The organism is Pseudomonas sp. GW821-FHT01E10, assembly GCF_059422365.1.
In genome coordinates, this window is record NZ_JBWKWT010000029.1 from 1 (window position 1) to 56,411 (window position 56,411).

Below are 56,411 nucleotides of genomic sequence, written 5' to 3' on the forward strand. Positions count from 1 at the left end.
ACCGGGGTATAGCGCAGTCCGGTAGCGCGCCTGCTTTGGGAGCAGGATGTCAGGAGTTCGAATCCCCTTACCCCGACCATATTAAAAATCCTCGTATCGAAAGATACGGGGATTTTTTTTGTCTGCGAAAAAGCAGATCGCTTCAAGTCATCGTACAACTTGCCGATAACGAGCTAACGGGGCACGGACAGGGCCTCGACTCCAGCCAATAAAAACAAAGGCGCTCGTTATGTTTCTTCGTCAGCTGAATATTGCCCCTCGCGCCGCGCTGGGTTTTGCCTTGATCGCGGTACTGGTGGCATTGCTCGGGGTATTTGCACTGGGGCAGATGTCGAGCATTCGCGACAGCGAGGTGGCGGTGGAGGCCCAATGGTTGCCGAGCATTCGCGGCGGTGACGAGATCCGCGAGCTCATGTTGCGCATCCGTACCATTTCCCTGCGCATGGCCTTGGATCAAGATCCGAAGAACATCGCCACTTACCGCAGCCAAATGGACACGCGCGACAAGGAATTGAGCGAGAAAATTGCCGCTTATGACAAATTGGTCACCACCCCTGAGGGCCAGGAGTTGTATGACCAGTTCAAAAAAACCTTCGCCGCCTACGGCAGCGGCATCGCCCAATCCTTCACCCTCGCTGAGCAAGGGAGGCGTGACGAGCTGACCAAACTACTTCTGGTCGACATGAAGACTGTTGTCGACGGTTCGGGCAAACAGCTCAACGATCTGGCGGAACTGTTCACCCGGCTAGTGGCCGCCGAGAGCCGGAAATCCCAAGAGCACTATGCCACCTCCCGGATGATCGTCAGCCTGTTTATTGCCCTCGCGGCGCTGGCCACGGTCGGCCTTGCGATGCTGTTGACCCGTAGCATCGTCAAACCCTTGGCAGAGGCGTTGAACGCTGCGGAAAACGTGGCACGAGGCGATCTGACCCGCCCCATCGAGACCCATGGCAACGACGAAGTGAGCCGCTTGCTCAAGGCGCTGGCGACCATGCAACACAACCTGCGTGACACCTTGCAGGGCATCAGCGGTTCGGCGGCGCAATTGGCGACGGCAGCCGATGAATTGAACGCGGTCACCCTCGACAGCACCCAGAATCTGCAACAGCAGAACAACGAGATTGAACAAGCGGCGACAGCCGTCACCGAAATGACCGCCGCGGTGGAGGAGGTCGCACGCAACGCGGTTTCTACCTCTGACGCCACGCGCCAATCCAGTGAGTCGGCACACGTTGGCCATCAGCGAGTGAGCGAAACCGTGAGTGCCATCAGCGCCCTTGCCAGCGACGTGCAGACGACGGGCGGCTTGGTGCAGTCGCTGGCCAACCAGTCTCAGGACATCGGCAAGGTGCTGGATGTGATTCGTGCCATTGCCGAACAGACCAATTTGCTCGCCCTCAACGCGGCCATCGAAGCGGCGCGTGCGGGCGAAAGTGGTCGAGGTTTCGCGGTGGTTGCCGACGAAGTGCGTGCCCTGGCGTACCGCACGCAACAGTCGACTCAGGAAATCGAACAAATGGTTCAGGGCATGCGTACTGGCTCAACCCAGGCGCTGGACTCCATGCAAGCCAGCTCCTCGCGGGCCGCCAGCACCCTGGCGTTGGCGGAGCATGCGGGCGAAGCGCTGCAGACCATCACCGCTTCGGTTCACCAGATCCACGAACGCAACCTGGTGATCGCCAGCGCCGCCGAGGAGCAGGCGCAAGTGGCGCGTGAAGTTGATCGCAACCTGGTGAACATTCGCGATTTGTCGGTACGCTCCGCTGCTGGCGCCGATCAGACTAGCGCCTCCAGCCATGAGCTGTCGCAGTTGGCCAATTCGTTACGGACCATGGTGCAGCGGTTTCAGTTGTAAATCCGCCGGACGAAAAAAAGCCCCGCTCCTCGATGGAGAAGCAGGGCCTGGTCTTCATTGGCTTAGCTGTTGTCTTTCAGGTGCTCGAACAAGCCTTTTGGCATTTTTTTGCCATTGGCTTCGTAGCTGGCTTTCACATTGTCGAAAGCCTCTTGTTCCGAGATTTGACCATCGTGGTTAGTGTCGATCTTGTCGAAGTCGCCCTTGGGCGCCACTTTCAGGAACTCCGCACGGGACACCTGACCATCGCCATCGGTGTCGGTCTTGGCCATCGAGGCATCGCCGCACTTGCCTTCGCCACATTTGCCTTCTGGGGTTTTTACCGAAGTTTCGGCGGAGGCGACCATGTAGCCCTGGGTCAGTGGCTGCGCGGCGAATACGGAACCGGACAACATCAGGCCACCGGCCAGGACGGCACCGAGCAGGCCAACGGTGTTTTTGCTGAGAGTAGTGGTACGGGACATTACAAATCTCCTGGGTTGCACGACACAACCGTTCGATAAAGGACGCCACGCAAGTGCGGCGATGACCGAAGCAGGCGGTGCCTTGCTCGGGTGTGGCCATTTAGCGGGCGCGGTGTATCGCTACTGTGTCGTGCAAGGAGGGAGTTTGTAAGCGAAGGGGTGAAATCGTGGGGGAGATACAGTGAGACACAGAAGTGTTCACGGGGTAGACCGAGGCGCCTGCATCGCGGGCAAGCCACGCTCCCACAGTTAATCTTTGTTGGCCGCATATTTGCGTACGACGCAGATCCTGTGGGAGCGTGGCTTGCCCGCGATGAGGCCCTGACAGACGCCGAAAATTTAGTGCAACTTGAGCCGCGGCTCGGTCCCACGCCCAATCTTGCTACCCAGCATCAACATCGCCGTACGGAACGCGCCATACAGCGCCATCTGGTGCATGCGGTACAGCGACACGTAAAACATCCGTGCCAGCCAGCCCTCGAGCATCACGCTGCCGGTCAGGTTGCCCATCAAGTTACCCACAGCCGAAAAACGCGACAGCGAAATCAGCGAGCCGTAGTCGGTGTATTTGTATTCCGGCAGGGCCTTGCCTTCGATCCGCAGTTTCAGCGATTTGGCCAGCAACGAAGCCTGTTGGTGGGCCGCCTGGGCGCGCGGCGGCACATTGCGGTCGCTGCCCGGTTGCGGGCAGGCCGCGCAGTCACCGAAGGCGAAGATGTTCTCGTCGCGGCTGGTTTGCAGGGTCGGCAGCACTTGCAGCTGGTTGATGCGGTTGGTTTCCAGGCCATCGATGTCCTTGAGGAAACCCGGCGCACGAATCCCGGCGGCCCAGACTTTGAGGCTGGCGTTGATTACCTGGCCGTCGGCGGTAATCAGGCTGTCGGCGGTCACTTCGCTGACCGCGGCATTGGTCATGACGTTGACCCCGAGTTTCTCCAGGGTTTTATGCACAGGTCCGCCGATCCGCTCCGGCAGCGCCGGGAGAACCCGTGGCCCGGCTTCGATCAGGGTGATGTGCATGTTTTCCGGCTTGATCCGGTCCAGGCCATAAGCCGCCAGTTCATGGGCGGCGTTGTGCAGTTCCGCTGCCAGTTCGACCCCGGTGGCACCGGCGCCGACGATGGCCACGCTGATCTGTTGCACGGTGTCGGTCTGTCCGGCGTGCGCGCGCAGGTAGTGATTGAGCAGTTGCTGATGGAAGCGCTCGGCCTGTTTGCGGGTGTCGAGGAACAGGCAGTGTTGCGCCGCGCCTTGAGTGCCGAAGTCGTTGGTGGTACTGCCGACCGCGATCACCAGCGAGTCGTAAGGCACTTCGCGCGCGGGTACCAGTTCAAGGCCAGCGTCGTCGTAGGTGGCGGCCAGCTGGATTTTCTTCTGTGTGCGATCGAGCCCGCTCATGCGCCCCAGCTGGAACTCGAAATGGTTCCATTTTGCCTGGGCAACATAGTTGAGTTCGTCTTCGGAAGAGTTGAGCGATCCAGCGGCCACTTCGTGCAACAGCGGTTTCCAGATGTGGGTCAGGTTCGCGTCGACCAGCATCACACTGGCCGTGCCGCGCTTGCCCAGAGTCTTACCCAGACGGGTAGCCAACTCCAGACCGCCGGCGCCGCCGCCAACGATGACAATACGATGAGTCATGGGGATATCTCGCAAGGCTAAAAGAAATCGGTGCAATTACCCGAGCGAGCGCCAGGCAGCTCATAGCGTCAGGTAACTGATCAAGCGGCTCAACAGGCCCAGGCCAATGGTCACTGCCAACACCACCACCAGGAGCATCCACGGCCGGAAAGGCCGGCGCTCGACTTGGTGCTGGGACAGGTGCAGGTACTCTTCGACATGCTTCTGGTCGTCGGGGTTCAGGCGGCTGGTCATAAAGGCCTCGTCGGGTAGACGTTGCTGAATGTGCAGACGTTACAGCAGATTGTCTGCAAGCGTTGAACGGTGCATGTGGTTCGGGTGAACGATTGCGCTTTGTAACATTCGGCCAGTGATTGCGCCATCCTGTGCAGGGTTGCCGCTATATGTGGCGGGACTCACAAGCTGATCCCGACATCGAAGACGATGCTGCGCCCCAGGTTGCTGCGCAGGAAATCCGGGGCATCCGGGTGGGCGAAGAGTACGCGGGCGAAGGTCGGGCCGACCAGCGACAACGAGCGCCAGCCCTGGCGCAGGTATTCGGTGGGCGGCGGGAAGTGGCTGTTGAGGTCCAGCACTTCGCGCTTGAGGCTGGCGAAGGCGATGATGTCCAGATCCCCCAGGTCCATGCCGCGCTCTTTGTAGTTGTGGGCTTTTTTGCGCAAGGTTGGCGCCAGTCTCAGCAGAAATTCATTAGCCGGGATGCGCCGGGGCTTGGCCTCGCGGCGCACCAGTTGGCTCAGGGAGAACGCGCTGCGCCGACGTTGCAGCTCATCACGCCATTCATCATTGAGGCGCCGGCCCTCGTCGAGCACGAAGAACACCTCGAAATTCGCGTCGCGAAACAGCACGTCCGGCGGCTCTCCGGCGGGGGCAAACTCGTCGGCGCGATAGGGAATGTTCAGACCTTGCAGCAGGCGCTGGCAAACCCAACGCTCACGCTCCCATTTGCGGGCATTGGAAAGGAACGTGTTGGCTTGCTCGGCCGCAATGGTCAGCAGGCGTAAATAATCTGAGTCATCCATAGGCCCAAGCTTAGCGTTCAAATGTGATCTGAATAATAAAGTCTGTCGCAAAAGAAAAAAGGCTGTCGCGATTTCTTCAGATAGAACCTTACCTGCTTTTTCTGACGTACCTATAGGTGTTCGCGCTGTTGTAGCCTTTCCATGCTGTGTTTGATGACATCCATCACCGCAGCGGTCATGACTGAGGTAGAGACACCAAACATCAGGATGCCGTTGGCTGCTTCCAGTGGGCCAAGCAGACGCCAGCGTGGGGACATGATGATATCGCCATAGCCCAGCGTGGCGAAGTTGACTGCCGAGTGATAGAGCGCAGTGGCGAATTCGTCGAATTCGTCGAGCAACATGAACAGGGTGGCCCAGATGGCGATCTGCACGAAATTGCCGAGCAACATCAGCACCATGACCATCGACAGCAACAGGATATTCAGCCATTGCGATTCACGATTTGGATGGGTATGCCTGAAATGCACGTAATGGCGCAAACAGATAGTTATGAAAACGGCTTGCATCAGCAGGCAGAACAGCATCACAGGGAGACCGGCGAGTAGATTCAACAGCATGGCGATATCCTCGGCAGACGTGTCAGGTCGGTCCCTGGCGGTCTGTCCCGGGTTCTTGCGCTTGATCGTCTACCCATTGCCAGAACAGCCGATAACCGACCGCCAATATCACAGGGCCGATAAACAGGCCGAGGATACCGCTCGTGACCATGCCGCCCAAGGCACCGATCAGCACCACCGGCATTGGCACATCGACGCCTCGACCTAGCAGCAACGGCTTGAGGACGTTATCGACCAGGCCCGCAACGAAGACATAGATGGCAAACACAATGGTCGCCGTGCTGGCACCTTCGTTCGCGAAGACGTAGACGATGACCGGAAGGGTAATCAGGGTGGCCGGTAATTGCATGATGCCAATAAGCAGCACCGCCAAGGCGAGAAGACCTGCGCCGGGGATGCCCATGGACACAAAGCCGATGCCGATCAACAGCATCTGGATGAAGGCGATGCCGACCACGCCCAACGCCACTGCCCGGATGGTCGCGGTGCACAGCTCGGTGATTTTCGGTCCCTTGACCGGGCCGCAGAAGCGCGAAGCGATTTGCACTGCGCTGCGGTGGCCACTTTCACCATAGGCTAAAAAAATACCGGCAATAATCAGGGCAAAGATAAATAAAAGGAGCCCCATGCCGGCCCCCGCCAGCTTGCTCAGCAGGGAGAGGCTGACACCTTTGATTTGCGGTATGAACTTCTGTAGCAGGTCGGGCAGGTTGGTGACAGCTTGTGTCCATAAGCCATGAAGGGGTTTGCCCACAAGTGGCCAGCCGGCCACCGCGTCGGACGGAGGGGGGATATGGAAACTGTCACTTTTGACCATGCTTATCGCCCGTTCCACGGAGTCTGCAATCGAGGTTCCCAACAAATAGGCAGGCACCATAAGGATGCAGATGGCGATCAGCACAATCAGCGTCGCGCTGAGCCCATCCTTGTTTCCCAGCGCGCCTTTGAACCTGACTTGTGACGGGTAGAGGGTGATTGCCAGGATTATCGACCACAGCATCAGATCGAGGAATGGACTGAATATCTGGAAGCAGAAAACCACCAGAACGGCGATCAACCCGGCACGAATCAGTACATCGAGCAGACCTCGGGAAAAAGCCTTTTCGGAAATGGGCGTGGGAACCATCGATTTTTCCTCCTATAGGAGCAAAGGCATGAGCCGGGTAAATCCAGCATAGACGTGCTCCTCGCCACAGGTTTCTCTGATTCAAGACCCTCTTTCCCCGCCCAACGCCCGGTTCCGGGCGGTGCACAAAACGGATAGCGATCTGCGCAAAGCGGATATTGCCCCGTGCCTGGCGACTTTACCCTCGGCTGTACGGACGTTAGCCGCGTTACCGACTCTTAAAAAAACAACAACAAGAGATAGATGCCATGCGCAAGATTGACGTACATGAGGTTATCGACAAGGCACGATTCAACCGCTTTCACTGGATGGTGCTGTTCTGGTGCGCCCTGATCATCATTTTCGACGGTTACGATTTGGTGATCTACGGCGTGGTGTTGCCGATGCTGATGAAAGAGTGGGGGCTCAGTCCTCTGCAAGCCGGCGCACTGGGAAGTTATGCACTGTTTGGAATGATGTTCGGCGCGCTGTTTTTCGGCCCGCTGTCAGACAAGATCGGTCGTAAAAAAGCCATCACCCTGTGCGTGATGCTGTTCAGCGGTTTTACCGTGCTCAACGGTTTTGCCAGTAACCCCACCGAGTTTGGCCTCTGTCGGTTCATTGCCGGGCTGGGCATTGGCGGGGTGATGCCCAACGTCGTGGCGCTGATGAACGAATACGCGCCGAAGAAAATCCGCAGCACGCTGGTGGCGATCATGTTCAGCGGCTACTCGGTGGGCGGCATGCTCTCGGCGGGGCTCGGCATCGTGCTGATCCCAAGTTTCGGCTGGCAGTCGGTGTTTTACGTGGCGGTGCTGCCGTTGCTGCTGTTGCCGTTGATCATGTACTTCCTGCCTGAATCGGTGGGCTTCATGCTGCGTCAGGGGCGCAATGAAGAGGCGCGCAACATTCTCCAGCGAGTCGATCCGGCGTACATCGCGCAAACCGGCGATCAGCTGCACATAAGCGAAGTGAAGGGCAGCGGCACCCCGGTGTTGCAGTTGTTTCGTGAGGGGCGGGCGCTGCGCACGCTGATGCTGTGGCTGGCGTTTTTCTGCTGCTTGTTGATGGTCTACGCCTTGAGTTCCTGGCTGCCGAAACTGATGGCAAGCGCCGGTTACAGCCTGGGCTCGAGCCTGTCGTTCCTGCTGGTACTCAACTTCGGCGCCATTTTTGGCGCGGTCGGCGGCGGTGTGCTGGGTGACAAACTCAACCTGCCACGCGTGTTGGCGGTGTTCTTCGCCGGTGCAGCCGTATCGATCACCTTGCTTGGCTTCAACAGCCCGATGCCGGTGTTGTACCTGCTGATCGCCATCGCTGGCGCCACCACCATCGGCTCGCAGATACTGCTGTACGCCTGCGCCGCGCAGTTCTACTCCATGGCCATTCGCTCCACCGGTTTGGGCTGGGCGTCGGGCATCGGCCGCAACGGCGCCATCGTCGGCCCGCTGCTGGGCGGTGCCTTGCTGGGGATCAGCCTGCCGCTGCAACTGAACTTCATGGCGTTTGCCTTGCCCGGTGCGGTGGCCGCCATTGCCATGACCGTGTTCGCGATCAGCAGTCAGCGCAGTGTCAAACAAGCGCTGTCGGGCCTGCGCCATGGTTCGCGTGACGGGTCTGTCGGCGACGTTTCATGAAAGCGTTATTCCGGGATTTTTCCTTGTCGGCTGCCGTCGCCGGATTTATCGCGACGGTGATCTCCTACGCGGGCCCCTTGGTGATCATCTTTCAAGCCGCCGAAACCGCGCACCTCTCGCGAGAAGTGCTGTCGTCGTGGGTCTGGGCGATTTCCATCGGCAGCGCCGTGCTCGGTATCGGTTTGAGCTTGCGTTACCGGGTGCCGGTGATCATTGCGTGGTCGGCGCCGGGCTCGGCGTTGCTGGTGGCGCTGTTGCCGGGAATCTCCATGCCCGAAGCGGTGGGCGCGTACCTGGTCAGCAGCCTGATTATCTTTCTGGTCGGGGTGTCGGGGGCATTTGACCGGATCATCGGCAAACTGCCCGCGGCGATTGCGGCGGCGATGCTGGCGGGGATTCTGTTCAGTTTCGGCACCGGGTTGTTCGTCTCGTTGCAAGGCAAGCCGCAGCTGGTGCTGGCGATGTTTGCCACGTACCTGATTTGCAAACGGGTGATGCCGCGTTATGCGGTGTTGATGGTGCTGCTGGTGGGCTGTTCCATCGCGTTTCTCGCCGGTGATTTGCACCGCGAAGCGCTGGTGATCGGTTTGGCCACGCCAGTGTGGATCACGCCTGCGTTCAGTTTGAGCGCGACGCTGAATATCGCCTTGCCGCTGGTGATGGTGGCGCTGACCGGCCAGTTTGTCCCCGGCATGGCGGTGCTGCGCGCCAGCGGCTACGCAACGCCCGCCGGCCCGATCATCGCCAGCAGTGCGTTGGGCACTGCGCTGTTGGCGCCGTTCGGTTGTCACGGGCTGAATCTGGCGGCGATTACCGCCGCCATCTGTACCGGTCGCGAGGCCCATGAAAACCCGGGCAAACGCTATGTGGCCGGGGTGGTGGGCGGTCTCTGTTATTTGGTGCTGGGGATCTTCGGCGCCACGCTGGTTTCGTTGTTTTCGGCGTTTCCCAAGGAGTTGATCGCGGCCCTGGCCGGGCTGGCGCTGTTCTCCGCGATCGCCGGGGCACTGGCTGGCGCAATGGCGGTGCCGAGTGATCGTGAAGCCGCGCTGGTGACCTTTCTCACCACCGCCTCGGGCATGTCGCTGTTTGGGTTGTCTGCCGCTTTCTGGGGACTGATTTTCGGCATGGTCACCCACTGGTTGTTAAACGCCCGGCGTCCCATCGCTCGCAGCGCAAATGCTGCGACTGAAGCACTTCAACCTGTCGATCAATAAAAATAAGAGAAAAAACGATGAAACAGATTTTTCCAACAACCGGGTCAGTGTTGTCCATCGCTGTCGTCTCGAGTTTCTCCACCGGTGCGGTGGCCGCCGAGGGCGGCTTCATCGAAGACAGCACCGCCACCTTGCAAGCGCGCAATTACTACTTCAGCCGGGACTTCTCCGACATCGTCGGGGCCAATACACAGTCGAAGGCCGAAGAGTGGGCACAGGGCTTCATTCTCAACGTCAAATCCGGTTATACCCAGGGGCCTGTCGGTTTTGGTGTGGATGTCATTGGCCTGCTCGGCCTCAAACTCGACAGCAGCCCGGACCGGGTCAATACCGGTTTGCTGCCGGTGCGCAATGATGGACACGCGGCTACTGAATACAGTCGTCTGGGGGGCGCGCTGAAGGTGCGTTACTCCAAGACCGAATTGAAGGTGGGGGAGCTGCAACCCAACCTGCCGGTACTGGCCTTCAGCGATATCCGTCTGCTGCCGCCCAGTTATCAGGGCGCAAGCATCAGCTCCAATGAGATCGATGGCCTGACCTTACAGGGCGGTCATTTGAGTTCGACCAGCCTGCGCAACGAGGCTGGCGATGAAAAGATGCAAGCCATGCTCGGTCATGTACCCCAGCGTCAGGTCAGCAGCGATGGTTTCAACTTTGCCGGCGCCGACTACGCGTTCAATGATAAACGCAGCTCGGTCAGCGCCTGGTTCGGGCAATTGGAGGATATCTACAACCAGCGCTTTCTCGGCTTCAAGCACAGCGAGCCGTTGGGGGACTGGACCCTGGGCGCCAACCTTGGCTATTACGATTCGCGCGAGGACGGCAAAAAATTACTGGGCAACATCGACAACCAGGCGTTCTTCTCTTTGCTGTCGGCCAAGCGCGGCGGTCACACGTTTTATGTCGGCTATCAGGGTATGTTCGGCGACAGCGCCTTCCCGCGAGTGTTTGCCAACATCACTCCGTTGGGCAACGAGGTGCCGACCTACGAGTTTGCCTACGCCGACGAGCGTTCCTGGCAGGCGCGTTACGACTACGACTTCGCCGCCCTCGGCGTGCCGGGGCTGACCAGCACCGTGCGTTACATCACCGGCAATAACGTCGACACCGGCAAGGGGTTTGAAGGCAAGGACCGCGAGCGCGATCTGGACATCGGCTATGTGTTGCAAAGCGGCAGCCTCAAAGGCCTCGGGATCCGCGTGCGCAACGCCATGGCGCGCTCCAACTACCGCAGTGATATCGACGAGAACCGCCTGATTCTCAGCTACACATGGAAGTTGTTATGACCGGAGCGATCACAGATCGGTGGTGCAGTTGCCCATGACTTCGTACGTCACGCGATGGGTCTGGCCCTGATGGTCGACATATTCCATGGTCGCTGGCACGACTCCGCAGGCGGTTGCGGTGTCTGTCACTGAAACGACCTTGGCGATGTCCAGTGGTTGTGCCGGGTTGTACGGGGTGGCAGCGGCTGGCTCGTTGGCGGCCAGGGCCGAGGTGGCGGCGAGGGTCAGGAGCAGGCTGGTCAGGGTTTTCATTTTTCTGTGCTCTGTGTGGGTTCCAGTGTCTGAATTTTAGTCTTTGCCTGTGGGGGATAAAGGGGGCTGGGTCTGATTCAGTCTTGCGGGAAATGTAACAATCGCTGTTGATTGTGTGCATATCCGTTTCTGCGGTAGTGCCGGCTGGCGGTTTCGCTCTTACAGCGAGTCACTTTGAAAAGCCCAAAGTAACCAAAGGCTCTTGCCCCTTTCGTTCGGCCCTTCGCCTAGGCTCAGGGTGCCCTCGCTCCGGTCCTGCTCCGTGGGCCCGCCGCCATCGGCCATCCATGGCCGGGGGCGGCTAACCCGGCATCCATGCCGGGTTGCCCACTGCGCAGAACCTCCACTCGGCCTCTCGAGGGGGCGTGCACCGCCAAAGCAATAGCGAGGCGGCCTACCGGCCGGCCTGACTTCAAGTGAACGCATTCCCCTGTAGGAGCTGCCGAAGGCTGCGATCTTTTGATCTTGCCGTTGCTTTGGTTTTTGATCTTGATCTATCCGCCCCTTTCCCAGAGGCCGAACGCAGGTATTGCGCAGGGGGCACCGCGGCAGGGATGCCGCGGTAGCCGCCCCCGGCCATGGATGGCCGATGGCGGCGGGCCCCCGGAGCAATGCCGGAGTGAGGGCATGCCGAGCCTAGGCGAGGCACCGAATGGAGGGGCAAAAGCGCTTTGGTTACTTTCGCGCTTTTCGAAAGTGACCCGCCGTAAGGGCGGAACCATAAGTGGCCGTTACAAAAAAATGGATATGTACGCCACCAAAGAGCCGCCATTACCGCAGCAACGAACATGCCCCCCAATCGTAAAACGCCCCTCCAGAGCAAAATCAAAGGCCGGTGTAGACTGATGACCTGTTCTCTTCTGGTAAGACAAAGGAGTGTGCCCAGCCATGATCGGTGCCGAGTTACTGTCATCCGAAACCCTGACGGTGGGTTGGCTGATCTATATACCGGCGCTGATCTGGGCAATTGCGCGAGCGCCATGGGTCGAACTGTTCAGCGACAGCCGCCGCCAGCATCTGTTGTTCGGTACGGTGTTTGCGCTGTTCATGCTGTGGCTGGTGCGACGGGACTTCGATACCGGTGTGTCCTATCACTTCATCGGCATGACCGCCGTGACCTTACTACTGGATTGGCCGTTGGCGATTGTCGGCGGGTTGGTCGCGCAGGTGGGCTTGGTGTTGCTCGGGCGTCAGGACCTGGCCGCTGTCGGGGTCAATGGCGCTCTGCTGATCCTGCTGCCGGTGCTGGTCACCGAGTGCTGCGCCATCCTGGTGGAGCGCGCGCAGCCACGTAATCCCTTCGTGTACATCTTCTGTTCCGGTTTTTTTGCCGCTGCGCTGTCGGCCTTGTTGTGCCTGATCCTGACGCTCACGCTGCTGTGGTACGACGAGCGATTCGTCATGCCGTACTGGCTGGAAGACTTTGTCGGTTACCTGTGGTTGCTGATTTTTCCGGAAGCGTTCATCAACGGCATGGTGGTCAGCGCGTTGGTGGTGTTTTGCCCAGAATGGCTGGAGACGTTCAATCGCACGCGCTATCTATCGGCGCCCTGGAAAGATGACGATCCCAAATCTTGATCCACATCAAATCCAAAAAACGTTGACGAATCCATGCTTCGGAAAACCTTCAGGAGCATCGAAATGAGTGTCTACGAGTGGGCCAGGCAGGAGTTGCGTCAGAGTCTGGATGTGGCGCAAGAGGTGGGCTTTGATCCGGGGTTGAGCCTGCGCGCCTTGCTCAGTGCGGTGGTGCAGCAGAGCAAGGCAGTGCGCAATATCGAAGACCTGGCCGATGAGTTGCGGTTTCTCGCCGAGAACCTCGACGTGGGCCAGGACTATGGCTTTATGCGGCCCTGATGGCCGGGATCAGTGACGCGGGTCGAAGTCGCCGCTGAACATCTCGTCCTCGGCATCAGGGGGCACCGGGATCTTGTGTTCTTCCGACGCCCAGGCGCCCAAGTCGATCAGTTTGCAACGGTCCGAACAGAACGGCCGGAACTTGCTCTCGGGGCTCCATTCGACAGGGGCGCCACAGGTTGGGCATTCGACGGTCGGGGTTTGGCTCATGACTGGCCTCCACGCAAAGTAAGGTAAAAGTGATGCAGGCGTTCGACCTCGCTGTGCAGCCAGGCGAGGTCGCGGTCGTTGACCACCACATCGTCGGCATGGCTCAAGCGGTCCTGTCGGCTGGACTGAGCCTTGAGGATCGCCTGGACTTGCTGCTCGCTGGTCTGGTCACGCTGCAGGGTGCGTTCGATCTGTAACTGTTCCGGGGCATCGATCACCAGGACCCGTTGGGTCATGGCGTACTGCCCGGACTCGATCAGCAGCGGCGAAACCAGAATCGCGTAAGGCGATTGTGCCTTGGCCAGATGATGGGCGATTTCCTCGGCGATCAACGGATGCAGTAGCGCTTCGAGCCAGCGGCGTTCTTCCGGCACCTCGAAGATCAGCTTGCGCAGGGCCGCACGATCCAGCTGGCCATCGGCTTGCAACACGCCGGGGCCAAAGTGCTCGGCGATTTTTGCCAGTGCCGGGCGACCGGGTTCGACCACCCAGCGAGCCGCATGATCGGCGTCCACCACGTGCACGCCGAGGTCGATGAAGTGCTGCGCAGCCGCGCTTTTGCCGCTGCCGATGCCGCCGGTCAGGCCGAGAATCCAGGGTTTTTCCACAGGGGTATTCATTTCAAACCGACAAACTGCCAATAGAAGCCGGTTATTTGACCACCCCAGAGCAAGGCAATCCAGCCGGCAATGGCCAGATAGGGTCCAAAGGGTAGCGGCGTCGAGGTTTTCGCATCCCGCAGGCGCAGCAAAATCACCCCGAGAATGGCCCCTACCAGCGATGACAGCAGAATGGTCATGGGCAGGATCTGCCAGCCGCCCCAGGCGCCGAGCATCGCCAGGAGCTTGAAGTCACCGTAACCGATGCCGTCCTTGCCGGTGACCAGCTTGAACAGCCAGAACACCGTCCACAGCGCCATGTAGCCGGCCACCGCGCCCCAGAACGCGTCATGCAGTGATACGAAGAGCCCGAAGCTGTTGAGGACCAGTCCCAACCACATCAATGGCATCACCAGTACGTCCGGCAACAGTTGATGTTCGGCATCGATCAGGCTCATCGCCAGCAGGCCCCAACTCAGGACCAGCACCATGCAGGCCTGCCAGCCGAAACCGAAATGCCAGGCGACGAACGCCGACAGCAGGCCGCAGGCCAGTTCGGTCAGCGGGTAACGTTTACTGATCGGCGCTGCGCAGCTCGAGCATCGCCCACGTAAAAACAGATAACTGAGTATTGGAATGTTCTCCCACACTCGAATCCGATGGCCGCAGTGAGGACACTCGGAGTGGGGCAATATCAGGTTGTAGGTCGGACCGGGGGCTTCGACTGGCAAGTCCAGTACGTCATGGGCCTGCAGGCGCCATTCACGCTCAAGCATTTTCGGCAGGCGCCAGACCACCACGTTGAGAAAACTGCCGATCAGCAGGCCGATCAGCCCTGCGGTCATCACGAAGGCCAGCGGGTTGAGGCTCAGAAATTCGTTCAAGGACATATCAGACCGCTGAGCCGAGTTGGAAGATGGGCAGGTACATTGCAACCACCAGCCCGCCGACGATAACACCCAGCACCACCATGATGAACGGCTCCATCAGGCTGGTCAGGTTATCGACCATGTTGTCCACCTCGGCCTCATAGAAACCCGCGACCTTGTCGAGCATGTCGTCCAGCGCGCCGGACTCTTCGCCAATGGCCGTCATCTGGATCGCCATGGTCGGAAAGATGCCGGAGGTACGCATGGAAAAATTCAGCTGCATGCCGGTCGAAACGTCCTGCTTGATGCGCAACACCGCTCGCTTGAACACGATGTTGCCGGTCGCGCCCGCCACTGACTCCAGGGCTTCGACCAGTGGCACGCCGGCGGCAAACGTCGTCGACAGGGTGCGGGCGTAACGGGCCACGGCGGACTTGTACATGAGCGCGCCAACCAACGGCAGTTTCAGCAGCCAGGTGTCCGTCCGGTCGCGAAAGCCCGGGGAATTCTTGAAGGCATGGCGCAGGCCGAAGATCCCCCCAGCCAACACGCCGAGTATCATCCACCACCAGTCCTGCATGAACTCCGACAAGCCGATGACCATCACGGTGAACGCCGGCAGTTCGGCGCCGAACCCCGAGAATACCGACTGGAATTGCGGCACAACCTTGACCAGCAGAATGCCGGTCACAATGATTGCGACGAACACCACGGCCAGCGGGTAGGTCATGGCTTTCTTGATCTTGGCCTTGAGGCTTTCGCTCTTTTCCTTGTAGGTCGCCACCCGTTCCAGCAGGGTATCCAGGGCACCGGCCTGCTCGCCGGCGTCCACCAGGTTGCAGTACAGCTCGTCGAAATACTGGGGCTTTTTGCGCAGGGCCGCGGCGAAGCTGTTACCGGCCGCGACTTCCTGTTTCACCTCGTCCACCAGCTTGCGCATGTTCGGGTTATCGAAGCCCTCGCCGATGATCTCGAACGATTGCAGGAGCGGTACGCCGGCTTTCATCATGGTCGCCATCTGCCGGGTAAACAGGGCGATGTCCAAGGGTTTGATGCGCTTGCCGGCACTGAAAATGGACGCGTACTTTTTCCGCACCTTGCCCGGATTGATGCCCTGCTTGCGCAACTGGGCCTTGATCAGCGCTGGATTTTGTCCGGTCAACTCGCCGGTCATTTTCGCACCTTTGCGATCCGTGCCTTCCCAGGCATACACGCTGATTTTCGCTGCTTTGACCGCCATATTCAGTCCTTCGTGACCCGGTTGATTTCTTCAAGGCTGGTGATGCCTTGCATGGCCTTGAGCAAGCCCGACGTGCGCAGGTCGTTGAAGCCGTCCTTGCGCATCTGGAGGTCGATCTCCAGTGAATTGCCTTCGGCCATGATCAGCCGTTGCAGGTCAGGAGTGTTCTTCACCACTTCATAAATCCCCACTCGCCCTTTGTAGCCAGCATTGCATTGATTGCAACCGACCGGTTCATAGATCGTGAATGAGCCGATGCGTTCCTCGGGGAAGCCTTCCTTGAGCAGCGTCTCGCGGGGAATCTCGATGGGTTTCTTGCAATGGCTGCACAACTTGCGCGCCAGGCGCTGGGCAATGATCAGGCTGACCGAGGTCGCAATGTTGAAGCCCTGAATCCCCATGTTGTGCAGGCGGGTCAGGGTTTGCGCAGCGCTGTTGGTGTGCAGGGTGGAAAGCACCATGTGCCCGGTCTGGGCGGCCTTGATGGCAATTTCGGCAGTTTCGAGGTCGCGGATTTCGCCGACCATGATCACGTCCGGGTCCTGGCGCAGAAACGAGCGCAACGCCTGGGCGAAATCCATTCCCTGCCTGGGATTGACGTTGACCTGGTTGACGCCCTCCATGTTGATTTCCACCGGGTCTTCGGCAGTGGAGATGTTGATGTTGACGGTGTTGAGGATGTTCAGCCCGGTATAGAGCGACACGGTCTTGCCTGAACCGGTGGGCCCGGTCACCAGGATCATCCCCTGTGGTTGCTTGAGGGCGGCCATGTACAGGTCTTTCTGCTCCGGCTCATAGCCGAGGGCATCGATGCCCATTTGCGCGCTGGACGGATCGAGGATCCGGATCACCACTTTTTCGCCCCACAGGGTCGGCAGGGTGTTGACCCGGAAGTCGATGGACTTGCTCTTGGACAGGCGCATCTTGATTCGCCCGTCCTGGGGTTTGCGCCGCTCGGAGATGTCGAGACTGGCCATGACTTTGAGCCGGGAAGCAATGCGGTTGGCCAGTTGCGTTGGTGGCTTGGCAACTTCATGCAGGATGCCATCGGTGCGCATCCGCACGCGGTAGGTTTTTTCGTAGGGTTCGAAATGCAGGTCGGAAGACCCGCTCTTGATCGCATCGAGCAACATCTTGTGGACGAAGCGCACCACGGGCGCGTCATCGGTGTCCTGTCCGCCGATGGCGTCCTGTTTCTGGTCGTCGACCGACTCGATGTCCAGACCGTCGAGGTCGACATCGGCCATCTCTTGCAGGTCGGTGGCGTGGCTGTCGAAGAATCTTTCGATGGCGTCGCTAAGCTTGTCCTCTTCGACCAGGATGGCTTCGGTGTTCAGCCCGGTACTGAACTGGATGTCGTTGATGACCTGTTGATTACTCGGATCGGAAACCCCCACGAACAGTTTGTTGCCGCGTCGCCAGAGGGGTAGGGCGTGGTGCTGGCGGATCAGTTTTTCGCTGACCAGCCCCTTGGGTTGGGTGTCTTTTTCCAGGCAGTTGAGGTCCAGCAGGGCCATGCCGAAATGCTCCGAAGCCACCTCGGCGACCTGCCAGCTTTTCAGCAGTTTGTTTTGCACCAGATAACTGACCAGTGAGACTCGATCGCGTTGGGCTTGCTGATACGCCTGTTGCGCACTTTGATCAGTGATCAGCTCGGCCAGCACCAATTGCTTGGCCAGACCGCTAAGGGCAATGTCATTCATTGGGATTCCGGACGCAGGCGGTTAATGACTTATAGCCTAGTCAAACAGTGGAACCAAACCAGCCGAGGTGAGGTGACAAAAAATGTCAGAAAGTGCGGATCCTGGGGGTACGAAAGGTCTTTGTCGTGATCCCGAGCCCAGTCTGCAGGGGCGCATACGACTTGGCATGACCTGTGCTGCACCCTCTACAGATCATGAGATTTCGACTCATGCATGGAGCCTGTCTATGAAAAATCAAAATGGTTTTACCCTGATCGAACTGCTGATCGTGGTGGCGATCATCGGGATTCTGGCGACGTTTGCGTTGCCGCAGTATTCGAAGTACCAATCACGGGCGAAAGTTACCGCTGCGCTTGCAGAAATCTCGGCACTGAAGGTGCCTTTTGAAGACATTATGAATCAGGGTACAGATCCTACCCTCGCTTTGATCGGCGGTACGGCGACTACAGGTAACTGCACGATTACGGCATCGGGTACCACCGCTACCGGTGTGGGCACTATTGCCTGCACGATCCTCAATGCTCCAGGGCCTGTGCTCAGCAAGACCATTACGCTTTCGCGTACCCTCGCCGGTGGCTGGACATGCGCCACCACGGCTCTACAAGAGTACGCACCTAAAGGCTGCACCGGTACCTGATCCATATCACCCGGCATAAACAATGCCCCGCTTCTCACGACGCGGGGCATTTTTGTTGGTCATTTGGGCGGGGGGCGATTCGGATGATCACGAAAACCCCCGACAATTCATGCCCTTAGGCCTGCGTTAAAACCCGCAACTTGCATGTAGATAATGTCGCACTCATGCATTTTGCATGATTTCGAAAGTTGTCATTTTTATTAAGTTGTTGATTTATAGGTATTTATTTTTTGGTTGCTAGTTGGCACAGCGTTCGCACTCTCTCTGGTAACCCTGCTGACAAGACGACACGCAGCAGACTTTCCAGAAGAACAGGAGTTACTCGTATGAAAAAGTTCGCTATCGCTGCCGCTACTGCTACCGCGCTGACCCTGACGATGGCCAACGCTGCATTCGCCCAGACCAGCCATACCACCCAGGCTCCCATGACGCTGGCCGCCGGTGAAGTGACCAAAGCCAAGGAAGCTACTTCCGATACCTGGATCACGACCAAAGTCAAAGCAGACCTGGTGACTGAAAAAGGCATCCCTGGCACCGACATCAAAGTCGAAACCAACAAAGGCGTCGTGTCGCTGTCGTCCACTGTTGCGGTGACTGAAGCTCAGAAAGCCACCGCCGTGGCCATTGCCAAGAAAATCAAAGGCGTCAAAGCGGTGTCCGCTGACGGCCTGAAAGCCGAGTAAGGCAAGGCTTCTCGCCTGGACCGGGAGAAGATGCGGCAGGCGGGCCAGGTCATACGTCTGTCGCTTTTTGAGAGTTCATGCGAAAGGCCATATGGACGTGGCCGTTACAGGCCCCGACATTCGTGTCGGGGCCTGTTCTATTGGGAGCAACGCAAAAAACTGTGGGGGCGAGTTCAGTTACCGCGCTTGCTGGTGATTTGAACCAACCGGTTTCCTTCAAAGCGCAGGTACTGGTACATCCCGCCGTTGGGCCCGTAGGTCCATTCCTCGACCTGAAACTCTTCCCGTCGATTGGCGCTGCGCTTGTAGCCAAGCAGGTCGCGGGCGACGGGCTCTCCGCATTTTTGCAGCACTTCGCTGGACCTGTCCCCGACGCTGATCAATTGACTGCCGCAGCGCAGGGTATCGGCCGCCGCAGCTTGACCGGCAGCCAATACCAGGGCCAGGCTCATAAGCCATTGCGCGCCCATCATTCGGCATCCAGATGCAAGGCCGTCACCACGCGGCCATCGCTTTCGGCCTCACCGAGGTTGGCGTCGATGAAGTACACGCGGTCATCGGCCAACTGCCCTTTGTCCACCAGGTAGTCCTTGATGCTGCTGGCCCGTTCCTGGCCCAGCTGACGCAACAGAACCTCGCTGGAGCTCCAGAAGCCGATCACGCTTTCGCGCATTTTTTTGCTGCGTTCTTCCTTGCCCAGATCCTTCCATTCCGCGGGCGGCTGGATCTTGAGACGTGTGCGGTAGATTCCTTCGAGCAGCGGGCCTTTCTCGCTGTCCGGCACTTCCAGCATGGAGGCCTGGGCCGGCACTTTGTCACCGCGGCGCTGGAGCATTTTGTAGTAGTTGTACTGGTATTCCCGTTCCAGGCGTTGCTCGGCGAGCAGTGGGCCGTCGCTGCTCTTGGCGGCAGTGCCTTCGATTTCCAGGCGCAGGGCCGGACGCTCCTTGAGCGCCTGGGACAGTTTGATCAGTGTCGCTTCGGCTTCCTTGCTCAAGTCGCTCGAACCTGGTGCAAACGCCACGGTGCCCAGCTCCTCTGAACCGCCGCCGCTGACCAGCCCGCCAATCATTTTGAACGGCGCCGCGGCCGCCTTCACGATCAGATTGCGCAGGGTCTGCCAGATGATCGGCATGATGCTGAACTGCGGGTTGTTCAGGTCGCCGCTCACCGGCAGTTCGATGGAAATCTTGCCGTCGACATCCTTGAGCAAGGCAATCGCCAGTTTCAGCGGCAGGCTCACTGCATCCGGACTGTCGACCTTTTCACCCAGTTGCAGCTGCTCGACCACCACTTTGTTTTCGGCCAGGAGCTGACCGTTGGTGATCTTGTAATGCAGATCCAGATTGAGCCGGCCCTTGCGGATGCGGTAACCGGCGAACTTGCCGGAATAAGGCGTCAGGGTCGTCAGTTCCACCCGTCTGAAACTGGTAGCGATGTCCAGACTGGCCATTGGGTCGAACGGGTTGACCGAGCCCTTGATGGTCACCGGTGCATAGCGGTCGACCTTGCCTTTGACGTCGACGTTGGCCGGTTTTACGTGGCGGCTGTCGATGGTGCCGATCTGCCCGTTCAGTTGTTGGACGGCCGTGGCGAAGTTCGGTGTCAGGCTGAAGTCGGCGAAGTTTGCCGAACCGTCATTGATGGCGATGCTGCCAATGTGGATGCCCAGTGGTTTTTCGTTTCCGGCTGCCGGTTTGGCTGCGGCAGTTGTGGTCGTTGTGGTCGTTGTGGCGCCGGAGTCGGCCGGTTGCGGGATCAGCAGGTCATCGATGTTGGTGGTGCGGTCATCGTTGATCATGAAGCGGGCATAGGGCTGGAACAGATTGACCTTGTCGATCGACAGGCTGTCGCCGTGCTGATAGTTCAGGCCTTCGAGCGCCAACTGTTGCCACTTGAGGAAGTCACGGGTTTTCAGAGTGTCGAGGGTATGCAACTGATCGATCTGGGCTTTACCTGTAACACTGAACGCCAGCGGCTCGGTGCTTTTCAAGTCGACCGCCAGATCACTGCCCAGCATGCCGCTACGCAGTTCGAGGCGAATGAACGGATTGATGTAGGACTGGGCGACGCGCAGGTCGATATCCCTGGTCTGCACGTTCAGTTTGGCGCTGATCGGGGCCAGATTGACCGTGCCGTCCGCCATGATCTTGCCTTGCTTGCCCACGCCCGTGTCGAGCTTGAGGTTGAAAGGGGAGCCGTTGAGGCTGTCGAAATTCTGCAGGTCCAGGTTCAGCGGGCCGAGCTCCAGCGCTACGGCGGGTTGTGCCTTGCGGTCGGCCAGGTGCACCTGATAATTACGCAGTTGCACGTCTTTGAGCAGCACCTGCCAGGGTTTGCTCGGCGCGGTCGGTTCGGGCTTCGGTGAATCGGCTGCCGCGGGTGTGCTGGTGGGTTCGGCGTTGGCTTTGGCCGCCTGTTTGGACGGCTGGCTGGCGAACAGTTTTTGCCAATCGAGTTGCCCATCGGCTTCGAGGGCTGCCCAGGTTTCCAGTTTCTGGCTGCGGATCTTGCCGACCACCACTTGCTGCTTGGCCAGATCCACGGTGGTGTCGCTGATGTCCAGTCGTTCGAGCTTCACCAGAGGTCGGCCGTCCGGCGCCTTGATGGCGAAAGGCGCGACGCTGACGACGACGTTGTCCAGCAGCAGTTCGGTGCCTTTGTTCAGATTGAGTTTGTAGTCGGTGCTCAGGTTCAGGACGCCGTTTTCCAGGACCAGTGGCACAGCATCGCGCACATAGGGCCAGAAGGACTTCATCTTGCCATCGGTGATTTTCAGCTTACCTTCAGAGGCGATCGGGCTCAGGCTGAAATTGCCGGTCCAGTCGATCTGCCCGCCGGCGGGGCCGACCGCGACCAGGGTCATGTCGGCGTTGTCGTCGGGCAGGGTACTGAGGTTCTTCAGCTCGAAATCGAGTTTGTCGTAGAGGAATTCGATGGGCTCGCTGGGCCGGGCATCTTCGAAATGCACGTAGCCGCCGGCCAGTTTGATCCGCTCCACGCGCAGCGGGAAGGGTTTGGCGTTCGGGTCGACCGGGGTCGGTTCGCTGGCGGGGATTTTGAACAGCCCGAGAAGATTGAGCTGGCCGTCCTTGCCGAAGCGTATTTCGGTCTTGGGTTTGTCCAGTTCGATATCGGACAGGTGCAGCGCCTTGGTCCACAGGCTGTCGATCTGCAAGTTGGCGTACAGGCGTTCGAAGCCCACTTGTTCCTTGCCCGGCTCGCCGATGATCAGGCCCCAAAGGGTTACTTCAAGGCTGAACGGGTTGAGTTCGATCCGCGAAATTGTCGCGGGCGTCATGGCGTAGTTGGCCAATTGCTGGTTGGCAACCCGCAACGCGATGCCCGGCAAAATCAGAAACCCCAGCAGGCTGTAAAGGGCCAGGGCTGTTAACAAGGCGCCGATAGCGCGGATCAATCCTTTGGGCATGTGTGGCTTCATCTGTCGGAATCGGAGTGCCTTGGAGTATGGCATGCGTTTGCGGTTCCGAAGCAATCACGCTTTATAGGCGTTGTCTGATAATGGGTGTGGATTTTCAGAGCTGCAGGATCAGCGTTTTCAGCGGCGGTTGTTGGTCCGTCGACGGAAAGTCGCTGCCCGGTGTCAGCGCTGTCCACTCACGCACCGGGCGTCCGGCCTTCTCTGCGCAGCGCAGCACCTGTTCGCGCCAATCGTCCATGCTGACCTTCGCCAGGTTGTTGCAGCAGATCAACACGCCATTGTCGGCAGTGGTCAGCAGCGCCGGTTTGAGCAGGCTCTGGTAATCGCGCAACAGATCGACCGTGCCGAAAGCACTCTTGGCCCAGGCCGGTGGATCGAGCAGTACCAGATCATATTGACGCGGCTCCAGGCGCTGATAGCTCGGCAGTTTTTGCCCGCGACGCTGGCTGATCGGCAGGCCGGCCAATTGACGAATCGCCGGGAAGTAATCGGACTGGATGAACTCCATGGTCGGCAATTGCGGGTTGAGCAGACCGTTTTCGCGGCCGACCGCCAGGTTGCCTTCGGCAAAGTCCAGGTTGCACACCTCGCTGGCACCACCGGCCGCAGCGCAGAGACCGACGCCACAGGTGTAGGCAAACAGGTTCAGCACACTTTTGTTTTTGCTGTGCGCCTTGACCCAGCCGCGGGCGTTGCGCAGGTCGAGAAACAGCAACGGATCCTGGCCGGCATGGCGCCCGCGAACCCGGTAGTTCAGCCCCCATTCGTGGCCGATCAAGTCTTGCAGGGCGGCCTCGTCGGCGCGGTAGACGGTGTCTTCGCGGTCGATGCGCGAGTTGCCGCGGGAGCGGTCGTTGTAGACCAGCAGGCTATCGAGGCCCAGCTGTTGATTGACGATTTCGTGCAATTGCAGCAGGGCGTCACGCTCCAGTGACTGATGAAAGCTTTGCACCAGCAGTTGCGGGCCATAGCGGTCGATGGTCAAGCCGCCGGCACCTTCCTGGCTGCCGTGGAACAGGCGATAGCAATCGGTGCCTTGCTGATGCAGCTCGGCGAGCAGGTCCTGGCGACGATCAAGGGCGGCGCACAGCGCCTGATTCAAGGAAGACATGCTGGGCGCCTTGCTGGAGGGAATTGAGGGCGCGGGAGTTTAACACTGTGGCGAGGGGGCTTGCCCCCGTTCCAGTGCGCAGCACTGGCAAAAATTCGAGGGAGCGCCAAGCTTTTTGGGCCGCTTCGCTGCCCAACGGGGGCAAGCCCCCTCGCCACAATAAGCCTCACAGCGCGGCCGGTGGCCGCGCGCAACATTATTGGTTCAGGCGTTGATCAATCAGCCCTTGCACCACGCTTGGGTCGGCGAGGGTCGAGGTGTCGCCGAGGCTGTCCAGTTCGTTGCAGGCGATCTTGCGCAGGATCCGTCGCATGATCTTGCCCGAACGGGTTTTCGGCAGGGCCGGGGCCCACTGGATCAAGTCCGGTTTGGCGAAGCTGCCGATTTCCTGGCTGACATGGGCCAGCAGTTCTTTCTTCAGATCGTCGTTGGGGTCGACGCCGTTCATGGGTGTGACGAAGGCGTAGATGCCCTGGCCTTTGATGTCATGGGGGTAACCGACCACGGCGGCCTCGGCAATGCTGTCGTGCAGCACCAGCGCGCTCTCCACTTCGGCGGTGCCGATGCGGTGCCCGGAGACGTTAATCACGTCGTCGATGCGCCCGGTGATCCAGTAATCGCCGTCCTCGTCGCGGCGTGCGCCATCGCCGGTGAAGTAGTAGCCGGGGTAGGGCTTGAAGTAGGTTTCGACCATCCGTTTCGGATCGCCGTAGACGCTGCGGATCTGCGCCGGCCAGCTGGACTTGATGGCCAGCACGCCGCTGCCGGCGCCTTTGATTTCTTTGCCGTGCTCATCGAGCAACACCGGTTGCACACCGAACATCGGTTGGGTGGCGCAACCGGGTTTGACCCGTTGGGTGCTGACCAGCGGGCTGAGCATGATGCCGCCGGTTTCGGTCTGCCACCAGGTATCGACAATCGGGCAGCGTTGCTCGCCGACTGTATTGAAGTACCACTCCCAGGCTTCCGGGTTAATCGGCTCACCGACAGTACCGAGTAAGCGCAGGCTCTCGCGGGATGTTTCCTTCAACGGCCCGGGACCTTCACGCATCAACGCGCGCAGGGCGGTCGGGGCGGTGTAGAAGATGTTGACGTGGTGCTTGTCGATCACCTGCCAGAAGCGCGAGGTGCTGGGGTAGCTCGGTACGCCTTCGAAGATCAGCGTGGTCGCGCCGTTGGCCAACGGCCCGTAGACAATGTAGCTGTGGCCGGTGACCCAGCCGACATCGGCGGTGCACCAGAAGACTTCACCGTCGCGATAGTCGAGCACGTATTTGAAGGTCATCGCCGCTTGCAGCAGGTAGCCGCCGGTGGTGTGCAGCACGCCTTTGGGTTTGCCGGTGCTGCCGGAGGTGTAGAGGATAAACAGCGGGTCTTCGGCGTCCATCGGCTCTGGCGGGCAATCGTCACCGACATCGCGCAGGGCCTGGTGATACCAGAGGTCGCGGTCTTCAACCCAATTCACCTGGTTTTGGGTGTGCTCGACCACGATCACACTGCTGACGTGCGGGCAACTTTGCAGGGCCTTGTCGACGTTCTGTTTGAGCGGTACGAATTTACCGCCGCGCACGCCTTCATCGGCGGTGATTACGGTGCGGCAGTCGGCGTCGAGGATCCGGTCACGCAGTGAGTCCGGGGAGAATCCGCCGAACACCACCGAATGAATCGCGCCGATCCGCGCACAGGCGAGCATGGCGTAGGCGGCTTCGGGGATCATCGGCATGTAGATGCACACGCGGTCGCCTTTCTTTACGCCACGGCTTTTGAGCACGTTGGCCAGTCGACAGACGTTGTGATGGAGTTTTTTGTAGGTGATTTGGGTGGATTCGGCGGGGTCATCGCCTTCCCAGATGATTGCAATCTGATCGCCACGCTGTTCCAGATGACGGTCGATGCAGTTGTAACTGACGTTTAACTTTCCGCCGGCGAACCAGCTCGCTTCACCGGTTTTCAGGTCGTACCGCTGAACGGTCTGCCACCGCGTGCTCCAGTCGAGGAACCGTGTGGCCTGTTCGGCCCAGAAGGTGCTGGGGTGTTCAATGGATTCACGGTACAGGCGCTTGTAGTCGTCCTGACTCAACTGTGCAGCCCGGCGGACGGCATCGGCTTTGGGGAACGTGCTGATATCGAACATGACGGTTCCTTATTCTTGTTTTGCGACAAGAGGGGAGCTGCGCGACCCTCGTAGGAGCTGCCGAAGGCTGCGATCTTTTGATCTTGTCTTTTACAACCAGGATCAAAAGATCGCAGCCTTCGGCCGCTCCTACAGTGATAGCGCACGCCACCGATTTTGCAGTAAACCCGGTGCCGTGGAACTGTCGGTGCTGCAAGTTGAAGGGGCGGGTAAACCGCCCCTTCAGCCTATCACCCGCGGTGACGACCGCGGAAGTAGTTGATCAGGCCTTGGGTGGAAGCATCGTCGGCCGGGGTTTCTTCGCTGCCGACCAGGCGGTTGTAGACGCCTTTGCCCAGTTCTTTACCCAACTCCACGCCCCACTGGTCGAAGGCATTGATGCCCCAGACCACGCTTTGCACGAAGACTTTGTGTTCGTACAGCGCTACCAGTGCGCCTAGACGACGCGGGCTGATGCGTTCGAGCACCAGGGTGTTGCTCGGACGGTTGCCCGGGATCACCTTGTGTGCGGCCAGTTTTTGCACTTCATCCTCGGCCATACCCTTGTCACGCAGCTCGGCTTCAGCCTCGGTGCGGGTCTTGCCGAGCATCAATGCCTGGCTTTGCGACAGGCAGTTGGCGTACAGCCACTGGTGGTGGTCGGACACCGGGTTGAAACTGACGATCGGCACGATGAAGTCGGCCGGGATCAGTTGGGTGCCCTGGTGCAGCAACTGGTGGTAAGCATGCTGACCGTTGCAGCCAACGCCGCCCCAGATTACCGGGCCGGTATCGGTGGACACTGGCGTGCCGTCCTGGCGCACGCTCTTGCCGTTGGATTCCATGTCCAGCTGTTGCAAGTGCTTGGTGATGTTGCGCAGGTAGTGGTCGTACGGCAGGATCGCGTGGCTCTGCGCCCCCCAGAAGTTGCCATACCAGATGCCGAGCAATGCCAGCAGTACCGGCATGTTCTGTTCGAATGGCGCGCTCTGGAAATGCTGGTCCATGGTGTATGCACCGGACAGCAGTTCCTTGAAGTTCGACATGCCGATGGCCAGGGCAATTGGCAAACCGATGGCCGACCACAGCGAGTAACGGCCGCCGACCCAGTCCCACATCGGGAAGATGTTCTCTTCACGAATACCGAATGCCACGGCCGCCGCGTTGTTGCTGGAGACGGCGATGAAGTGACGGTACAGCTCGGCTTCCGAACCGCCCTGAGCCAGGTACCAGGCGCGGGCGGCCTGGGCGTTTTTCAGGGTTTCGAGGGTGTTGAAGGATTTCGACGAGACGATGAACAGCGTGGTCTCGGCGCGCAGCTTCATGGTCAGTTCGTGGAATTCACTGCCGTCGATGTTCGCCAGGTAATGGCAACGCACGCCTTTCTGGGCGTAGGACAGCAGCGCTTCGGACACCAGCTCGGGGCCGAGGAACGAGCCACCGATGCCAATGTTCACAACGTCGGTGATCGGCTTCTCGGTGTAACCGCGCCACAGACCGTCGTGGATACGGCCCACGAGATCGGTGATCTGGTTCAGCACTTTGTGCACGTCGGGCATCACGTTGACGCCGTTGACCGACAGCTTGTCGCCCACCGGACGGCGCAGTGCGGTGTGCAGGGCCGGGCGTCCTTCGGAGGCGTTGACGATTTCGCCCGAGAACAGCGCTTTGATCGCGCCCTTGAGGTCGACTTCGTTGGCCAGGCCCACCAGCAGATTGCGGGTCTCGGCGTTGATCAGGTTCTTCGAGTAGTCGAGAAACAGGCCGCAGCTGCTGAGGGTGAATTGATTAAAACGCTGCGGATCGGCATTAAAGGCTTCGCGCATGCTGAAATCCTGCATGGCTTGGCGGTGGTCATTCAGCGCTTGCCAAGCGGGCAGAGCGGTAACGTCGTGAGGAGTGCGGTAATACGCCATCGCTGCGGTTTTCCTTTTACTTGAACGGCCTTTTGAACACTAAAAATCCCGGAGCGCTGTGGGTGGGCGTCCGGTCAACTGCGTCGACACGATTTCTGGCGCAGGGCGAATACAGTAAACCTCGCGCTGCAATCTGTCTTGACTTTGTCTGACCTGCTCCCGGTACTTTTTTAACATTTAACCAGGAGCGGTCCGACAAACGGAAAGCTGGCAGGGGGGCGGTCCGGTCAGGCGACCTGAACCGGAATGGCATTGCTGGTGTGGCTCAGTTCGTTGCCCGGCGCCATGTAGAGCATGCGCGGCTTGAAGTTGAGCAGTTCGGCTTCGCTGTAGTGGGCGTAAGCGCAGATGATCACGCGGTCGCCGACCTTGGCCTTGTGGGCCGCGGCACCGTTGACCGAGATCATGCGCGAACCTTCTTCGCCACGAATCGCGTAGGTGGTGAAGCGTTCGCCGTTGTCGATGTTGTAGATCTGGATCTGTTCGTACTCACGGATGCCGGACAGGTCCAGCCATTCGCCGTCGATGGCGCAAGAGCCTTCGTAATCGAGTACAGCATGGGTGACTTCGGCGCGATGCAGCTTGGCCTTGAGCATGATGGCGTGCATGAGTGTTTCCCCGGGTCGGAATCGAACGGGGGGCAGTTTGCCCGAAGGCTTTGTGGGCGGCAATACAACGCAAAAGATCGTCCGAACACGGCCCGAGCCTGCGGCGTCTCCTAAAGGTCTCCGCGAGACCGTGTAGGGGCTGCCGCAGGCTGCGATCTTTTGATTTTGCCGTTAAGACGTAGCGTCGAGGTTCAGATGCAGGTTGTCGATCAACCGCGTCGTGCCGAGGAACGCCGCCACCAGAATCACCAGATCCCGATCTTGCGCTGTCGCCGGACGCAAGGTCAGCGCATGGCGAATTTCCAGGTAATCCGGACGCAGGCCAGCGGCTTCCAGTTGCTTGATCTGCTCGTTGATCAGCGTCGGGTAATCGCGCTCGCCCTGTTTGATCGCGTCGCTGATCCGGGTCAGGGTGCGATAGACCTCTGGTGCGATGGCCCGCTGTTCTTCGCTGAGGAAACCATTGCGTGACGACAACGCCAGACCGTCGGCGGCCCGTACGGTCGGTTCGCCGATGATCTGGATCGGCATGTTCAGGTCGTGCACCAGGGCGCGAATCACCGCCAGTTGCTGGAAGTCTTTCTGGCCAAAGATCGCCAGGTCCGGCTGGACCATGTTGAACAGTTTGCTGACTACCGTCGCCACCCCTTCGAAATGCCCCGGACGGCTGGCGCCGCACAGGCCTTCAGACAGTTGTGGAACGCTGACGCGGGTCTGGCCGGCCATGCCGTCGGGGTACATTTCTTCGACGGTTGGGGCAAACAGCAGATGGCAACCGGCCTGGAGCAGTTTCTCCTGATCGGCGGCCAAGGTCCGCGGGTATTTGTCGAGGTCTTCGCCGGCGCCGAATTGCAGCGGGTTGACGAAAATGCTCGCGACCACGAAATCCACCCGTTGGGTGGCTTTGGTAATCAGCGCGATATGCCCGCTGTGCAGGTTGCCCATGGTCGGCACAAAGCCGATGCGCTTGCCTTCGCTACGGGCGCGGGCCACCGCGGCCCGCAGTTCGCGTACGGTTTTTACGGTGTTCATGCAGAGAATCCGTGTTCGATGCCAGGGAAAGTCGCCGCTTTGACTTCAGTGACGTAAGCGCTCAAGGCTGCTTGAATGCTGGTTTGGTCGGTCATGAAGTTCTTCACGAACTTTGGCACGCGGCCGGTCATGGACAAGCCCAGCATGTCGTGCAGAACCAGTACCTGACCGTCGGTGCCACTGCCGGCGCCGATGCCAATCACCGGGATCTTCACCGCCTGGCTGATTTCTTCGGCCAATTCGCTCGGCACGCATTCGAGCAGCAGCATGGCCGCGCCGGCCTGTTCCAGGGAAATTGCGTCGGCACGCATCTGCCGCGCCTGGTTCTCGTTGCGGCCCTGGACTTTATAGCCGCCGAGGATGTTGACCGATTGCGGTGTCAGCCCCATGTGCGCGCACACCGGGATGCCGCGTTCGGCCAGCAGACGGATCGAGTCCGCGAGCCACAATGCCCCTTCAACCTTGACCATGTGCGCACCGGCCTGCATCAACAGGGCGCTGTTGGTCATGGTTTGTTCAATGGTGGCGTAGGCCATGAAGGGCAGGTCGGCGAGGATCAGGGCATCGGTGTTGCCGCGTTTGACGGCTGCCACGTGGTAGGCCATTTCAGCAGTGGTCACCGGCAGGGTGCTGTCGTGACCTTGCAAGACCATGCCGAGGGAGTCGCCCACCAGCAGCACTTCAACCCCGGCCTCATTGCAGGCGTGGGCGAAGGTCGCGTCATAGCAGGTCAGCATGGTGATCTTTTCACCTGTCTGCTTGAGGCTCTGGAGCGTGGTCAGGGTGATGGCTGGCATGAAAAAAATCCTCATTACAGGCGCTATGAAAACTACTGCGAGTAACGCGCGTGATTCGTCATTTATACAGGCGCACCCTCTTTCGTGGTGCTTGTAAGGCCTGGACTGCGCCCTTTAGCGCCGCGTTGGCGGCAGCGGGACGCCTATAGTCGTGAGGAGAACCCGGGAAGTCAATTGCATGTGTTACCGCATTGTTACGTGGGGGGTGTTACCGACGTTACTGATGCGATTCAGCAGATTTGCGATGGGCTTGTATCGTCAAAAGCGGCAACTCAGGCTGCCGGGAGGCGTTCCAGGCCGACGAACGGGCAGGCGGCGAGTAATTCTGCGAGGGTGCGGCCGTCAGCCAGGCGCAAATCCGCCGGTGCCAGTTCGGCCAACGGATAGAGCACAAAGGCTCGTTCCTGCAGGTGATAGTGAGGGACTTTGAGGCGCGGTTCGTCGATCAGTCGATCGCCGAACAACACGATGTCCAGATCCAGCGTGCGCGGGCCCCAGCGTTCAAGGCGCTGGCGGCCTTGTCCGTTCTCGATGGCTTGCAGGGCATCGAGCAGCTCCAGCGGCGCGAGGCGGCTGTCGAGAGCGGCGACCGCGTTGGTATAACGCGGTTGGCCGGGCAGCAGCGAGTCGCTTTGATAAAACCCGGAAACACCGACCAGTTCGGTCTGCGGCAAGCGTGCCAAGGCCTCGACAGCGCTGCGCAACTGTTCGGCAGGGTCAGCCAGATTGCTGCCCATGCCGATGTAGATGCGTTCCATGGCTTATTCGCCTGTCGTGCTCGAAGCGCCGGCAGCGCGTTTGCGTTTGGCGCCGCCACTGCGGCGACGTTTGCGCGGAGCACCGCTGCCGTCGTCCTTGCCGCTGAGTTCGCGGATCATGTCCCGACGTTCGCTGTCGTTGGCGTCCTGATAGTCGGTCCACCATTCGCCCAGGCCATCAGTCTGTTCGCCAGCGCTTTCGCGCAGCAGCAGGAAGTCGTAGCCGGCACGGAACCGCGGGTTGTCCAGCAACAGGTCGGCCCGCTTGCCGCTGCGGCGCGGCAGACGCTCCTGCATGTCCCAGATCTCGCGGATCGGCATGGTGAAGCGTTTCGGAATCGCAATACGCTGGCACTGTTCGGCAATCAACTCGTGCGCTGCTTCCTGCATCGCCGGAATCGGCGGCATGCCACGTTCTTGCAAGCGCAGCACGCGGGCCGGCAGGGCAGGCCAGAGCAGGGCGGCGAACAGGAACGCCGGGGTGACCGGTTTGTTCTGCTTGATCCGCAAGTCCGTGTTGATCAGTGCTTCACTGATCAGCGTGTGGGTGTACGTCGGGTTGTATTCCAGCGCCTCGGCACTGGCCGGGAACAGCGGATCGAACAACTGCAGGTCGACCAGCATCTCGAAGGTGTCCGCGGCGTGGCCGGAGAGGAACAGCTTGAGCACTTCTTCGAACAGACGGGCTGATGGAATCTCGCGCAGCATCGGTGCCAGATCGCGGATCGGCAGGGCACTGTGCTTCTCGATACCGAAATTCAGCTTGGCGGCGAAACGCACGGCCCGCAGCATCCGCACCGGGTCTTCCTGGTAGCGCTGCTTCGGATCGCCGATCAGGCGGATCAAGTGATTGCGGATGTCGTGTACGCCATTGGCGTAGTCGAGAATGCGCTCGCTGACCGGATCGTAATACAAGGCGTTGATGGTGAAGTCGCGGCGTTGCGCGTCTTCTTCCAGGGTGCCGTAGACGTTATCGCGCAGGATGCGCCCGCTTTCGTTGCGGGAAGACTGGTTGCTGTCTTCGTCCTCGTCGTTTTGCGGGTGATTGGCGCGGAAGGTCGCGACTTCGATGATTTCGCGGCCAAAGTGGATATGCACCAGTTTGAAGCGACGACCGATGATCCGCGCGTTGCGGAATTCGGCCCGTACCTGTTCAGGGGTGGCACTGGTGGCGACGTCGAAATCTTTCGGCGTGATGCCGAGCAGCATGTCACGCACACAGCCGCCGACCAGGTAAGCCTGGTAACCGGCGTTCTGCAAGCGTTCGACGATGTTGACCGCGTAACGGCTGAATTGCGCCTTTTGCAGCGAATGTTGGCCGCTATTGAGCACTTCAGGCGTGCTGCGGATGTGTTGCGTACGACGCAGGGGAGAACGGAATGACTGGAACAGCTTCTTCAGCATGGGATGCACTGTTTGAAGGAATGTTCGGCCATAACGAAGAATGACCGCATGATGGGCCGGGATTCTAGCATTTAGTCGGGGGATGGTGTAGGAAGCTGCGCAAGCGCTTGAAGGGAGATGTCTTGAGGGGCGGTTTTGTAGCAGCTGCCGAGCCTGCGTTCGGCGGCGAAGCCGTCGTAAAACCAGAAATTGCGGTGTGTCAGTAGGAACCGGTTGCCCGTATTAGCGACTGCTGCGCAGTCGAACGCAGCCTCGCACTGCTCGGCAGCTGCTACAAGGCAGAGAATGCCAAACGCCAGAAACCACAAGGGGAGCCGAAGCTCCCCCAGAAGTAGTTGCCTGCTCTATTTTTATTATTGGTTTCGGGCTTCTTGTTTTTGTTGAGCGCCCTCGCCATGAAGTTTTCCTTCATGACCCTCCCAATCGGGAGCCAAGAGCAAACGGATTGCTTTGGTCGCTGTGTTGCTATGATCGTGTGATCCAACCAGTTCAGGCACTGCCTAGGGACAGTTTTTTATTATTCTCGGCCTGGTTGCGGGGCAAGCCCCAAATGCAACGCCTCTCCAAAAGAATCAGTTAGCTACGCCTCTCGCCGTCTTGTTTTTATTGTGCGTGAGTCGATTCGTCTTATTTTTATTGTCTTGTGCATTACTTGTTATTGTTCTTGTACTGAACATATAGCAGGGTGCGTGCCAACTTTTGTGAGGCCCAGTAAAACAAGGGGTTAGGCGGGCTAATGGGGTTTTTCGAGGCCAAAAAAAACCGGGGCTTCGTTACCGTAAGCCCCGGCTTCTGTTACGTGAAAAAGCTGAGGTAACAGTTTTTCCACAATGTCACGTGTTACCCGCGCATCTGACAGGCGCGGTTCAGCTCTCGCTGGCCACCCCGGTTTTGCGCCGCGGGATGCCCAGGCGCTGACGGCGTTCCCACAAGCATTTGCGACTGACCCCGAGCTTGCGGGCCAGTTCGGTTTCGGTCATGTGATCCTGATGCTCGAGCACGAAGTGCTGGAAGTAGTCTTCCAGGGACAGATCTTCGGTCGGTTCGTGGCTGGTGTTACCGGCGCTGTTGCCCTGCTGGGGCGCGAGGCCGATGAAATCGTCGTCTTCCAGATCGCTGAGTTCGATGTCGATGCCCAGCAGCTCGGCGGAAATCTCCGGGCTCTCGCACAGAATCACCGCGCGCTCGACCGCGTTTTCCAGTTCGCGAACGTTACCCGGCCAGGAGTAATGCCGAATTGCTTGCTCGGCATCCAGGGCGAATTTCAGATCGGTGCGGTTGACCCGCGCGCTCTGCCGCGCCAGGAAGGCATTGGCAATTTCATTGACGTCCGCACCGCGCTCGCGCAGGGCCGGCAGTTTCAGGGCGATCACGTGGAGGCGGTAATACAAGTCTTCACGGAACTGGCCGATCTTCGCCAGGCTCTTGAGATCCCGGTGGGTCGCGGCGATCAGGCGTACATCGACCTTCTGCGACTGGACCGAGCCAACCCGGCGGATTTCACCTTCCTGCAATACGCGTAACAGGCGGGCCTGGGCTTCCAGTGGCAGTTCACCGATTTCATCGAGGAACAAGGTGCCGCCGTCAGCCGCTTCCACCAACCCGGCACGCCCGGCGCTGGCGCCGGTAAACGCGCCTTTCTCGTGGCCGAACAGTTCGGACTCGATCAGGCTTTCCGGGATGGCTGCGCAGTTCACCGAAATCATCGGCGCCTTGGCGCGTTTGGACAGGTTGTGCAGGGCACGTGCTACCAGTTCTTTACCGGTACCGGATTCGCCCTGGATCAGGACATTGGAATCGGTCGGCGCGACTTTACGGATTTTGCTGTACAGGTCCTGCATCGGCGGGCAAGAGCCGATGATGCCGATTTCGCCGTTGCTGTTGTCGACACCACTTTTTGCTGCGGCGCCATTGGACGCTTTGCCGACGACCGGCTCACCGCTGGCTTGCGCCGATTGCCGGTCACGCAGGATTCGCGCGACGGCCTGGAGCATCTCGTCGTGATCGAAAGGCTTGGCGATGTAGTCCACCGCGCCCATTTTCATGGAGTCGACGGCCGAACGCAGGCTGGCGTAACTGGTCATGATCAGCACCGGAGTGCCCAGGCCGAGTTTGATCAACTCGGTACCCGGCGCGCCCGGCAGGCGCAGGTCACTGACGATCAGGTCAAACGTGGGAATGCTGAAACGCTCTTGTGCTTCCTGCACGGATCCGGCTTCGCTGACCTGGTACTGGTTACGTTCCAGCAGACGGCGCAAGGCGGAGCGGATAATTGTTTCGTCTTCGACGATCAAAATGTGCGGCATTGATTCGATACTCTCGACGGTCTCAGTTCACAGCGGACGTCGCTTCGACATGACGCGGTAAGGTCACCCGGATACGGGTGCCGCGTTGGCTTTGAACATCAGCCGGGCTGTCGATGGTGATTTGTCCATAATGCTCTTCAACGATGGAATAGACCAGTGCAAGGCCCAGACCGGTGCCTTCGCCAGGATCCTTGGTGGTGAAGAAGGGTTCGAACAGTCGGTCCATGATGCTCGAGGGAATACCGCTGCCTTCGTCTTCGACGATCAGATCGACCGTGTGTTCGCCGGCTTCGCTCTTGACGCGCACTGCACTGCCCGGAGGCGAGGCGTCACGGGCGTTTGAGAGCAGATTGATCAATACCTGGGCGAGCCGCTGCGGGTCGCCTTCGACCCAGTGATCGGGGTCGCACAGGTTGTAGAACTGTACTTCGAAATTGCGCCGGTTCAAGGCCAGCAGGCCGATGGCATCCTGGGCCACTTCCGCCAGACAAACGGGCTCGTCGCTGTGCTGATGAGCGCCCGCGTGGGCGAAGCTCATCAGCGACTGAACGATGCGTGACACGCGTTTGGTCTGCTCGAGGATCTGCCCGCTGATTTCCGTGAGTTCGGCGTCTTCTTCACGTTCTTCGCGCAGGTTCTGCGCGAGACAGGCAATGCCGGTGATCGGGTTGCCGATTTCATGGGCCACGCCGGCCGCCAGTCGGCCAATGCTGGCCAGGCGCTCGGAGTGCACCAGTTTGTCTTCGAGCATCTGGGTTTCGGTCAGGTCTTCCACCAGCAGCACCAGGCCGCTGTTACCCGGTGCCAGCGGTTCGTCGATCGCCGCTTTGTGCAGGTTCAGCCAGCGGGTCTGGCCATCGAGGGCCAGGTGCTGCTTGTGCAAGTGTTCGTCCGGCAGATTGATGAAACCTTGCAGCAGCTCTTTCCATGGATCGGCAATGGTGCTCAGGCGCGAACCGACCACACGCTGCGCGGCAATCCCGGTCAGCTCCTCCATGGCTTTGTTCCACATGAGGATTTCCTGATCCTTGGCCAGCGAGCACACGCCCATCGGCAATTCCTGCAGGGTTTGGCGGTGGTAGCGACGCAGGGCATCGAGTTCGGCGGCAAGGCCGGTGAGGCGCGAGTGGTAATCCTCGAGGCGACTTTCGATGAAGTGGATGTCTTCGGTGACGTAGTTTTCGCCGCCGGCCTTATAGGGCAGGAAGGTTTCGACCATGTCCTGCGCCACGCTCGGGCCCATCAGGCCGGAGAGGTTGGCTTCGATACGGTCACGCAAACGACGCAAGGCGTAAGGCCGGCGTTCGTCGAACGGCAGATAAAGGTCACGCAGCGCTTGTTCGACTTCTTTCTGCGCGGCCTTGGCACCCAGCGGTTTGGCCAGTTGCGTGGCGAATTCCTGAGGCGAGGCGGCATGCAGTTCGCGGCGTTGCGGGCGGCGAACGTTGTCCACCGCGCAGGCTTCGGCGGCGCTGGCCTCTTCGGGGCTGGCGTTGGTGAACAGTGAGATCAGAGTGAACATCAGCACGTTGGCGGCCAGCGAGGCAATTGCCGCCATGTGCCAGCTGGTGTCGTCCAGCACGTAAATCATGTTCAGCAACGGAATGTAGAAGCCTTGCAGATTGCCGACCAGCGGCAACAGCATGGTCACCAGCCACACCAGAATCCCCGCCAGGAGGCCGGCGATGAAGCCTCGACGGTTGGCGGTCGGCCAGTACAGCACCGACAACACGCCCGGCAGGAACTGCAAGGTGGCGACGAAGGCGACGATGCCGAGGTTGGCCAGGTCCTGTTCCGCGCCCAGCATCAGGTAGAAACCGTAGCCGGCCATGATGATCGCGACGATCAGCGCCCGGCGGGTCCATTTCAGCCAGCGGTAGATATTGCCCTCGGCCGGCGGCTGATAGAGCGGCAGCACCAAGTGGTTCAGTGCCATCCCGGACAGCGCCAGCGTAGTAACGATGATCAGCCCGCTGGCTGCCGACAATCCACCGACATACGCCAACAGTGCCAGGGCTTTGCTATTGGCGGCGATGCCGATGCCCAGGGTGAAATATTCCGGATTGGTGGTGGCACCGAGTTTCAACCCGGCCCAGAGAATCAACGGCACTGCCAGGCTCATCAGCAGCAGGAACAGCGGCAAGCCCCAGCTCGCGCTGACCAGCGAACGCGGGTTGAGGTTTTCGGTAAAGGTCATGTGGTACATGTGCGGCATGACGATCGCCGAGGCGAAGAACACCAGCAGCAGCGTGCGCCATGGGCCTTCCTGCAGAGGCGTGTGCAGGGCGGCGAGGGCGGTCTGGTTTTGCAGCAGCCACAGTTCCAGCTGTTGCGGGCCGTCGAACACGCCATACAGCGCATACAGGCCGACGCCACCAATCGCGATCAGCTTGATCACTGACTCGAAGGCGATTGCGAACACCAGGCCTTCATGTTTCTCACGGGTGGCGATGTGGCGCGAGCCGAAGAAAATCGTGAACAGCGTAATCAGCGCGCAGAAACTCAGGGCCACGCGATGCTGCACCGGCTCGCGGGTGAGGATGCCGATGGAGTCGGCCACCGCCTGAATCTGCAACGCCAGCAACGGCAGCACGCCGACCAGCATGAAAATCGTCGTCAGCGCACCGGCCCAGGTGCTGCGGAAACGGAACGCGAACAGGTCGGCCAGCGATGAGAGTTGGTAAGTGCGGGTGATTTTCAGGATCGGGTACAAAAGCACCGGCGCCAGCAGAAACGCCCCGGAAACCCCGAGGTAGCTGGACAGAAAACCGTAGCCGTACTGATAAGCCAGGCCCACCGTGCCGTAAAACGCCCAGGCACTGGCATAAACGCCCAGCGACAGGGTGTAGGTCAGCGGGTGGCGAATGATCGCCCGGGGGATCATGCCCCGTTCACTGATCCAGGCCACACCGAACAGCACCGCCAGGTACGCGGCGCTGATCAGGATCATCTGGGTCAGGCTAAAGCTCATCGGCATCTTTTTGGCTCTGCAGGATGAAGGTCACGACGATCAGAATCAGCCAGAGCAAATAAGGGCGATACCAGGCGCCAGTGGCGTCGATCCACCAATCCATGATGGCCGGGGAGAACAGATAAATCCCCACTACCAGGAGCAGGACCAAGCGATAGATGTACATCCCGGCCTCTCTCTTTTATGCGCGTGCCCGAAAACGTGCGGCGATGGTAACGGATGGGTGCGCCACTGCAAGTGGCATCACTGCAGTTGCGCTTCAGGCAACGTCAGTGTGCGCGGGATCAGCGACGCATCCCAGTGGGCAATGCCCCAATTCAGCACTTCCCGTGGCGTGGCGTCATTGAGTTCGATAACGGGAGTGTGCCCCAGCGCCCGCAATGCGCGCAGCAACAGCGGCGTGGCCTGATCTTCGGTGAGTGGCGGCGAGCGATAGGACTTTCCGAGTTTGTGGCCGTCCGGCTGGGTAATCAACGGGATGTGCAGGTAGCGTGGTTGCGGCAGGCCGAGCAGTTCTTGCAGATAGAGCTGGCGTGGCGTGGAGTCCAGCAGGTCGGCGCCGCGCACGATATCAGTGATGCCTTGCCAGGCATCGTCTAGCACCACCGCCAATTGATAGGCGTAGAGCCCGTCGCGGCGACGAATCACGAAGTCACCCACCTCGCGGCCCAGGTGTTGACGGAATTCGCCCTGCACCCGGTCGATGAAGTGGTATTCCAGCTCCGGTACACGCACGCGGATCGCCGCATTCTCAGTGCCGTGCCCAGCGTTGCGGCAGAACCCGGGATAGATGCCGTGATACGGCTCCAGTTGCTTGCGCGAGCAGGTGCATGCGTAGGCCAGGCCCTGGCTGAACAGGCGATTGAGGACTTCGGCGTAGGCCGCGTGCCGGTCACTCTGTCGGACCATCTCGCCATCCCATTCGAAACCATAGCTTTCCAGCGCCTTGAGAATCGCCGCCTGAGCACCGGGCTCCTCGCGTGGCGGATCTAGATCCTCCATTCGCACCAGCCAGCGCCCGCCGACCGAACGGGCGTCGAGGTACGAGGCCAGCGCTGCAACCAGCGAACCGAAGTGCAGATGCCCGCTGGGCGTGGGGGCGAAGCGCCCGATGTAGGCGGAAGAGGCGATGGCGGTCATAAGGGCGATGTCAGGCTGTCCAATCGTATTGAGCACGGCTTGAAGCCGCCTTCACGAGCAAGCTCAGCTCCTACAGGAGATTGCGCCAGCCTTTGTAGGAGCGAAGATTGTTCCGGGCGGCGATCCGACGAAGGCGATTTCGAAGTCGCAACAAATATCAGCAAATATCAGAAACAAAAACGGAGCGTTCGCACGCTCCGTCTTTCGTTCAAGTCGAGATTACTTGCCGACTTGCTTTTCCTTGATTTCCGCCAGGGTCTTGCAGTCAACGCACATGTCGGCGGTAGGACGGGCTTCCAGTCGCTTGACGCCGATTTCGACGCCGCAGGACTCGCACCAACCGTATTCTTCGTCTTCGATCAGTTGCAGGGTCTTGTCGATTTTCTTGATCAGCTTGCGCTCACGGTCGCGGGCGCGCAATTCGAGGCTGAATTCCTCTTCCTGGCTGGCACGGTCTGCCGGGTCAGGGAAGTTGGCCGCTTCGTCTTTCATGTGATCAACGGTACGGTCGACTTCCTGCATCAAGTCCTGTTTCCACTTGTTCAGGATCTTGGTGAAGTGAGCACGCATGGGTTTACCCATGTACTCTTCGCCCTTCACTTCTTTGTAGGGTTCGAAGCCGCTGATCGACTGATTTTGCTGCTTTGCTTGGGTGGGCATGAAATGGACCGCCTCTACTCTTGTAATCCATTGCGCAGGATTGCTCCATCACCGACACCTGCCGGCCCTGCGGCTGCAAGCGGGCGAACTTACCAGATCAAATCGGACCGCGCTACTCCCGGATGTCGAGCCCGCGGCCCGTGGTGCTTGCAAAAGATTGCAAAGCTTCGTCTGGTGGCTAGGGAGACCTGATCAATTATTGATTTTAGCCAAACCTGAGACATACGCTTGAATCGATTGAGACCAGCATTATATGGCTCTGACCGCTTTAGGCTCTCGCTCGTTCCTGCGCTTGGGTAGAATCAATTCTTTTCCCCGTTGTAAGGAAGGCTAATGGCTCTGTCCTACAGTGCGCGTAGTCGCGCTATCGAACCGTTCCACGTTATGGCCCTGCTGGCGCGGGCCAACGAGCTGCAAGCGGCTGGCCACGACGTGATTCACCTGGAAATCGGCGAGCCGGACTTCACCACCGCCGAACCGATCATCCAGGCCGGCCAGGCCGCGCTGACGGCGGGGAAGACCCGTTACACCGCCGCTCGCGGCATTCCTGAGCTGCGTGAGGCCATTTCGGGTTTTTATCAGCAGCGTTACGGGCTGAACATCGATCCGCAACGCATCCTGATCACGCCTGGCGGTTCAGGCGCATTGCTGTTGGCCAGTGCCTTGCTGGTGGACCCAGGCAAGCACTGGCTGCTGGCCGACCCGGGTTATCCGTGCAACCGGCACTTCCTGCGCCTGGTGGAAGGTGCGGCGCAACTGGTGCCGGTCGGCCCGGACGTGCGTTATCAACTGACCCCGGACCTGGTCGCGCGTCACTGGGATCACGACAGCGTCGGTGCCCTGGTCGCATCGCCGGCCAACCCCACCGGGACCATCCTGACCCGTGATGAACTGGCCGGGCTATCCGCGGCGATCAAGGCCCGCCACGGTCATTTGGTGGTCGACGAGATTTACCACGGCCTGACTTACGGCACGGACGCGGCCAGCGTGCTGGAAGTCGATGACGGCGCTTTCGTCCTCAATAGCTTTTCCAAGTATTTCGGCATGACCGGCTGGCGCCTTGGTTGGCTGGTCGCACCTGAAGCAGCGGTCGGTGAACTGGAGAAGCTCGCCCAGAACCTCTACATCAGCGCACCGAGCATGGCCCAGCACGCGGCATTGGCCTGCTTCGAGCCCGCCACCATCAGCATTATCGAGGAGCGCCGCGCCGAGTTCGGTCGACGTCGCGACTTCCTCCTGCCAGCCCTGCGGGAATTGGGTTTCGGTATCGCCGTAGAGCCGGAAGGCGCGTTCTATTTGTACGCCGATATCAGCAAGTTCGGCGGCGATGCCTTCGCGTTCTGCCGACACTTCCTCGAAACCGAGCATGTTGCAATTACTCCGGGCCTGGACTTCGGTCGTCATCAGGCCGGGCATCATGTGCGGTTTGCGTACACCCAAAGCCTTCCGCGCTTGCAAGAAGCAGTCGAGCGGATCGCCCGCGGTTTGAAGAGCTGGCAAGGCTGATGCGTTTTCATCCTCCCCTTGAAGAGGGGCGCTTGATTCGTCGTTACAAGCGTTTTCTTGCCGATATCGAAACCGTTGGCGGCGAGTTGCTGACCATTCACTGCCCGAACACTGGCTCGATGCTTAATTGCCAGGTCGAGGGCGGGCAAGTCTGGTTCAGCCGCTCCACCGACCCCAAGCGCAAGTTGCCCGGCACTTGGGAAGTTGGCGAAACCCCACAGGGGCGGCTGTTCTGTGTGAACACCGGGCGCGCCAACGGCTTGATCGAGGAAGCGTTGCAGGCTGGCGTCATCACCGAGTTGAACGGCTTTACCGAACTGAAGCGCGAAGTGGCCTATGGTCAGGAAAGCAGCCGTATCGATTTTCGTCTCGATTACCCGGGCGGGCCGGCTTATGTGGAAGTCAAAAGCGTCACCCTGGGCTTTGATGGCTCGGCGGTGGCGGCATTTCCTGACGCGGTGACCCAGCGTGGGGCCAAGCATTTGCGCGAACTGGCGCATTTGGCCAGGGACGGGATTCGGGCAGTGCAGTTGTATTGCGTGAACCTGACAGGGATCGACGCGGTGCGTCCTGCCGAAGAAATCGATTCGGCCTACGCAGCTGCGTTGCGTGAGGCAGTGGCGTGTGGAGTCGAAGTGCTGGCGTATGGCGTGCGCTTGACTCACGAAGAGATGGTGGTCGATCGGCGACTGGATGTGCTGTTGAACGGTTAGAGCGTGACCCAGATTCCTTGCTCATCTTCGTGGCAGGGGATGCTGGTCAGGGATTGTCCGGCGCAGGGGCCGGCGACGCATTCACCGTCCTCGATCAGAAACAGTGCGCCGTGGGTCGCGCACTGGATCAAGCTGTTGCTGGGGTCGAGAAACTGGTCGGGCTGCCATTCCAGCCCGACGCCCCGGTGCGGGCAGCGATTTTCATACACATACACCCGACCGCCCCGGCGTACGGCCAGGAGCTTCTGGCCGTTGACGTCGAAACCGCGACTGCTGGCGTCAGCCAATTCGGCGCCTGTGCAAAGAAGCTTCATGTCTATCCTCAAGTCCTGTGGCTCGTGACCTGGTACGTCCGAGCTTGACGTTCAAATGCAAGCAATTATCAAATGACGGCTCGCCCGCAGGGCGATTACCGGATGCCGAGAATACTTGGCCTGTCATAACTATGCCCGGGAAACCTTTGAAGGAGGCTGTTTATGCACCTGTTCGATCCCGGTACGACTGGCCAATGACCCTTCTGATTAAACCTCGTGCGTTGTTCATTGGCTTGAGCCTGTTGTGTTTGCTGGCGATCTGGCTGTCGCTGGCGTTGGGGCCGGTGAGTTTGCCGTTGTTCGACACCTTGCGCGCGGCGCTGCGCTTGGTCGGCCTGCCGATTGCCGCCGACGGGTTGGAGCAGGCCGAACTGATCCTCGGGCAAATCCGCCTGCCGCGAACCTTGCTCGGTTTGGCGGTGGGCGGGGTTCTGGCGCTGTCTGGTGTGGCAATGCAGGGGTTGTTTCGCAATCCTCTGGCCGATCCGGGCCTGATAGGGGTGTCGAGCGGCGCGGCATTGGGCGCGGCTATCGCGATTGTCGGCGGCTCGGTATTCGGTGGACTGCCTGAATCCTTCGGGCCATATCTGTTGTCGGTGTGCGCGTTTCTCGGCGGGTTGGGGGTGACGGCGCTGGTCTATCGACTGGGGCGACGCAATGGCCAGACCAACGTCGCGACCATGCTGCTGGCCGGTATTGCATTGACTGCCCTGGCTGGTTCGGCGGTCGGGCTCTTCACCTATCTGGCGGATGACGCGACCCTGCGCACCCTGACGTTCTGGAACCTGGGCAGCCTTAACGGCGCCAGTTATGCGCGACTCTGGCCGTTATTGCTGGTGAGTACCGGTGTGGCACTGTGGTTGCCGCGTCGGGCCAAGGCCTTGAACGCATTATTGCTGGGGGAGTCGGAGGCCGGCCACCTGGGTATCGACGTCGAAGGACTCAAGCGCGAATTGGTGTTCTGCACGGCGTTGGGTGTCGGCGCGGCGGTAGCTGCGGCGGGGATGATCGGGTTTGTCGGCCTGGTGGTGCCGCATCTGGTGCGACTGCTGGTCGGCCCCGATCATCGGGTGTTGTTGCCGGCGTCGGTGTTGGCGGGGGCCAGTCTCCTGTTGTTTGCTGATCTGGTGGCGCGGCTGGCGCTGGCGCCGGCTGAGTTGCCGATCGGGATTGTCACGGCCCTCATCGGCGCGCCGTTCTTTCTGTATTTATTGCTCAGAGGGCGTGCCTGATGTTGCGAGCGCAGAACCTGCAAATCCGCCGCGGTCGAAAAATTGTCCTGACGGACATCACCCTCGAGCTTAAACCGGGCGAAGTCCTCGGCGTGTTGGGGCCTAATGGCGCCGGCAAAAGCACGTTGCTCGGCGCCCTGTGCGGGGAATTGCCTGCGGACCATGGCAGCGTCTGGCTCGATGAGCGTGAGTTGAGTCATTGGAACGGAGCGCAGCGAGCCCGGCGTTTGGCAGTATTGCCGCAAGTGTCGACCCTGGACTTTGCCTTTCGCGTCGAAGAAGTGGTCGGCATGGGCCGTCTGCCTTATCAAAGCGGTCGGGTCCGGGATGAGGAGATTGTCGCCGCCGCGTTGCAGGCGGCCGATGCGGGGCACTTGAGCGGTCGCAGTTATCTGGCGTTGTCCGGTGGCGAACGTCAGCGGGTGCATTTGGCGCGGGTGTTGGCGCAGCTTTGGCCGGGCGAGGCGGGGCAGACGTTGTTGCTCGATGAGCCGACGTCGATGCTCGACCCGCTGCATCAGCACACCACTCTGCAAGCGGTGCGTGAATTCGCCGATCGCGGTGCGGCGGTGCTGGTGATCCTGCATGATCTGAACCTGGCGGCGCGTTATTGTGATCGCTTGTTACTGCTTGAAGGTGGGTGTCCTGTGATGCTGGACACGCCGGAACAGGTATTGCGCCCGGAACCGCTCAAGGCAGTGTTCGGGCTGGAAGTATTGGTGCAACCGCACCCGGAGCGTGGGCATCCGCTGATCATCGCCCGCTGAGGTGTTTTAGGGATGAAAACACGCGTGATGGTTTTTCTGGCCGCGCTGTTACTGAGTGCTTGCCAGCATGTAGCGGTGCCGCCGGTCAGCGGCGAAATCCGGGATTTGCGCAGCGGTCAGACCCTGACCGCGCAAGAACTGCTTGCACGGTTGGCGGAACCTTCGCGGTTGATCGTCGGCGAGCAGCATGACAATCGTGATCACCATCAACTGCAATTGTGGTTATTGCAGGCACTGGGTGAGCGACGGCCTCAAGGCAGTCTGCTGCTGGAAATGTTGACGCCGGCTCAGCAACAGCGCGTCGATGACGTTCGGCATACCTCACCGCTGCCGACCGATTTGTCCGGGGCATTGGCCTGGCAGCCGGGATGGGACTGGAGTCTTTACGGGCCGATCGTTCGTTTTGCCCTGACTCAGCCGTACCCGTTACTGGCGGCCAATCTGGACACGCCTGAAGTCCGTACTGTCTATGCCAAACCGCCAACATTGAGCGGTGCGCGTTCCAACGCTCCGACGGTCAGGAACGAGTTGCTGGCACAGATCAGCGATTCCCACTGCGGCTTGCTGCCTGAATCACAGATGCCCGCGATGCTGGCCGTGCAGCAGCAGCGTGACCGGCGGATAGCCGAGCGATTACGGGCGGCACCGATGCCTTCACTGTTGTTTACCGGCGCGTTCCACGCCCGCAAGGATGTCGGGGTGCCGATCCATGTGCTGGACCTGGGGGAGCCCAAGGCACCAACGGTATTGATGCTGGCGGAGCAGGGCGCTGAGGTCACGTCGGCCATGGCCGATTACGTCTGGTATACGCCCACCACGCCACCGCAGGATTACTGCGCGCAAATGCGCAAGCAGTTCGGCAAGCCGTCAGGCCAATAAGATCACGCGAGTTTTCCACAGGCAAAAAAAGACCCGGCAAGAGCCGGGTCAAATAACCGTGATTAGCCTGATGAGGAGATAATCTGAGAGTCCGAACCAAGGGCTTTTCAGAATATCGACCAGTCTCGCGACCAGTTGTGATAATCATAGCGATTCTCATTACCAAGTCAATCGCTGATTTCTCGTTTCCGTGAATTACGTCATTCCTTCGCTGGAAAGCCTCGTAATCATTGGGTTTCAGGCTGTGCGTTCGAGTGAAATTATCCGTTCAATTCTTGTGGCGAGACGAAATAGCATCCAGCTGTTTGTTCAAGGCTTCCTTGCGCTCGGCGGGAATGTCGTTCCAGTGGACATCCATCAACGCGCCTTCAATCGCATACAACAACACCTTGGACGCCCGAAAACCGCGAGTGCGCACGGCCCGATAAGCGTCCACAGCTCCCAGCCGACGCAAGTCCGAGGCACTGTGGATGCCCACGGCATGCAGCCATTGCGCCGACGTCTTGCCAAGATTCTTCAGGTGTTGCAGTTCATCATTCATCAAGCCTCCTTGCGACAGCCGAATGGTGCGTGGGCGAGCCTCTCAGCAGTGTAGCCATCAGTAGGAAAAGCGTGATTGTTTGGTCGGTTTCGACGCAAAAGCTTCTAAGAGGAAAACTCAAGAAGCGGCGTGAAAAGGCGGAGCATGTAGTCCGAGGGCGTGTGGGAAATTGAGTTTTCGAGCAAAAAAAGTACAACGTCCAGCGCAAGGCGGGGGCGCTGGACTGGGTGAGACGTCGCTTTTAGCGGGTGCGATAACGCAGGCGTGTACCGAAATTCATCGACATCAGGATCTCATCGGCACTCAGCTCTGGCGGGAAGTAGGCGCCGGAGATCTGCGCGTGGGCCAGGCTCGCGCCTTCCAGGGATGAGTTGCGAAAGTCGACGCCGCGCAAGTCGGCAGAGCGAAAGTAGGCATCGGTGAAGTCGATGCCGTCGGCGTTCAGTTCACGCAGATCGAGCCCGCGGAAGTCACCACCGACCATGTCGATAGGTCCATCTTTCGGGCGTTCATTGTTGAAGCTTGTGATGTCGTCTTTGTGCAGCAAGGCATAAAGCGGGGTGTCGAGAAGTTTTGGCTGGCTCATGTCACATCACCTGATGGTTTTATGACGCCAGTATAGTGCCACTATTTGGCAGCCGTGAAGCCGGTGAGGGCTTCACGGTTGAAATAGTTTCTTACAGACCAGGCAGGCGCTGGCGAATCTGCGCAACGACCGTATCGAGGGTGCCACTTTCATTGGTCTGGACGCGCTTGCTGCAGAGGATTTCTGCTGGCGTCAGTGCCTCGCGGCTGGCTTGCTGGGCGGCGATAACAGCCAGGTTGGCGTCGGACGGATCGTTGTTGTCCGCCTGGCGTTGCTTCAACCAGCTCTCGATCACCGCTTGTGGCGCGTCGCAATCGAGGATCAGGAACGGCGCGCCGGTGGCCTCGGCGATTTTTGCCGCGCTGTCGCGTTGGTCGCGCTTGAGATAAGTGGCATCGATCACCACCGGGAAGCCGGCACGCAGAATTACATTGGCAACCTCATGCAGGCGGGCATAGGTGGCGACGCTGGCGTCGGCGCTATAGATGCCGGCCTGCGGGTCGTTCGGTACGGTCTGTTCGCCGAACATGCGCTTGCGCTCGACATCCGAACGCAGGCGAATGGCACCCAATGCTTCCACCAGGCGCATGGCCACATGGCTTTTGCCGACGGCGGAAACACCGTGGGTGATCGCCAGGAAACGCGAAGGAATGGTGCTGTAGCTTTCCGCCAGGTTGGCGTAGTTGCGGTACTGACGCAGAGTGGTAGCGCGCTGCACCGGGTCGGCCTCGGCCGGCATGCTGAACAGGCTGACCTTGGCGCGAACCAGGGCGCGGTAGGCTTTATAGAAGTTCAGCAGCTCAAGACCCTGGTAGTCGCCGGTCAGTTCCAGGTATTGGCTGATGAAACGGCGCGCCAGGCTCTTCAGGCCGCGGTCTTCCAGGTCCATTGCCAGGAAGCCGGTGTCGGCGTAAACGTCGGTGAAGCGGAACGGTTCGTTGAACTCGATGCAGTCGAAGATCACCACTTTGCCGTCGATCACGGTAGCGTTGCCCAGGTGAATGTCACCATGGCATTCACGAATGAAGCCGTCGGCCTTGCGCTGGGCGAACAGTGGCTTGAGGCGCTCGAAGCTGCTTTCGGCCCAGGCTTGCAGTGCCTCGAGTTGCAACAGATCGGCCTTGTCGCTGAGGAACGGAAGGATCTGTTCGAAGTTCTGCCGTACCGGCGCCATGACGCTGTCCGGCGTGCCGGCTTCGTGTTCGGCAGGCACTTTCGGCGCACTGAGGTGGAATTGAGCGATCTGCGCGGCCATCGCGTCGATGTGCGTGGTGGTCAATTCGCCGTTGGCTTGCAGGGTGCTGAGCAGTTGGCTTTGCGGGAACTGACGCATTTTCAGGGCGTAATCGACAACCGGACCATCGCCGCCCAGTTGTGGCGCCTCGGCACTGCCGGTGATCGGTAGCACTTCAAGATACAAGTCATGGGTCAGGCGCTGGTTCAGGCGCAGCTCTTCGCCGCAGAAATGCTTGCGAGCTTCGAGACTGGTGAAATCGAGGAAGCCGAAATTCACCGGCTTCTTCACTTTATAAGCATAGGGACCGGTGAGTATCACCCAGGAAATATGGGTCTCGATGACCTGGAACCCTTCTACGGGATGCGGGTAGAGGGCCGGGTTTTGCAGGGCAGCGATCAGGGACTGGCTCACAGGCGATCCTTCAGAGTCTGGGGGGAAATTCAAGGCCGTCATTATGGCTGCAAGTCCGTCCGACGCAAACCTCAGAGGGCTCCTGTTGAGGATGAATAAAGTGCGTATAATCCGCCGCCATGACTCGATCTCGATCCCCCCGCACCCCTAAAAAACCACCTTCCAAGGGCATGCGCCCCTGGCTGGGCTGGGCCCTTAAACTCAGCCTGGTCGGCCTTGTGGTGCTGGCCGGGTTCGCGGTTTACCTCGACGCCGTGGTTCAGGAGAAGTTTTCCGGCAAGCGCTGGACCATCCCGGCCAAGGTGTACGCGCGCCCGCTCGAGCTGTTCGTCGGACAAAAGCTCAGCAAGGACGACTTCCTCACCGAACTCGATGCCTTGGGCTACCGACGCGAAGCGGTCAGCAACGGCCCCGGCGCGGCAGCGGTCAATGGCAATACCGTCGACTTGAATACCCGAGGCTTCCAGTTCTATGAAGGCATGGAGCAGGCGCAGCCCGTGCGCGTGCGGTTCTCCGGCGATTACGTGGCCGAGCTCTCGGCGACCAACGGTTCGAAGCTTTCCGTGGTGCGACTGGAGCCGCTGCTGATCGGCGGGATTTACCCGAAAAACCTTGAAGACCGCATCCTGATCAAGATCGATCAGGTTCCGCCGTATCTGCTCGAAACCCTGGTTGCTGTAGAAGACCGGGATTTCTACAGCCACTGGGGCGTGTCGCCGAAGTCGATTGCCCGAGCTATCTATGTCAACACCTCGGGCGGCAAGATGACCCAGGGCGGTAGTACGCTGACGCAACAGTTGGTCAAGAACTTCTACCTCACCAGTGAACGCAGCCTGACCCGTAAGCTCACCGAAGCCATGATGGCGATGTTGCTTGAGCTGCATTACGACAAGAGCGAAATTCTTGAGGCTTACCTCAATGAAGTATTCGTCGGCCAGGATGGTCAGCGCGCGGTGCACGGCTTCGGCCTGGCCAGCCAGTTTTTCTTCGGGCAGCCATTGTCCGAGCTGAAACTGCATCAAGTCGCTTTGTTGGTGGGCATGGTCAAGGGGCCGTCCTATTACAACCCGCGCCGCAACCCTGAGCGGGCTCTGGAGCGGCGCAATCTGGTGCTCGATGTTCTGAAGGAGCAAGGCGTTGCCAGCGCCGAACAGGTTGAGGCGGCGAAGAAAATGCCACTGGGTGTGACCACTCGCGGCAAGTTGGCCGACAGCTCGTTCCCGGGCTTCCTTGATCTGGTTAAACGTCAGTTGCGCGAAGACTACCGCGACGAAGACTTGACCGAAGAAGGGCTGCGAATCTTCACCAGTTTCGACCCGATCCTGCAGATGAAAGCCGAAGCCTCGGTCAACGACACGTTCAAGCGCCTGGCCGGGCGCAAGGGTTCCGATGACGTGGAAGCCGCGATGGTCGTGACCAACCCGGAAACCGGTGAGGTCCAGGCCATGATCGGCAGCCGTCAGGCGAGTTTTGCCGGTTTTAACCGTGCGTTGGACGCGGTGCGACCGATCGGCTCTTTGATCAAGCCGGCGGTTTATCTGACCGCTCTTGAAAAGCCGAGCCAGTACACGCTCACCAGTTGGCTATCGGACGACTACTTCTCGGTCAAAGGCGCGGACGGTCAGATCTGGAAACCACAGAACTATGATCGCCGTTCCCACGGCACGGTGTTCCTGTACCAAGGGTTGGCGCATTCCTACAACCTGTCGACCGCGCGTCTCGGGTTGGCGGTGGGCGTGCCGAATGTCTTGAAGACCCTGGCACGCCTGGGCGTAAGCCGCGAATTCCCGGCGTTCCCGTCGATGTTGCTCGGTGCCGGCGGTATGACCCCGATCGAAGTGGCGACCATGTACCAGACGCTGGCCAATGGCGGGTTCAATACGCCGATGCGCGGGATTCGCAGCGTACTGACTGCCGAGGGCGAGCCGCTCAAGCGTTATCCGTTCCAGATTCAGCAGCAATTTGATCCGGCGTCCATTTACCTGATCCAGAACGCCATGCAGCGCGTCATGCGCGAAGGTACCGGTAGTTCGGTTTATAACGTGTTGCCGAAAACCCTGACCCTGGCCGGTAAGACCGGTACCAGTAACGATTCGCGGGACAGCTGGTTCGCCGGTTTCAGTCAGGATCTGCTGGCCGTTGTCTGGCTGGGGCGCGATGATAATGGCAAGACACCGTTCACCGGTGCCACCGGCGCGTTGCAGGTCTGGACCAGTTTCATGCGCAAGGCCGATCCGCTGCCGCTGGACATGCCGCAACCGGACAACATTGTTCAGGCCTGGGTCGATTCGCGCACTGGTCAAGGTTCCGAAGCCAACTGCCCAGGTGCGGTGCAGATGCCGTATATTCGCGGCAGTGAACCGCCTCCCGGTGCTGCTTGCGGTGGTGAAAGCCCTGCAGAATCGGTGATGGATTGGGTCAAGGGCTGGATGAATTAAGCAAAGAGGATTTGAAGTGAACAAGTGGTTGATTCCAGCGGTGACTGCCGTGGCTTTGCTCAGCGGCTGCTCCACTGTGCAGCGTGGTTCGATCCCGGTTGAGGATGCCGGCACTGCCGTCTCCAACAGTGAGCGGATTTCGGCGAATGGCGGTTTCCGTCAGTCGACGGTGAAACGTCCTGTACAAGCTCAGACTCAGGCGATCCCGCAAGGTGACACCGGGGTCGTGGTGATGGTCCCGGGTGGTGGCGCCGTCTCCTCGGCACCGATCAGCACTTCGCCGATTACCCCAGGCCCGATTACTCCGGGGCCGATTGATACCTCGCCGGTTCAGTCGGCGCCGATCAATCAGGGTAGCTACAGCATGCCGTCGACGCCCAGCGGGATTCCTTCGGCGAACTCCGGCGGACTGTCCGCCGATGAACAACTGGACGGTCCGGTCCTGGCATTGTTGACCACCGCCCAGCAGCAACAGGCCAGTGGCGACCTTAATGGTGCATCTTCCAGCCTCGAACGTGCCCAGCGTGTTGCACCGCGCGAGCCGCAAGTACTTTATCGCTTGGCCCAGGTGCGTATGGCTCAAGGTGATGCGGCTCAGGCCGAGCAGTTTGCCCGCCGTGGCCTGACGTTCGCCAATGGGCGTCCGGATCTTCAGGCCAGCCTGTGGGAATTGATCGCCCAGGCCCGAGAGAAGCAGGGTGACCCGGCCGGTGCTGCGTTGGCTCGTCAGAAGGCCAAGGTTTCGCTGTGATGGATATGCGCTTTCCGAAGATTGCCGAACAGTTGCTGTTGATCGAGCGCGAGCTGCGCGTTCAGGGCTGGTGGGATGAAGTGCCGCCGTCTGCTGAGGCGCTCTCCAGCGTTGAACCGTTTTCGGTGGATACGCTGGATTTCGAGCAATGGCTGCAATGGGTCTTCTTGCCAAGGATGAAGTCGATCCTGGAGCAGGATCTGCCATTGCCCAACGCATCAGGGATTCAGGAGATGGCCGAAATGGTCTTCGCCTCCCGCAATGTCCAGGGCAAGGATCGGCAGCTTCAGGTCTTGCTCAAAGAGTTCGACGCGTTGATCACCGTCTCCCGCTGAATCGGAAACTGCCAGTGCTTACTGGCAGTTTTTCGCAATCTGTTTCTGTGCTTCGGTGAGGCGCTCCTGACGTTGTTGGTCGGTCAGGCGGCGCGTCTCGCCGTCGACTTCCTCCCGCAATCGCGGATTGTTCTGCAGTTGAGCCAGGTTCGTCCGAGCTTGTTCACAGAACACTCTTAGCTGGGCCTGCTGCTCGGCGACCTGCTTTTTCACTTTGTGATCGATGGCCTTTTGATCGCCGATGACGTTGCCGCGCGGTAGCGCGCCCGGCTTGCCGACGGGCGGGGAGGGCGTGACCATGACGGTGGCCTCCCGGCCTTGGGGCGGCTGTGCATCGAAATGGGTGACGCCCTGGGCATCGACCCATTTATAGATCTGACCCGCCATGCACAAAGGGCTCAGGCTGATCAGCAAGCTGGCGGTGAAGATGAGCGTTCGCATGCCATTTCCTTATCGGGGGTGCGCAATTGAAGCTAACACAGTTGCGGTTTAAAGGTTTTTTCTTGCGTTCTCATGCGCTTAGTTCAATAAAGCACATTGACGGCTTGACTTGCGATGGGCGAAACAGAAGAATCCAAAGTCCGCTGTAGAGGGACTGCCAGAAGCAGACCCACTCGGCAGATCATGAGGCGCACATCCGCGCCGACCTGTTACACCCGCAACGCGTTACCTCGCGCTGGGTGGGAAAGGCCCGCAACACTTGGGACGATCCCAATACTTGCTCAGTCAGTGCTGACGTAGTCGGCGACCACCGTCGCTCATGCTCTGCCGAGAAGTAAACCTATTAAGACCCGTCCTCTTGTATGTGGGCGGTATTCTGGCGTTTTAGAGGTGAACAACGTGGAGCTTTTATCTGGCGGTGAGATGCTCGTCCGCTTTTTGCGTGACGAAGGCGTCAAATATATCTACGGGTACCCGGGTGGTGCTCTTCTTCATGTCTATGATGCCCTGTTCAAAGAACCGGAAGTGACCCACATCCTGGTTCGTCACGAGCAGGCTGCGACCCATATGGCTGACGGCTATGCCCGTGCCACCGGTAAAGCCGGCGTGGTACTGGTGACGTCCGGCCCGGGCGCAACCAACGCCATCACCGGTATTGCCACGGCCTACATGGACTCCATTCCGATGGTGGTCATTTCCGGCCAGGTGCCTAGCACCATGGTAGGCACCGATGCGTTCCAGGAAACCGACATGATCGGTATCTCCCGGCCGATCGTGAAGCACAGCTTCATGATCAAGCACGCCTCGGAAATCCCGGAAGTCATGAAGAAGGCGTTCTACCTGGCGCAATCCGGTCGTCCTGGTCCGGTCGTTGTCGATATCCCGAAAGACATGACCAACCCGGCCGAAAAGTTCGAATACATCTTCCCGAAAAAAGCCAAACTGCGTTCCTACAGCCCGGCCGTTCGCGGTCACTCCGGGCAAATCCGCAAGGCAGCCGAAATGCTTCTGGCGGCCAAGCGCCCTGTGTTGTATTCGGGCGGCGGCGTGATCCTCGGTGGTGGCTCTGCGCCGCTGACCGAGCTGGCGAAGATGCTCAACCTGCCAGTGACCAATACCCTGATGGGCCTGGGTGCCTACCCTGGCACCGACCGTCAGTTCATCGGCATGCTCGGCATGCACGGCAGCTACACCGCCAACCTGGCGATGCACCATGCCGATGTGATCCTTGCAGTCGGCGCGCGTTTCGATGACCGCGTGATCAACGGCCCGGCCAAGTTCTGCCCGAATGCCAAGATCATTCACATCGACATCGACCCGGCTTCGATTTCCAAGACCATCAAGGCAGACGTGCCTATCGTTGGCCCGGTCGAGAGCGTCCTGACCGAAATGGTCGCGATCCTCAAGGAAATCGGCGAGACCCCGAACAAGGAGTCCGTTGCCAGCTGGTGGAAGCAAGTTGATGAGTGGCGCGGTGACCGCGGTCTGTTCCCTTACGACAAGGGCGACGGCAGCGTGATCAAGCCGCAGACCGTGATCGAAACCCTGTGCGAAGTGACCAAGGGCGACGCCTTTGTGACCTCCGACGTGGGTCAGCATCAGATGTTCGCGGCGCAGTACTACAAGTTCAACAAGCCGAACCGTTGGATCAACTCCGGTGGCCTGGGCACCATGGGCTTCGGTTTTCCGGCGGCCATGGGCATCAAGCTGAGCTTCCCGGATGACGATGTCGCCTGCGTAACAGGCGAGGGCAGCATCCAGATGAACATTCAGGAACTGTCGACCTGCCTGCAATACGGTTTGCCGGTAAAAATCGTCATCCTGAACAATGGCGTGCTGGGTATGGTTCGCCAGTGGCAGGACATGAGTTATGGCAGCCGTCACTCGCACTCCTACATGGAATCGCTGCCTGACTTCGTCAAACTGGCAGAGGCCTATGGTCACGTTGGCGTGCGCATCACCGACTCGAAAGATTTGAAGTCGAAGATGGAGGAGGCGTTCGCCATGAAAGATCGCCTGGTGGTTATCGATATCTCGGTTGACACCAGCGAGCACGTCTACCCGATGCAGATCAAAGACGGCTCCATGCGTGATATGTGGTTGAGCAAGACGGAGCGTACTTAATCATGCGGCACATTATTTCCCTGCTTCTGGAAAACGAACCGGGCGCTCTGTCTCGTGTAGTCGGCCTGTTTTCGCAGCGCAACTACAACATCGAAAGCCTGACCGTGGCGCCAACCGAAGACCCGACTTTGTCGCGTCTGACGCTAACCACTGTCGGCCATGATGAAATCATCGAGCAGATCACCAAGAACCTGAACAAGCTGATCGAAGTGGTCAAACTGGTCGACTTGTCGGAGAGTGCTCACATCGAGCGCGAACTGATGCTGGTCAAGGTCAAGGCCACCGGCGCCCAGCGCGCCGAGATCAAGCGCACCACCGATATTTATCGTGGGCAGATCGTTGATGTCAGCGCCAGCGTGTATACCGTTCAATTGACCGGTACCAGCGACAAGCTCGACAGCTTCATTCAATCGATCGGCACTGCCTCGATTCTGGAAACCGTACGCAGTGGCGTCACCGGGATTGCCCGCGGCGACAAAGTACTGAGCATCTAAACCAAATTAGCGAATGGCCTGAGGGCCAGATATAAAGGGGAAATTCATGAAAGTTTTCTACGATAAAGACTGCGACCTGTCGATCATCCAGGGCAAGAAAGTTGCCATCATTGGTTACGGCTCCCAAGGCCACGCTCAAGCGTGCAACCTGAAAGACTCCGGCGTTGACGTTACCGTTGGCCTGCGTAAAGGTTCGGCCACCGTTGCCAAAGCTGAAGCCCACGGCCTGAAAGTGACTGACGTTGCTTCCGCCGTAGCAGCTGCCGACCTGGTCATGATCCTGACCCCGGACGAGTTCCAGTCCTCGCTGTACAAGAACGAAATCGAGCCGAACATCAAGAAAGGCGCCACCCTGGCCTTCTCCCACGGTTTCGCGATCCACTACAACCAGGTTGTTCCGCGCGCTGACCTCGACGTGATCATGATCGCGCCGAAAGCTCCGGGCCACACCGTGCGTTCCGAGTTCGTCAAAGGCGGCGGTATCCCTGACCTGATCGCTATCTACCAGGATGCTTCGGGCAACGCCAAAAACGTTGCACTGTCCTACGCTGCCGGCGTTGGTGGCGGTCGTACCGGCATCATCGAAACCACCTTCAAGGACGAGACCGAAACCGACCTGTTCGGCGAACAAGCCGTTCTGTGCGGCGGTACCGTTGAGTTGGTAAAAGCCGGTTTCGAAACCCTGGTTGAAGCTGGCTACGCGCCGGAAATGGCCTACTTCGAATGCCTGCACGAATTGAAGCTGATCGTTGACCTCATGTACGAAGGCGGTATCGCCAACATGAACTACTCGATCTCCAACAACGCTGAGTACGGCGAGTACGTGACAGGTCCGGAAGTAATCAACGCCGAATCCCGTCAGGCCATGCGCAACGCCCTGAAACGTATTCAGGACGGCGAATACGCCAAGATGTTCATCAGCGAAGGCGCCACCGGCTATCCTTCGATGACCGCCAAGCGTCGTAACAACGCCGCTCACGGTATCGAAATCATCGGTGAGCAACTGCGCTCCATGATGCCGTGGATCGGTGCCAACAAGATCGTCGACAAAGCCAAGAACTAAGTCACGAGCTTGTACGGAAAACGCGGCCTAGGCCGCGTTTTTTCGTTTGGATCCGCCGGTTCTGGTATAAAGCTGCATCGTTTGCGGTCGAACCGTCGTCCCAGACACCTGTCGAAACTTTCCACCCCGTTGCAAGGTAATGTCCATGAGCGAACGTCCCGAAGAGCCAAAGCAGGCTTCTGACGCCGAAAGCCTTCTGCCCATCGATGAGCACATCGAAGAAGGGCATGACGCTGAAGGCCGTAAAGTCCGGCATCGTGGTATCTATCTTCTGCCGAATCTGTTCACCACTGCGAACCTCTTCGCAGGGTTCTATTCCATCATCAACTCGATGAGCGCCCAGAGCGCCTTGAGTGCCGGTGATGCAATCGGCGCGAGCAAGTATTTTGCGTTTGCCGCGATCGCGATTTTCGTTGCCATGGTGCTCGACGGCCTCGACGGTCGCGTCGCTCGCATGACCAACACCCAAAGCGCCTTCGGTGCGGAGTACGACTCGCTGTCGGATATGGTTGCCTTTGGCGTCGCGCCGGCTTTGCTGGCATTCGGCTGGGCCTTGGGCGATATGGGCAAAGTCGGCTGGATGGTCGCCTTCATCTATGTGGCGGGTGCGGCGTTGCGCCTGGCACGCTTCAACACGCAGGTCGGCACCGCCGACAAGCGCTACTTCATCGGTCTGGCCAGCCCGGCCGCGGCCGGTGTGGTCGCGGGCATTGTCTGGGCGTTCAGCGATTACGGCATTCAGGGTTCCAAAATGTCGTTCCTGGTTGCACTGATGGTTGCCGCCGCAGGCATGCTGATGGTCAGTAACATCAAGTACAACAGCTTCAAGGAGCTGGACTTGAAGGGGCGCGTTCCCTTTGTCGCGATCCTGGCAGTGGTGCTGGTATTTGCCGTTGTATTCAGTGATCCGCCGCGCATCCTGCTGCTGGTTTTCCTTGCCTATGCGGCTTCCGGGCCGGTGCAGTACCTGCTGCGTCTTCGTCGGCACAAAAAAGCCGAGTGATGTAATTTCCCTCATACTCCGCAGTCTATGGGTGCATCTGTCCTCCAATGCTGCGGAGTTGCCATGCTGATCAAAGTCCCCAAAGCGTCTGACTGTCATGAGTCAGACGTCACGCCTGAATCTCTCTACCTTTCTCGTCGCAATGTATTAGGCGCGGCCGTTGCCGGTTTGGCTGTGAGTACGCTGCCGCGCTGGGCGAGTGCCGACGATGCTGCGCGTTATGCCGATGTCGAGCCTGGCAAGGCGCCGTCCTGGTTTGCCGAAAAACTGCCTTCCACTAAATGGGGGGCGGTCAACGTCAAGGATGAAGCAATCACGCCTTTCAAGGATGCGACCCACTACAACAACTTCTATGAGTTCGGTACCGACAAAGGCGATCCTGCGGCCAACGCCGGTGCGCTAAAAACCGAACCGTGGAGCGTGGTGGTAGACGGGGAGGTGGGTAAGCCGGGGCGGTATGCGCTGGAAGACTTCATGAAGCCTT

Annotated in this window: 53 protein-coding genes and 1 tRNA gene (1 of these 54 running past the window's edge); 22 read left to right on the plus strand and 32 right to left on the minus strand. The window is 59.5% G+C overall.

What is annotated here, in order from left to right; translation table 11 throughout:
* The first annotated feature begins 2 nt into the window (after positions 1-2).
* Positions 3-79: transfer RNA gene (locus AC07V0_RS28095), tRNA-Pro, on the plus strand.
* Positions 80-229: 150 nt separating this feature from the next.
* A complete protein-coding gene (locus AC07V0_RS28100) occupies positions 230-1,855 on the plus strand; it encodes a methyl-accepting chemotaxis protein (protein WP_086945900.1) in 1,626 nt (541 codons plus the stop codon).
* A gap of 62 nt (positions 1,856-1,917) precedes the next feature.
* Here the strand turns inward: AC07V0_RS28100 and AC07V0_RS28105 are convergent, their stop codons facing one another.
* The 6 genes from AC07V0_RS28105 to AC07V0_RS28130 form a co-directional block, all read right to left on the minus strand.
* Entirely contained in the window at positions 1,918-2,319 is a 402-nt protein-coding gene (locus AC07V0_RS28105) for an HvfA family oxazolone/thioamide-modified RiPP metallophore (RefSeq protein ID WP_086945899.1), read from the minus strand.
* Positions 2,320-2,658: 339 nt separating this feature from the next.
* On the minus strand, positions 2,659-3,957 hold the full coding sequence (locus AC07V0_RS28110) for an NAD(P)/FAD-dependent oxidoreductase (RefSeq protein WP_086945898.1): 1,299 nt from the start codon (positions 3,955-3,957) through the stop codon (positions 2,659-2,661).
* A 60-nt stretch (positions 3,958-4,017) separates the two neighbouring features.
* Positions 4,018-4,191, minus strand: coding sequence for a DUF3094 domain-containing protein (locus AC07V0_RS28115; protein WP_007938396.1), 174 nt, complete (start codon positions 4,189-4,191; stop codon positions 4,018-4,020).
* A 161-nt stretch (positions 4,192-4,352) separates the two neighbouring features.
* Positions 4,353-4,979 (minus strand): DUF1780 domain-containing protein, encoded by a 627-nt coding sequence (locus AC07V0_RS28120; protein WP_007938395.1) that lies wholly within the window; start codon positions 4,977-4,979, stop codon positions 4,353-4,355.
* Between the two features lie 110 nt (positions 4,980-5,089).
* Positions 5,090-5,539, minus strand: a complete 450-nt coding sequence (locus AC07V0_RS28125; protein ID WP_018930176.1) for a potassium channel family protein — start codon at positions 5,537-5,539, stop codon at positions 5,090-5,092.
* Between the two features lie 22 nt (positions 5,540-5,561).
* Positions 5,562-6,665 carry an AI-2E family transporter gene (locus AC07V0_RS28130; protein WP_086945897.1) on the minus strand — a complete coding sequence of 368 codons (1,104 nt, stop codon included), beginning with the start codon at positions 6,663-6,665 and terminating at the stop codon, positions 5,562-5,564.
* A 248-nt stretch (positions 6,666-6,913) separates the two neighbouring features.
* On the opposite strand from AC07V0_RS28130, the gene AC07V0_RS28135 reads away from it, so the two are divergent.
* The 3 genes from AC07V0_RS28135 to AC07V0_RS28145 are packed head-to-tail and all read left to right on the plus strand — an operon-like array spanning position 6,914 to position 10,784.
* Positions 6,914-8,281 (plus strand): aromatic acid/H+ symport family MFS transporter, encoded by a 1,368-nt coding sequence (locus AC07V0_RS28135; RefSeq protein WP_086945896.1) that lies wholly within the window; start codon positions 6,914-6,916, stop codon positions 8,279-8,281.
* Complete coding sequence (locus tag AC07V0_RS28140) at positions 8,278-9,498, plus strand: benzoate/H(+) symporter BenE family transporter (RefSeq protein WP_028938886.1); 1,221 nt, start codon at positions 8,278-8,280, stop codon at positions 9,496-9,498. Before AC07V0_RS28135 ends, AC07V0_RS28140 begins: the two co-directional genes overlap by 4 nt.
* A 17-nt stretch (positions 9,499-9,515) precedes the next feature.
* Complete coding sequence (locus AC07V0_RS28145) at positions 9,516-10,784, plus strand: OprD family porin (RefSeq protein ID WP_086945895.1); 1,269 nt, start codon at positions 9,516-9,518, stop codon at positions 10,782-10,784.
* Between the two features lie 9 nt (positions 10,785-10,793).
* On the opposite strand, the gene AC07V0_RS28150 is transcribed toward AC07V0_RS28145, so the two are convergent.
* Positions 10,794-11,036 carry a DUF2790 domain-containing protein gene (locus AC07V0_RS28150; RefSeq protein WP_086945894.1) on the minus strand — a complete coding sequence of 81 codons (243 nt, stop codon included), beginning with the start codon at positions 11,034-11,036 and terminating at the stop codon, positions 10,794-10,796.
* Positions 11,037-11,924: 888 nt separating this feature from the next.
* Between AC07V0_RS28150 and AC07V0_RS28155 the strand changes: the two genes are divergently transcribed.
* Together AC07V0_RS28155 and AC07V0_RS28160 are read left to right on the plus strand one after the other, a co-directional pair.
* Positions 11,925-12,614: an energy-coupling factor ABC transporter permease gene (locus tag AC07V0_RS28155; protein ID WP_018930184.1), complete on the plus strand. Its 690-nt coding sequence runs from the start codon at positions 11,925-11,927 to the stop codon at positions 12,612-12,614.
* 63 nt (positions 12,615-12,677) lie between these two features.
* On the plus strand, positions 12,678-12,893 hold the full coding sequence (locus AC07V0_RS28160; protein ID WP_086945893.1) for a hypothetical protein: 216 nt from the start codon (positions 12,678-12,680) through the stop codon (positions 12,891-12,893).
* Between the two features lie 9 nt (positions 12,894-12,902).
* Here AC07V0_RS28160 and yacG read toward each other — a convergent pair whose 3' ends face one another.
* From yacG to pilB, 5 genes are read right to left on the minus strand one after another with little or no spacing between them, the layout of a single operon-like run.
* Positions 12,903-13,103: a DNA gyrase inhibitor YacG gene (yacG, locus tag AC07V0_RS28165; protein ID WP_018930185.1), complete on the minus strand. Its 201-nt coding sequence runs from the start codon at positions 13,101-13,103 to the stop codon at positions 12,903-12,905.
* On the minus strand, positions 13,100-13,723 hold the full coding sequence (gene coaE, locus AC07V0_RS28170) for a dephospho-CoA kinase (protein ID WP_026286732.1): 624 nt from the start codon (positions 13,721-13,723) through the stop codon (positions 13,100-13,102). Before coaE ends, yacG begins: the two co-directional genes overlap by 4 nt.
* Positions 13,720-14,592 carry a prepilin peptidase gene (locus AC07V0_RS28175; protein ID WP_064620394.1) on the minus strand — a complete coding sequence of 291 codons (873 nt, stop codon included), beginning with the start codon at positions 14,590-14,592 and terminating at the stop codon, positions 13,720-13,722. The genes coaE and AC07V0_RS28175 overlap by 4 nt, the downstream gene beginning before the upstream one ends.
* A gap of 1 nt (position 14,593) precedes the next feature.
* Positions 14,594-15,811, minus strand: a complete 1,218-nt coding sequence (locus AC07V0_RS28180) for a type II secretion system F family protein (RefSeq protein WP_018930188.1) — start codon at positions 15,809-15,811, stop codon at positions 14,594-14,596.
* A 2-nt stretch (positions 15,812-15,813) separates the two neighbouring features.
* Complete coding sequence (gene pilB, locus AC07V0_RS28185) at positions 15,814-17,514, minus strand: type IV-A pilus assembly ATPase PilB (RefSeq protein ID WP_064620392.1); 1,701 nt, start codon at positions 17,512-17,514, stop codon at positions 15,814-15,816.
* Between the two features lie 226 nt (positions 17,515-17,740).
* On the opposite strand from pilB, the gene AC07V0_RS28190 reads away from it, so the two are divergent.
* Positions 17,741-18,151, plus strand: a complete 411-nt coding sequence (locus AC07V0_RS28190) for a pilin (protein ID WP_019650990.1) — start codon at positions 17,741-17,743, stop codon at positions 18,149-18,151.
* A gap of 326 nt (positions 18,152-18,477) precedes the next feature.
* Positions 18,478-18,834, plus strand: a complete 357-nt coding sequence (locus AC07V0_RS28195) for a BON domain-containing protein (protein WP_064620389.1) — start codon at positions 18,478-18,480, stop codon at positions 18,832-18,834.
* A gap of 173 nt (positions 18,835-19,007) precedes the next feature.
* Here AC07V0_RS28195 and AC07V0_RS28200 read toward each other — a convergent pair whose 3' ends face one another.
* From AC07V0_RS28200 to dksA, 15 genes are all read right to left on the minus strand, one after another.
* Entirely contained in the window at positions 19,008-19,304 is a 297-nt protein-coding gene (locus AC07V0_RS28200) for a DUF2845 domain-containing protein (protein WP_064620386.1), read from the minus strand.
* Entirely contained in the window at positions 19,304-22,309 is a 3,006-nt protein-coding gene (locus tag AC07V0_RS28205; protein ID WP_173861186.1) for a DUF748 domain-containing protein, read from the minus strand. Before AC07V0_RS28205 ends, AC07V0_RS28200 begins: the two co-directional genes overlap by 1 nt.
* 61 nt (positions 22,310-22,370) lie before the next feature.
* A complete protein-coding gene (locus tag AC07V0_RS28210) occupies positions 22,371-23,387 on the minus strand; it encodes a class I SAM-dependent rRNA methyltransferase (RefSeq protein WP_064620380.1) in 1,017 nt (338 codons plus the stop codon).
* A 196-nt stretch (positions 23,388-23,583) separates the two neighbouring features.
* Positions 23,584-25,521 (minus strand): acetate--CoA ligase, encoded by a 1,938-nt coding sequence (acs, locus tag AC07V0_RS28215; RefSeq protein WP_086945890.1) that lies wholly within the window; start codon positions 25,519-25,521, stop codon positions 23,584-23,586.
* A 230-nt stretch (positions 25,522-25,751) separates the two neighbouring features.
* Complete coding sequence (gene pgi / locus AC07V0_RS28220) at positions 25,752-27,416, minus strand: glucose-6-phosphate isomerase (RefSeq protein ID WP_064620373.1); 1,665 nt, start codon at positions 27,414-27,416, stop codon at positions 25,752-25,754.
* A 227-nt stretch (positions 27,417-27,643) separates the two neighbouring features.
* A complete protein-coding gene (gene panD, locus AC07V0_RS28225) occupies positions 27,644-28,024 on the minus strand; it encodes an aspartate 1-decarboxylase (protein WP_008153310.1) in 381 nt (126 codons plus the stop codon).
* A gap of 171 nt (positions 28,025-28,195) precedes the next feature.
* Complete coding sequence (panC, locus tag AC07V0_RS28230; protein WP_007938070.1) at positions 28,196-29,056, minus strand: pantoate--beta-alanine ligase; 861 nt, start codon at positions 29,054-29,056, stop codon at positions 28,196-28,198.
* The gene (gene panB / locus AC07V0_RS28235) at positions 29,053-29,853 is read right to left on the minus strand and encodes a 3-methyl-2-oxobutanoate hydroxymethyltransferase (protein ID WP_018930198.1); all 801 of its coding nucleotides are present in this window, start codon (positions 29,851-29,853) and stop codon (positions 29,053-29,055) included. Before panB ends, panC begins: the two co-directional genes overlap by 4 nt.
* A gap of 272 nt (positions 29,854-30,125) precedes the next feature.
* Positions 30,126-30,611: a 2-amino-4-hydroxy-6-hydroxymethyldihydropteridine diphosphokinase gene (gene folK / locus AC07V0_RS28240; RefSeq protein ID WP_019650997.1), complete on the minus strand. Its 486-nt coding sequence runs from the start codon at positions 30,609-30,611 to the stop codon at positions 30,126-30,128.
* A gap of 3 nt (positions 30,612-30,614) precedes the next feature.
* Positions 30,615-32,015, minus strand: coding sequence for a polynucleotide adenylyltransferase PcnB (locus AC07V0_RS28245; protein WP_018930200.1), 1,401 nt, complete (start codon positions 32,013-32,015; stop codon positions 30,615-30,617).
* 866 nt (positions 32,016-32,881) lie between these two features.
* A complete protein-coding gene (locus AC07V0_RS28250) occupies positions 32,882-34,321 on the minus strand; it encodes a sigma-54-dependent transcriptional regulator (protein ID WP_018930202.1) in 1,440 nt (479 codons plus the stop codon).
* 22 nt (positions 34,322-34,343) lie between these two features.
* The gene (locus AC07V0_RS28255; protein WP_026286733.1) at positions 34,344-37,298 is read right to left on the minus strand and encodes a sensor histidine kinase; all 2,955 of its coding nucleotides are present in this window, start codon (positions 37,296-37,298) and stop codon (positions 34,344-34,346) included.
* On the minus strand, positions 37,282-37,458 hold the full coding sequence (locus tag AC07V0_RS28260; RefSeq protein WP_003176118.1) for a hypothetical protein: 177 nt from the start codon (positions 37,456-37,458) through the stop codon (positions 37,282-37,284). Before AC07V0_RS28260 ends, AC07V0_RS28255 begins: the two co-directional genes overlap by 17 nt.
* Positions 37,459-37,535: 77 nt before the next feature.
* Positions 37,536-38,432 (minus strand): tRNA glutamyl-Q(34) synthetase GluQRS, encoded by an 897-nt coding sequence (gluQRS, locus tag AC07V0_RS28265; protein ID WP_018930204.1) that lies wholly within the window; start codon positions 38,430-38,432, stop codon positions 37,536-37,538.
* Between the two features lie 219 nt (positions 38,433-38,651).
* Entirely contained in the window at positions 38,652-39,092 is a 441-nt protein-coding gene (dksA, locus tag AC07V0_RS28270) for an RNA polymerase-binding protein DksA (RefSeq protein ID WP_007902025.1), read from the minus strand.
* Positions 39,093-39,425: 333 nt separating this feature from the next.
* On the opposite strand from dksA, the gene AC07V0_RS28275 reads away from it, so the two are divergent.
* On the plus strand, positions 39,426-40,598 hold the full coding sequence (locus tag AC07V0_RS28275) for a pyridoxal phosphate-dependent aminotransferase (RefSeq protein WP_086945889.1): 1,173 nt from the start codon (positions 39,426-39,428) through the stop codon (positions 40,596-40,598).
* The gene (sfsA, locus tag AC07V0_RS28280) at positions 40,598-41,311 is read left to right on the plus strand and encodes a DNA/RNA nuclease SfsA (RefSeq protein WP_086945888.1); all 714 of its coding nucleotides are present in this window, start codon (positions 40,598-40,600) and stop codon (positions 41,309-41,311) included. The genes AC07V0_RS28275 and sfsA overlap by 1 nt, the downstream gene beginning before the upstream one ends.
* Here the strand turns inward: sfsA and AC07V0_RS28285 are convergent.
* Positions 41,308-41,625, minus strand: coding sequence for a Rieske (2Fe-2S) protein (locus AC07V0_RS28285; RefSeq protein ID WP_064620359.1), 318 nt, complete (start codon positions 41,623-41,625; stop codon positions 41,308-41,310). The two genes, sfsA and AC07V0_RS28285, sit on opposite strands and share 4 nt — an antisense overlap.
* 248 nt (positions 41,626-41,873) lie before the next feature.
* Here AC07V0_RS28285 and AC07V0_RS28290 point away from each other — a divergent pair, with 248 nt between their 5' ends.
* Genes AC07V0_RS28290 through AC07V0_RS28300 form a run of 3 tightly spaced genes read left to right on the plus strand, consistent with a single transcriptional unit; the run spans position 41,874 to position 44,503 of the window.
* Positions 41,874-42,857, plus strand: a complete 984-nt coding sequence (locus tag AC07V0_RS28290) for a FecCD family ABC transporter permease (protein ID WP_167331204.1) — start codon at positions 41,874-41,876, stop codon at positions 42,855-42,857.
* Positions 42,857-43,624, plus strand: a complete 768-nt coding sequence (locus AC07V0_RS28295) for a heme ABC transporter ATP-binding protein (RefSeq protein ID WP_086945887.1) — start codon at positions 42,857-42,859, stop codon at positions 43,622-43,624. The genes AC07V0_RS28290 and AC07V0_RS28295 overlap by 1 nt, the downstream gene beginning before the upstream one ends.
* Positions 43,625-43,636: 12 nt before the next feature.
* Positions 43,637-44,503 carry a ChaN family lipoprotein gene (locus AC07V0_RS28300; protein WP_086945886.1) on the plus strand — a complete coding sequence of 289 codons (867 nt, stop codon included), beginning with the start codon at positions 43,637-43,639 and terminating at the stop codon, positions 44,501-44,503.
* 268 nt (positions 44,504-44,771) lie between these two features.
* Here the strand turns inward: AC07V0_RS28300 and AC07V0_RS28305 are convergent, their stop codons facing one another.
* The 3 genes from AC07V0_RS28305 to AC07V0_RS28315 all read right to left on the minus strand — a co-directional run bounded on the left by AC07V0_RS28305 (position 44,772) and on the right by AC07V0_RS28315 (position 47,278).
* Positions 44,772-45,044: a TfoX/Sxy family protein gene (locus AC07V0_RS28305; RefSeq protein ID WP_009050884.1), complete on the minus strand. Its 273-nt coding sequence runs from the start codon at positions 45,042-45,044 to the stop codon at positions 44,772-44,774.
* A gap of 241 nt (positions 45,045-45,285) precedes the next feature.
* Positions 45,286-45,630: a pentapeptide repeat-containing protein gene (locus AC07V0_RS28310; RefSeq protein ID WP_018930211.1), complete on the minus strand. Its 345-nt coding sequence runs from the start codon at positions 45,628-45,630 to the stop codon at positions 45,286-45,288.
* A 91-nt stretch (positions 45,631-45,721) separates the two neighbouring features.
* Positions 45,722-47,278 carry a bifunctional aminoglycoside phosphotransferase/ATP-binding protein gene (locus AC07V0_RS28315; protein WP_064620349.1) on the minus strand — a complete coding sequence of 519 codons (1,557 nt, stop codon included), beginning with the start codon at positions 47,276-47,278 and terminating at the stop codon, positions 45,722-45,724.
* 119 nt (positions 47,279-47,397) lie between these two features.
* On the opposite strand from AC07V0_RS28315, the gene mrcB reads away from it, so the two are divergent.
* Genes mrcB through AC07V0_RS28330 form a run of 3 tightly spaced genes read left to right on the plus strand, consistent with a single transcriptional unit; the run spans position 47,398 to position 50,802 of the window.
* Entirely contained in the window at positions 47,398-49,716 is a 2,319-nt protein-coding gene (gene mrcB / locus AC07V0_RS28320; RefSeq protein WP_064620347.1) for a penicillin-binding protein 1B, read from the plus strand.
* Positions 49,717-49,732: 16 nt separating this feature from the next.
* Positions 49,733-50,467: a tetratricopeptide repeat protein gene (locus AC07V0_RS28325; RefSeq protein WP_018930214.1), complete on the plus strand. Its 735-nt coding sequence runs from the start codon at positions 49,733-49,735 to the stop codon at positions 50,465-50,467.
* Positions 50,467-50,802 carry a YqcC family protein gene (locus AC07V0_RS28330; protein ID WP_018930215.1) on the plus strand — a complete coding sequence of 112 codons (336 nt, stop codon included), beginning with the start codon at positions 50,467-50,469 and terminating at the stop codon, positions 50,800-50,802. The genes AC07V0_RS28325 and AC07V0_RS28330 overlap by 1 nt, the downstream gene beginning before the upstream one ends.
* Positions 50,803-50,820: 18 nt before the next feature.
* Here the strand turns inward: AC07V0_RS28330 and AC07V0_RS28335 are convergent, their stop codons facing one another.
* A complete protein-coding gene (locus AC07V0_RS28335; RefSeq protein WP_064620345.1) occupies positions 50,821-51,243 on the minus strand; it encodes a DUF4124 domain-containing protein in 423 nt (140 codons plus the stop codon).
* A 399-nt stretch (positions 51,244-51,642) separates the two neighbouring features.
* Between AC07V0_RS28335 and AC07V0_RS28340 the strand changes: the two genes are divergently transcribed.
* The 5 genes from AC07V0_RS28340 to msrP form a co-directional block, all read left to right on the plus strand.
* Complete coding sequence (locus tag AC07V0_RS28340) at positions 51,643-53,367, plus strand: acetolactate synthase 3 large subunit (protein ID WP_026286735.1); 1,725 nt, start codon at positions 51,643-51,645, stop codon at positions 53,365-53,367.
* A 2-nt stretch (positions 53,368-53,369) separates the two neighbouring features.
* On the plus strand, positions 53,370-53,861 hold the full coding sequence (ilvN, locus tag AC07V0_RS28345) for an acetolactate synthase small subunit (protein WP_003205610.1): 492 nt from the start codon (positions 53,370-53,372) through the stop codon (positions 53,859-53,861).
* A gap of 46 nt (positions 53,862-53,907) precedes the next feature.
* A complete protein-coding gene (gene ilvC / locus AC07V0_RS28350) occupies positions 53,908-54,924 on the plus strand; it encodes a ketol-acid reductoisomerase (RefSeq protein WP_003228216.1) in 1,017 nt (338 codons plus the stop codon).
* A gap of 145 nt (positions 54,925-55,069) precedes the next feature.
* Positions 55,070-55,927, plus strand: coding sequence for a CDP-diacylglycerol--serine O-phosphatidyltransferase (gene pssA / locus AC07V0_RS28355; RefSeq protein ID WP_008006914.1), 858 nt, complete (start codon positions 55,070-55,072; stop codon positions 55,925-55,927).
* A 63-nt stretch (positions 55,928-55,990) separates the two neighbouring features.
* Positions 55,991-56,411: the start of a protein-methionine-sulfoxide reductase catalytic subunit MsrP gene (gene msrP, locus AC07V0_RS28360; RefSeq protein ID WP_018930219.1), read on the plus strand. It continues 593 nt past the right edge of the window; only the first 421 of its 1,014 coding nucleotides appear in the window; the start codon lies at positions 55,991-55,993; its stop codon lies off the right edge, out of view.

Bases quoted from the DNA above. Each gene is read 5' to 3' on its own strand.
- AC07V0_RS28260 (WP_003176118.1), bottom strand. From the start codon at position 37,458: ATGTACATCTATCGCTTGGTCCTGCTCCTGGTAGTGGGGATTTATCTG.
- AC07V0_RS28190 (WP_019650990.1), top strand. From the start codon at position 17,741: ATGAAAAATCAAAATGGTTTTACCCTGATCGAACTGCTGATCGTGGTG.
- AC07V0_RS28135 (WP_086945896.1), top strand. From the start codon at position 6,914: ATGCGCAAGATTGACGTACATGAGGTTATCGACAAGGCACGATTCAAC.
- AC07V0_RS28110 (WP_086945898.1), bottom strand. From the start codon at position 3,957: ATGACTCATCGTATTGTCATCGTTGGCGGCGGCGCCGGCGGTCTGGAG.
- AC07V0_RS28195 (WP_064620389.1), top strand. From the start codon at position 18,478: ATGAAAAAGTTCGCTATCGCTGCCGCTACTGCTACCGCGCTGACCCTG.
- AC07V0_RS28155 (WP_018930184.1), top strand. From the start codon at position 11,925: ATGATCGGTGCCGAGTTACTGTCATCCGAAACCCTGACGGTGGGTTGG.
- dksA (WP_007902025.1), bottom strand. From the start codon at position 39,092: ATGCCCACCCAAGCAAAGCAGCAAAATCAGTCGATCAGCGGCTTCGAA.
- AC07V0_RS28205 (WP_173861186.1), bottom strand. From the start codon at position 22,309: ATGCCATACTCCAAGGCACTCCGATTCCGACAGATGAAGCCACACATG.
- acs (WP_086945890.1), bottom strand. From the start codon at position 25,521: ATGTTCGATATCAGCACGTTCCCCAAAGCCGATGCCGTCCGCCGGGCT.
- AC07V0_RS28285 (WP_064620359.1), bottom strand. From the start codon at position 41,625: ATGAAGCTTCTTTGCACAGGCGCCGAATTGGCTGACGCCAGCAGTCGC.
- AC07V0_RS28210 (WP_064620380.1), bottom strand. From the start codon at position 23,387: ATGTCTTCCTTGAATCAGGCGCTGTGCGCCGCCCTTGATCGTCGCCAG.
- AC07V0_RS28180 (WP_018930188.1), bottom strand. From the start codon at position 15,811: ATGGCGGTCAAAGCAGCGAAAATCAGCGTGTATGCCTGGGAAGGCACG.
- AC07V0_RS28150 (WP_086945894.1), bottom strand. From the start codon at position 11,036: ATGAAAACCCTGACCAGCCTGCTCCTGACCCTCGCCGCCACCTCGGCC.
- panC (WP_007938070.1), bottom strand. From the start codon at position 29,056: ATGAACACCGTAAAAACCGTACGCGAACTGCGGGCCGCGGTGGCCCGC.
- coaE (WP_026286732.1), bottom strand. From the start codon at position 13,723: ATGAATACCCCTGTGGAAAAACCCTGGATTCTCGGCCTGACCGGCGGC.
- AC07V0_RS28115 (WP_007938396.1), bottom strand. From the start codon at position 4,191: ATGACCAGCCGCCTGAACCCCGACGACCAGAAGCATGTCGAAGAGTAC.
- folK (WP_019650997.1), bottom strand. From the start codon at position 30,611: ATGGAACGCATCTACATCGGCATGGGCAGCAATCTGGCTGACCCTGCC.
- sfsA (WP_086945888.1), top strand. From the start codon at position 40,598: ATGCGTTTTCATCCTCCCCTTGAAGAGGGGCGCTTGATTCGTCGTTAC.
- ilvC (WP_003228216.1), top strand. From the start codon at position 53,908: ATGAAAGTTTTCTACGATAAAGACTGCGACCTGTCGATCATCCAGGGC.
- AC07V0_RS28305 (WP_009050884.1), bottom strand. From the start codon at position 45,044: ATGAATGATGAACTGCAACACCTGAAGAATCTTGGCAAGACGTCGGCG.
- AC07V0_RS28295 (WP_086945887.1), top strand. From the start codon at position 42,857: ATGTTGCGAGCGCAGAACCTGCAAATCCGCCGCGGTCGAAAAATTGTC.
- AC07V0_RS28250 (WP_018930202.1), bottom strand. From the start codon at position 34,321: ATGCCGCACATTTTGATCGTCGAAGACGAAACAATTATCCGCTCCGCC.
- AC07V0_RS28275 (WP_086945889.1), top strand. From the start codon at position 39,426: ATGGCTCTGTCCTACAGTGCGCGTAGTCGCGCTATCGAACCGTTCCAC.
- AC07V0_RS28120 (WP_007938395.1), bottom strand. From the start codon at position 4,979: ATGGATGACTCAGATTATTTACGCCTGCTGACCATTGCGGCCGAGCAA.
- AC07V0_RS28330 (WP_018930215.1), top strand. From the start codon at position 50,467: ATGGATATGCGCTTTCCGAAGATTGCCGAACAGTTGCTGTTGATCGAG.
- AC07V0_RS28175 (WP_064620394.1), bottom strand. From the start codon at position 14,592: ATGTCCTTGAACGAATTTCTGAGCCTCAACCCGCTGGCCTTCGTGATG.
- AC07V0_RS28145 (WP_086945895.1), top strand. From the start codon at position 9,516: ATGAAACAGATTTTTCCAACAACCGGGTCAGTGTTGTCCATCGCTGTC.
- AC07V0_RS28105 (WP_086945899.1), bottom strand. From the start codon at position 2,319: ATGTCCCGTACCACTACTCTCAGCAAAAACACCGTTGGCCTGCTCGGT.
- gluQRS (WP_018930204.1), bottom strand. From the start codon at position 38,432: ATGACCGCCATCGCCTCTTCCGCCTACATCGGGCGCTTCGCCCCCACG.
- AC07V0_RS28200 (WP_064620386.1), bottom strand. From the start codon at position 19,304: ATGGGCGCGCAATGGCTTATGAGCCTGGCCCTGGTATTGGCTGCCGGT.
- AC07V0_RS28255 (WP_026286733.1), bottom strand. From the start codon at position 37,298: ATGCCGATGAGCTTTAGCCTGACCCAGATGATCCTGATCAGCGCCGCG.
- ilvN (WP_003205610.1), top strand. From the start codon at position 53,370: ATGCGGCACATTATTTCCCTGCTTCTGGAAAACGAACCGGGCGCTCTG.
- AC07V0_RS28310 (WP_018930211.1), bottom strand. From the start codon at position 45,630: ATGAGCCAGCCAAAACTTCTCGACACCCCGCTTTATGCCTTGCTGCAC.
- AC07V0_RS28100 (WP_086945900.1), top strand. From the start codon at position 230: ATGTTTCTTCGTCAGCTGAATATTGCCCCTCGCGCCGCGCTGGGTTTT.
- pilB (WP_064620392.1), bottom strand. From the start codon at position 17,514: ATGAATGACATTGCCCTTAGCGGTCTGGCCAAGCAATTGGTGCTGGCC.
- AC07V0_RS28140 (WP_028938886.1), top strand. From the start codon at position 8,278: ATGAAAGCGTTATTCCGGGATTTTTCCTTGTCGGCTGCCGTCGCCGGA.
- AC07V0_RS28125 (WP_018930176.1), bottom strand. From the start codon at position 5,539: ATGCTGTTGAATCTACTCGCCGGTCTCCCTGTGATGCTGTTCTGCCTG.
- pgi (WP_064620373.1), bottom strand. From the start codon at position 27,416: ATGGCGTATTACCGCACTCCTCACGACGTTACCGCTCTGCCCGCTTGG.
- panB (WP_018930198.1), bottom strand. From the start codon at position 29,853: ATGCCAGCCATCACCCTGACCACGCTCCAGAGCCTCAAGCAGACAGGT.
- AC07V0_RS28335 (WP_064620345.1), bottom strand. From the start codon at position 51,243: ATGCGAACGCTCATCTTCACCGCCAGCTTGCTGATCAGCCTGAGCCCT.
- pssA (WP_008006914.1), top strand. From the start codon at position 55,070: ATGAGCGAACGTCCCGAAGAGCCAAAGCAGGCTTCTGACGCCGAAAGC.
- panD (WP_008153310.1), bottom strand. From the start codon at position 28,024: ATGCACGCCATCATGCTCAAGGCCAAGCTGCATCGCGCCGAAGTCACC.
- AC07V0_RS28245 (WP_018930200.1), bottom strand. From the start codon at position 32,015: ATGCTGAAGAAGCTGTTCCAGTCATTCCGTTCTCCCCTGCGTCGTACG.
- AC07V0_RS28130 (WP_086945897.1), bottom strand. From the start codon at position 6,665: ATGGTTCCCACGCCCATTTCCGAAAAGGCTTTTTCCCGAGGTCTGCTC.
- mrcB (WP_064620347.1), top strand. From the start codon at position 47,398: ATGACTCGATCTCGATCCCCCCGCACCCCTAAAAAACCACCTTCCAAG.
- AC07V0_RS28160 (WP_086945893.1), top strand. From the start codon at position 12,678: ATGAGTGTCTACGAGTGGGCCAGGCAGGAGTTGCGTCAGAGTCTGGAT.
- yacG (WP_018930185.1), bottom strand. From the start codon at position 13,103: ATGAGCCAAACCCCGACCGTCGAATGCCCAACCTGTGGCGCCCCTGTC.
- AC07V0_RS28300 (WP_086945886.1), top strand. From the start codon at position 43,637: ATGAAAACACGCGTGATGGTTTTTCTGGCCGCGCTGTTACTGAGTGCT.